This window comes from Rhodococcus sp. NPDC057529 (assembly GCF_042802055.1).
Classification (GTDB): Bacteria; Actinomycetota; Actinomycetes; order Mycobacteriales; family Mycobacteriaceae; genus Rhodococcus_F.
Genome location: NZ_JBHVEY010000015.1, coordinates 55435 through 111708 on the forward strand (window position 1 = coordinate 55435; position 56274 = coordinate 111708).

Below are 56274 nucleotides of genomic sequence, written 5' to 3' on the forward strand. Positions count from 1 at the left end.
GTGCCGACCAGCGGCTCGCGCTGATCGCGGCGGACGGGGGCTGCACCCGGCCGGGGTGTTCGGCGCCGGCGAGTCTGTGTGCGGTGCACCATGTCACGGACTGGCACAAGGGCGGGCGCACCGACATCGAAGGTCTGGCCCTGGTCTGCGACGCATGCCATGCCCAGGTCAACGACGGACCGGCCGGCTGGGCGACGAGGTCCGCGCCCGCGCATTCCACACACGCGGGCCGGACCGAATGGATCCCACCGCCGCACATCGACCCCACCCGAAGACCGCGCATCAACCACAGGCATCATCCTGGTGAGTTGATCGAGCATGCGCGGGGGAGCCGGTCAGCCCCTGTCACCCACAGTCCACCAGCAGGTGCCGGGGACCCCGCAGTACCGGGTTGGGCCGGTACGGCGGCGGGTCCTCCACGAGACGCGGATTGGGGAGGCGGCGAATGAGTTCGGTGAGCGCCATCTGCGCTTCGAGGCGGGCGAGGGGGGCGCCGAAGCAACTGTGGATGCCGCTGCCCAGACCGACGTGCTGGTTGTCCTCGCGGTCGGGGACGAACCGGTCGGCGTCGACGAAGCGTTCGGGATCGCGATTGGCCGACGCCAAGGCCAGGACGAGCGGCGACCCCTTCGGAACGGTGACGCCGTCGATCTCGATGTCGACGATCGGCGTGCGCTGGCCCAGCAGATGCACCGGCGGTTCGAAGCGGAGCAATTCCTCCACGGCCTGCGGCATCAACGCTGGTTCCGTGCGAAGCCGCTCGAGAACATCGGGATTGCGCAGCAAAGTCAGCATGCCGTTGGTGATGAGATTGACGGTCGTCTCGTGCCCGGCGATGAACAACAGGATGGAGTTGGTGACCAACTCGACGGTGTTCAACTGGCCGTCGGGCCCCGAATCGTTGGCCAGCCCCGACAGCATGTCGTCGCCGGGATTGCGGCGACGGTCCTCGATCAGACCGGCCATGAACATGGCCATTTCCATCTGGGCCTGCTGCGCCGCCTTCACCTGCTCGTTGTCGGCGCTGCTGCGCCGCGGGTCGATGGCCGCCACCAACGCGTCGGCCCAGGCGTGGAACCGGGGTTCCTCCTCGTGAGGCACGCCGAGCAGACGGCAGATGACGGTGACGGGGAAGGGGTACGCGAAGTCGTCGACGATGTCGATGCGGCCCTTCCCGTCGAGCCCGTCGACGAGGCTCGTCACGAGTTCTGCGAGTTCGCCACGCATGGAGTCGATCCGGTCGGGGCTGTGCGGCGGACCGAACTGTCGCGTCGTCAATCGGCGCAACCGATCGTGCTCGGGCGGATCGAGTTTGAGGAAGGACTCCGGCCCGTCGCCGGCACGATCCGCCCCGGGAAGCCCCGGCCCCCTGTTGTGCAGGTCGGAACTGATCCTCGGATCGTGCAGAAGTGCCATCACGTCGTAGTACCGGCCCACGAGGAAGGAACCGTTGTCCTGCGGCGCCACCCGCGTCTCACGAAGTTCCTCGTACAGCGGATACGGATTCGGCCGGTTCGCCTGGTCGGTGATCCGCTCGAACAACTGCGCACGCGACATGGACACTCTCCCTGTTACTTCGGTAGCGAGACGAACTCGACACGACGTTCGGTGGGCAGATGACCGGTCACCGCGACGGTCGGACCGTGACTGAGAACCGCGGGGTCCGGCAACTCCGACGCCCGCACCTCGAACGGCTCCGCGCGGTCCATGACGTCGAAGTCCGGCGGGAACGCCGCCGCCGACTCGATCAGCCCCCGATAGAAGTCGAGCCACTTCCCCTGATTGAACGCCACCGCCGCGGTGACGCGACCACGGAAGCCGTACGCCGCCACGAATCGCCGGTCGGCGACCGAACCCTGGGTGATCACCACCTGATCGGAGTAGGTGGGTATGCCCACCGACTTGATGTTGACGCCGAACTGGCTGGACCAGAACGCCGGAATCTCCAGGTGCGGTCGCCGGCGCAGGCCGTCGTGGATCATGTTGTGCGCCGCGACCTCGGCCTGGCCGATCGCGTTGCCCCAGTGCTCCAGCGCCAGCAACTGGTAGTCGTACAGCGGATGCGGTTGCCGCGCAACGTCACCGGCGACGAACACGTTGTCGGTGACGATACCGTTGATGTCGAACGCCCGGCAGCCGGCGTCGCACGTGACCCCGCGGGGCCCGGCGGCGAGACCGGATCCGAACAGCCAGTCGGTGTTGCGGATGCTGCCCTGCGCGACGATCGCGACGTCGGCGTCGAGTGCGGTCCCGTCCGAGAGGTGCGCGCGGCACAGCCGTCCGTCGCTGTCGCCGTCGAGTCCGGTCACCGTGACCCCGGTGCGCAGGTCGACGCCGTGGTCGCGTTGCATGTCGGCGGCGACCGCCGCCACCACCCCGCCGAGCGCACCGACCAGCGGCGCCGGGCCGCGCTCGGTGACCGTCACGGACAGCCCACGCTCCCGGCACACCGACGCGATCTCCGAACCGGTGAACCCGGCGCCGATCACCAGGACGTGGCGAGGTCCGGCAGACAGCCGTTCGCTCAGGCGGCGGGAGTCGTCGCAGGTGCGGACGGTGAAGACGCCGTCGAGTGCCGCCTCGGACGAGTTCGACCACGGCCGGGCGCGGACGCCGGTCGCGATCAGCACCTTGTCGAACTCGACGGTGTCGCCGTCGCTGAGCACCACCCGGTTGTTCTCCAGATCGAGGGTGGTGGCCCGCACGCCGAGCAGCCATTTCGCGTCGAGGTCGGGACGGTAGGGGAGCGCCGCGTGTTCGGGCGGCATGATCCCGAGGAGCACGGCCTTCGACAGCGGCGGCCGGTCGTACGGTTCGTAGGGTTCGTCGCCGATCAGGGTCAGCGAACCGTCGAAGCCCTGCCCCCGTAGCGCCTCCGCCGCGCGCACCCCGGCGAGCGACGCGCCGACGATGACGATCCGCACGTCACTCCCCATCGTGCTGGGCGGGGAGATCCGTGGTGATGGCGTGCACCGGACAGGCCGCGGCGGCCTGCGACACGTGCTCGCGTTCGTCGTCGGCGGGGCCCGCGTCGTAGAGGAGGGCCTCTTCGCCGTGCAGAGTGAAGACGTCGGGTGCGAGGAACACGCACTGCGCGTAACCCTGGCACCGATTGAGGTCGACGACGAGTTTCACGTCAATCATCCCGATTCTGAACAGTTCTGGTCACACGGGTCCACAGGGACTGCGCGGCGCACGGCCGTCCGATCGCGTCGGGCGGAGACCTCCACCCGAAAACCAGTATTCCGGAATGGCCGGTCTGCTCGGTTTCGATCCGCTGTTCTGGAGCCATTCAGAAATGCGATTCCGCGGACGACCTACTCCCGGGTAGAACTTCGCGGTAGTAACGAGAGTTACAAGTATCTTTCCGGAGTTCGTATCCTGCTGTCGAGAAACAACTTTCGGACACGGTCTCGATTCGGCAACGTAGGCCACCGGTTCGTGATGTGATGTGGTCACACCAGACCGGCAACGCCCAGTGGCGACACCTCCGAGGCGGAATATTGACGATCGAAGCTCACCGCGACACCCGCGCGACACGGCACCTGTCCGCATTGGACGCTGCAATCCAATTCCTGACCACCGCGCGCGGAAGCTCGTACAGCGCGGACCAGGCCTTCGACGAACTACTCGACTCCTCCATGAGGCATCAGGTCGATGTCGGCGATCTGGCCGAAGCCCTCGCCGACCTCGCCGAAGGCATCCGTCCCGATGCCGACGACCATCGCCGGGCCCGCGACGTGGCTGCGCGCGAGTGGGGAGCCTTCCTACCCTAACCGGCGCAGTCGATACACGTCTGGGCGGCGGGGAGCGCGTCGAGCCGAACCTCGGCGATCGGCCGGCCGCACCGGATGCAGAGGCCGTACGTCCCGCTGTCGAGCCGCTGCTGTGCCGCCGCCAGATCCTCGACCTCGCGCCGGGCGTCGGCCAGCAGCGCCGACACCTGGGCCCGTTCGAACGCGATGGTCGAGCCCTCCGGATCGTGCTCGTCATCGTCTGTGGTGAATTCCGACCCCTCCACGATCGCGGTGAAACGGCCGGTCAGCGACGCGATGCGGCGTTCGGCGTCGGCGCGTTCCTCGGCGATTCGGGTGCGATGCTCCAAGGCCGTCATGTCCCGTTCAACATCGCACGCTGCCCGGTGCTTCCCCGATAATCCGCTCGATCGATTGGATGGTGCCCGGCTTCACCGTCGCGCAATACCGGGACCGACTGCGGGAACTCCACGACCGGATCGAGGCGGACGGGCCGTTCGTGGCCCACTCGACCCGGTTCCTCGTCGATGCCCGCAAACGCGGCTGAGTCAGCTCGTCGCCCTCGACTCGTCGAGAGATTCCCGGATGATGTCGGCGTGCCCGGCGTGCTGGGCCGTTTCACCGATGATGTGGAGCAGGACCCGGCGCGCGGACCAGCGCGATCCCGGTTCGAACCACGGCGCCTTCGGCAGCGGATGCGAGATGTCGAGGTCGGGCAGCGCGGCCACGATCTCGTCGGTCCGGTGCGCCACCTTCGCGTAGCGGTCGAGGACGCCGGACAGGGTCTCGTCGTCGCGGAGTGTGAATTCCTTCTCGCGATTGCCGGTGCCCGTCCCGTCCACGGGACCACCGCGGACGGCGTCGGTGCCGCGGACGATGAAATCGGCCCACACCTGTTCGGTGTCCGACACGTGTTTGACGAGTCCGCCCAGGCAGAGCACGCTCGCCGTCGGGCGCCGGGCCGCCTGCTCGTCGGTGAGGTCGCGGACGGTGTGGCGGAGCAGGTACCGGTGCTTCGCCAGCGACTCCAGCAAGTCGGCACGCTCGCCGGCAGTCGACGTTTTCGCGGTCGAGGTCACGGGGATCACCTGCTCCAGCCGGTCCGATGATGGCGCATTCGACCGTAGCGGTCAGCCGCCGTGCGCGGTGACATAACCGGTCGCGCGGCCGTGGGTGTCGAGTTCCCACCCCATCCGCTTCCGGGACCGGAGCGTCACCGAGGAGTCGATGATCTCGAGGCTGGGGGCGCGGGTCTCCAGCCACTCCTGCAGCCGCAGCAGGTCGGGCAGCGAGGACACCCACATGCTGACGAGAAAGTTCGCGGGTCCGGTCATCGACATGCACAAGCGCAGTTCGGGGCGGGTGTTGACGACCTCCACGACGTCGCGGTGCGCGCGCACAGGCAGGCGGCACCACCACGTGACGGTGATGGGCCACCGCGTCGCGTTCTGGGCGACGTCGCAGCGCAGCACCACGGCGCGGGAGCGCAGCAACCCGGCGAGTTGCCTGCGGACCGAGGACGCGGGCCGGTCGATCACGGCGGCGATCTCGCGCGCGGACGCCCGGCCGTTCCGGGTGAGTTCGCGAACGAGCGCGCGGGCGACCTCGTCGGTCAGGCTCTCCGGCCGGCTCGATCCGGACTGCGGAGGGGTGTTCTCCAGTGCGGCGATCGCGGCGGACTGCGCCGTGTCCAGGGAGTCGAGGCGCCACCGGCTGCCCTCCGCGTGGAGTGCGGTGCACGTGTGCGTCCGGGTCGAATTCACGCTCGGGTGGCGGGGCAACTCCTCGAGCACCAGGTCCGACAACTCGTGCAGCGATCCCGTCTGCACGGTCAGGATGAGGTCCCGGCCACGCGCCGCATGCTCGATCGACGACACCCGCGGGTCCCGGGTGAGCGCCTCGACCAGTGCTTTCGTGCCTGCGAGGTCGCACGTCACCTCGATCATCGCGGTGAACGCGCCCGCACCCGTCATCGGCGCGGGGTAGGCGGTGATCCAGGCCAGCCCGCGTTCGGTGACCGATTCCCACCGCCGTGCGAGGGTCGCGGACGTCGCGCGCAGGATCGGGGCCAGCTCGGCCCACGTCGCCCGGGGGCGGATCTGCAGGGCGTGAATGAGCGAAAGCTCGGATTCGGTCAGCATCTCGCTCATAAAGCTCTTCCTGATTCGGTGAGAATGATCGTTTTCGACGTTCTCAGCGGTCCGTCATTCCGTGGCTCACAGCATATGACCACCGACGCATTCGGTCCCGAAGGTGACCACCGACATAAGGGAGAGCAATGGATCTCTTGGACGACGCCCGCGCTCTGCAGGGCGACCTCGTGCAGTTGCGGCGTGTACTACACCGCGAACCCGAGGTCGGTCTGGACCTGCCGCGCACGCAGGAAACGGTCCTCGCGGCGTTGGACGGACTGCCGCTCGAGATCTCGACGGGAACCCGCACGACGTCCGTGACCGCGGTACTCCGGGGTGGCCGACGCGCGGAAACCGCCGCGCAGACGGTGCTGCTGCGCGCCGACATGGACGGACTGCCGGTCACCGAGCAGACCGGACTCGACTTCGCGGCACAGAACGGTGCCATGCACGGATGCGGGCACGACCTGCACACCGCGGCGCTCGTCGGGGCCGCGCAACTGCTCAGCCGGCACCGCGACCGGTTGGCGGGCGACGTCGTCCTGATGTTCCAGCCCGGCGAGGAGGGGTGGGACGGCGCCAAGGTGATGGTCGACGAGGGCGTCCTCGATGCGTCCGGTCGGCGCGCGGACACCGCCTACGGCATGCACGTCTTCTCCTGCCAGAAGCCGCAGGGCCGGTTCTTCTCCAAGGCGGGCACCCTGCTCGCGGCGTCGTACAAACTGACCGTCACGGTGCGCGGAGCGGGCGGCCACGGATCGTCCCCGTCGACCGCCCGGGATCCGATCACCGCGATGGCCGAGATGATCACGTCGCTGCAGACCATGATCACCCGGACGTTCGACGTGTTCGACCCCGTCGTCGTGACCGTCGCGAACGTGCGGGCCGGGTCGCGCCACAACATCATTCCCGACGACGCGCGGTTCGAGGCGACCGTCCGGTGTTATTCGCCCGCCACGTACGAGAAGGTGCCGGGGGCGCTGCGCAGGGTGCTCGAGGGGGTGGCGTCCGCGCAACGCGTCGACGTCGAGGTCGACGTGGCCCCGGAGTTCCCGATGACGATCAACGACGTGGACGAGGTCGCGTTCGGCGCCGAAGTCGTCAGCGACCTCATGGGCGAGGACCGCTACGAGACGGTTACGCATCCGATGGCCGGGTCCGAGGACTTCTCCTACGTCCTGCAGGAGGTGCCCGGCGCGTTCATCGGGTTGGGCGCGTGCATGCCCGGCGCCGATCCCGTTGCGGCTCCCATGAACCATTCGCCGCGGGCGCAATTCGACGATGCGGTGCTCGCCGACGCCGCCACCATCTACGCCGGGCTGGCCGTTCGACGGCTGGACAAGGCGCACTCCGACGACGCCCGGCTCGAGACTGCCGCGGCCGGAGGTGACGCACGATGACCGGGATCGCCACCGAGAGCGGGGCCGTGAACGCAGGCCCGCCCACCGTCCGTCAGCGGTCCGAGCGCTGGGAGAAGGCCCGCGCGATCGTCGGCGTGGGCACGGGCAACGGGATCGAGTACTTCGACTGGACCGTCTACGCCACGTTCGCCGCGTTCTTCGCCCCGCAGTTCTTCCACACCGGATCTGCCGTCTCCGACCTGCTCGCGTCGTTCGGCGTCTTCGCCGTCGGATTCGTCGCCCGCCCGTTCGGCGGTCTGCTGTTCGGCTGGCTGTCGGACCGCCGGGGACGCAAGCTGTCCATGACGCTCGCCGTCGGCCTCGCCGCGATCGGCAGCCTGGTCATCGGCCTGACCCCGACCCATCAGACGATCGGCATCGCCGCGGCGGTGGTGCTCGTCGTGGCGCGGCTCGCGCAGGGCGTCGCCCACGGCGGCGAGTTGCCGTCCGCGCAGACGTACATCGTGGAATTCGCGCCGACGGCGCGGCGCGGACTCTGGTCCAGCCTCATCTACATCTCCAACACCACCGGAGTGGTCGTGGGCACGCTGCTCGGCGCCCTGCTCACCACGACGCTGAATTCGGAGCAGATGGCCGACTGGGGCTGGCGGGTGCCGTTCCTGCTGGGCGGCGTCCTCGGCCTGTTCGTGCTGTGGATGCGGTCCCGGATGAGCGAGACCGAGGTCTACGAGGAGTCGGGTGACGACACCGCGAAGCAGTCGATGTGGCAACTGTTCGTGGCGCACCGGCGGCAGGTGTTCCAAATCCTGTTCTTCACGGTCGGCGGCACCGTCGTCTACTACGTGTGGGCGGTGTCGGCGCCGGCGTACGCGATCACGGTCCGGGGTATCGATCCGTCCGGCGCACTGTGGGCCGGCGTCGGCGCGAACCTCGTACTGATTGCGTCGCTGCCCTTCTGGGGCGCGGTGTCGGACCGGATCGGACGCAAACCGGTGCTGTACATCGGCAACCTCGGCATCGCGGCCCTGCTGTTTCCGCTCAACGCCATGATCGGGCACAGCGCGCTCACCCTGTTCTTCGCGATGGCGATCGCCCTGTTCGTGATGGGCGCGCTCCTCGCGGTCATGCCGGCGATGATGGCCGAACTCTTCCCGACCGGGCTGCGCGCCGCCGGTGTCGGGGTGCCGTACTCGATCGGGGTGGCGGCATTCGGTGGGACGGCGGCATACGTCCAGACGTTCTTCGCCGACCGTGGGTCGCCGGAACTGTTCGAGTGGTACGCCCTCGCGCTCATCGCGGTCTCGACCGTCGCGCTGGTCACGATCCCGGAAACCCGGGGCCGGGATCTGGCCGCCCAGCACTAGCCCACGTGAGCGGCAAAGTGTGCTCCGGCACGCTTTGCCGCTCACGTGTGGGATCTTGAAGCGGTGAAGACACACTCGGTACGAATGGCGCGAGCCGCGGCAACCGTCGCGATCGCCTCCCTCACGGTCGCCGGCACCTGCCTCGCCTCCCCGGCCGCGTTCGCCGACGAGACGGACCGCACGGCGGGGAGCGTCGTGGACGTCGAGCCGCTGCCCGCCGACCTGTGGATCCCCGGCACCGCCGACGCACAGCGGATCACGTACTGGTCGATCGGGTCCGACGGTAATCCCGCACTCAGCAGCGGCGCCGTGTACGTGCCGCCGGGGGAGGCGCCCGACGGGGGCTGGCCGGTGGTGGCCTGGGCGCACGGCACATCCGGACTCGCCGACGACTGCGCCCCCTCGCTCGTCGGCCCCGCACTCCCCGAGCGGGACTATCCGTACCTCGGCCGGTGGCTCGAGCAGGGATACGCCGTCGTCTCCACCGATTACGTCGGCCTCGGCACACCCGGTGTGATGCCGTACCTCGACGGAAGGGTCGAGGCGCACAGCGTCGTCGACTCGGTGAAGGCGGCCCGCGCCGTCGACGAGTCGCTGTCGAACAAGTGGGTGGTGGTCGGACAGTCGCAGGGTGGTGGGGCCGCGATCACGACCGCCCGCTACGCCACCGAGTTCGGCGGGGAGACGCTGGACTACCGCGGGGCCGTGGGAACGGGCGTTCCCGCGAACATCGAACTGGCGCTGCTGCCGCTCGGCCCGGGGGTGCCGCCCACGGCGCTCCCCGCCGGGCTCACGTCGTACCTGTTCTACATCCTCGCGGGACTGCGGTCGGCGCACCCCGAGATCGACCTCGACTCGTATCTGACACCCCTCGGCGCGCACTACGTGGACGCTGCGGAACAGCTGTGCGTCAACGAACTTCACGACGCCGCGGAAGGGGTGGTGGTCGGCGACCTGTTCAGCAAGCCGTTGAACCAGATCCCGAACTTTCACGGCCTGCTCGTGGACTACATGGGCGTCCCGGCGAGCGGATACGACCGTCCCCTGTTCATCGGGCAGGGGCTCACCGACATCGACGTGCCGGCGCCGTCGGCGTTCTCGCTGGTCGCCGCGCTCACCGCGAACGGTGAGCCGGTCACGTTCAAGACGTATCCCACCGACCACAGCGGCACGCTCGTCGATTCGCAGGCCGACACCATCCCGTTCGTGCGGGGCCTGTTCGGCTGACCGATCGGGGACTGTCCTGAATCCGGACAGTTGCCCGCCGCGTCCGCGGGCACTATGGCGTGGGTCACACGGTGTGGGTACGTTCGGATGTGAGTCGTGCACCGGTGCACGACCGGATCCGCGCGCGGCAAGGAGTCGAGGTTGGAGTTTGGCGGCACGACCGGGCACGCGGCGATGCGGCCGGAGATCGCGTTGTCCTGGAAGCGTTCGGCGCTCAGCGGGCTGGAACCGACGTCGACGCCGAGCGATGACCCCTGCCCGGACCTGGACAAGTCCAGTCGGCTGCTGCAGGCGGCCCGGCCCGTCCTCGACGAGATGCAGCAGCAGATCCAGGGCACGGGTTTCTGCGTCCTGCTCGCCGACCGCGACTGCCGCATCGTCGCCCGGCTCTTCGACGGCCGCAAACTCGAGCGGCTCATCGACGGTGCCGGGGCGGTGCTGGGGTCGAGGTTCGGCGAGGACTGCGTCGGGACCACCGCGCTGGGGACGCCGCTGGAGGTCCGGCGCGGGGTCGTGATCCACGGCGAGGAGCACTACCTCGAGCGGTTCAAGGACCTCAGCTGTTACGGACACCCGATCGTGCATCCGGTGACGCGCCGCGTCGAGGGCATCCTCGACATGACGGGCGTCGCGTCGCGGGCCAATCCGCTGTTCGCCCCGTTCCTGGCCCGCGCGGCCGCCGACATCGAGCGACGACTGCTCGAGGGGTCCCGGGTGTCGCAGCAGCGGCTCGTGGACGCGTTCCAGCGGGTGTCGCCGCAGAATCAGATGGCGGTCACCGCGATCGGCGAGGACATCCTCCTCAGCAACCGGGTTGCCCTCGATCTGCTCCAGGTGTCCGATCACGCGACGCTGCGGGGGCTTGCCGCGGATCTGCGCCCGGAGCAGTCGAAGACGGTGCGGATCCAATTGTCCTCGGGTGAACCGGCGTTGGTCCGTGCCGACCACGTAGCGGGCACCGACGGCGGCGCGGTGTTCGTCGTCCGCCCGGACCGCCGCACGAGCACGCCCATCCGGCGCGGCAAGTCGCCGTCGAGTTCCGTCGTCGAACGCAGCAGGTCGGAGTTGTCGCGGCTGCGCGAGACCCGGGATCCGGTGGTGATCAGCGGCGAACCGGGAACCGGCAGGACCACGGCGGTCCGCGATCTGGCCGGCGACCGGTCGCTCGTATGTATGGACGCTGCCGCGATCGCTCTCGACGGCGCCGCGGCCTGGATCGATCGACTGCTCGCCCTGGCGGCGGGACCCTCCGCGGTCCTGGCGATCGAAGAGGTGCAACTGCTGCCCGAATCGATGCTGCCGCTGGTCGTGAAGATGCTGGCGGCCGACGCGGGTCCCCGGATCGTGATGACCAGTTCGCCGCTCGGCGACCTGCCGCCGGGAGTGGCCGGTCTGGCAGGCCGGTGCCCCGGACAGGTGGTGCTGCCGCCGCTGCGGCAACGCACCCGCGAGTTCGCGGACATCGCGCAGGCGGTCCTCGACTCCGTCGAACCGGGCCTCCGGCTGTCCGCGAGCGCGCTGGACGCTCTGATCGCCCGCGACTGGCCGGGCAACATCGCGGAACTGTCCGTCGTGCTGCAGGCGGCCGCGCGCGGGCGCACCAGCGCGCACCTCGCTGTCGCGGATCTGCCCGACCAGTATCGGACGCCGCCGCGGGTGTCGCGGCTGGCAGGCCGTGAACGCGCCGAACGCCAGGCCATCGTCGACGCACTGCAGGAAAGTGGCGGCAACAAGGTGCACGCCGCGGCCGCGCTGGGCATCAGCCGCAGCACGCTCTACGTTCGGATGCGGGCCCTCGATATCACCGTCTAGCTGCAGTTTCATCCACCGATCCGCGACCGTCCGGAGGTGTCCGAAGTCAGGACAGTTAGTGATATGGCAATCAGTGCACTATGAGCCACGTCACATTCACAACTTCGGAGGTTTTGATGACAGCGACGATCGAACCCAGCCAAGCGGAACTCTTGCCGTCGGTACGGAACTTTCTGTCCGGCACCAAGCGATTCCTCGTCGGCGGGCAGTGGGTGGAATCGGCCAGCGGCGAGACGTTCGAGACCGTCGACCCCGCCACCGGGCAGGTGCTGACCACCGTCGCACGCGGGGGCGCCGAGGACGTCGACCGTGCAGTCCGGGCCGCACGCACGGCGTTCGACGAGGGCCCGTGGTCCACCATGAAGCCCAACGAGCGCGAACGCCTGATCTGGCGAGTCGGTGACATCCTCTCCGAGCGCGCCGAGGAATTCGGTCAGCTCGAGGCACTGGACAACGGCAAGTCGGCGGGCATCGCCGCGGCCGTCGACGTCGCCTGGTCGGCCGACATCTTCCGCTACTTCGCGGGCTGGGCCACCAAGATCGAGGGCAGCACCGTCAACGTGAGCATGCCGTTCGTCCCCGGCGGCCAGTTCCACGCGTACACGCTGCGTGAGCCCGTCGGTGTCTGCGGACTGATCGTTCCCTGGAACTTCCCGCTGCTGATGGCCGCGTTCAAGCTGGCCCCCGCACTCGCGGCGGGCAACACGGTGATCCTCAAGCCCGCGGAACAGACCCCGCTCACCGCGATCCTGCTCGGCGAGGTGTTCGAGGAGGCCGGCTTCCCGCCCGGCGTCGTCAACATCGTCACCGGCTACGGCGACGCCGGGGCCGCGCTGTCGGCTCACGACGACGTCGACAAGATCGCGTTCACCGGATCCACCGAGGTCGGGAAGAAGATCGTCGACGCCGCCCGCGGCAACCTGAAGAAGGTGTCGCTCGAACTCGGCGGCAAGAGCGCCAACGTCGTGTTCGCGGACGCGGACTTCGACGCCGCCGTCACCGGATCGCTCAACGCCTGGCTGTTCAACCACGGCCAGTGCTGCGTCGCAGGCACCCGGATGTTCGTCGAGGACAGCATCTTCGACGACTTCACCGCCGCGGTCGCCGAGGCCGCGAGCCAGGTCAAGATCGGCCCCGGACTCGATCCCACCACCCAGCTCGGACCGCTCGTGTCGCAGGAACAGTTCGACAAGGTCACCGGTTACCTGGCCGCCGGACTCGCGGACGGCGCCCGCGCCCTCACCGGCGGAAAGCGCTGGGGCGACACCGGCTTCTACGTCGAGCCGACGGTGTTCGTCGACGTGAAGCCCGAATTCAGCATCGTCGAGGAAGAGATCTTCGGCCCGGTCGTCGCCGCGCTGCCCTTCAACGCGGAGGAGGGCGTCGCGAAGGCCGCGAACAGCAGCATCTACGGCCTCGCCGCCGGAATCTGGACCAAGGACCTGTCCAAGGCGCACCTCACGGCCCGCCAGCTCAAGGCCGGTTCGGTGTGGATCAACCAGTACAACGGGTTCGACACCGCCATGCCGTTCGGTGGATACAAGCAGTCCGGGTGGGGGCGTGAACTCGGGGCCACCGCCATCGACCTCTACACCCAGACCAAAGCCGTCAACATCGCACTCTGACCGTCACTCAACGAGGAGAAGACATGAAGACCAAAGCAGCGGTTCTGCTCGAAGCCGGCAAGCCGTTCGAGATCATGGAACTCGAACTGGATGGTCCGGGACCCGGCGAAGTGCTCATCAAGTACGTCGCGGCAGGCCTGTGCCACTCGGACCTGCACCTCACCGACGGCGATCTGCCGCCGCGTTATCCCATCGTCGGCGGGCACGAGGGGTCCGGCATCATCGAGGAGGTCGGCCCCGGTGTCACCAAGGTGAAGCCCGGCGACCACGTGGTCTGCAGCTTCATCCCGAACTGCGGCACGTGTCGCTACTGCGCCACCGGCCGTCAGAACCTGTGCGACATGGGCGCCACCATTCTCGAGGGTTCGATGCCCGACGGCTCGTTCCGGTTCCACTCGGGTAAGGACGATTTCGGCGCCATGTGCATGCTCGGCACGTTCTCGGAGCGGGCCACCATCTCGCAGCACTCGGTGGTGAAGGTGGACGACTGGCTCCCGCTGGAGACCGCCGTCCTCGTCGGCTGCGGTGTGCCGTCCGGGTGGGGCACCGCGGTGTACGCCGGCGGCGTGCGCGCCGGTGACACCGTCGTCATCTACGGCATCGGCGGACTCGGCATCAACGCCGTGCAGGGCGCCGTCAGTGCCGGCGCCAAGTACGTCGTGGTGGTGGACCCGGTGGCGATGAAGCGGGAGGCCGCCCTGAAGTTCGGCGCCACCCATGCCTTCGCCGACGCCGCGGAGGCCGCCGCGAAGGTCAACGAATTGACCTGGGGGCAGGGCGCCGACCAGGCGCTGATCCTGGTCGGGACCGTCGACGAGGAGGTCGTGCAGAACGCGACTGCCGTCATCGGCAAGGGCGGCACCGTCGTCATCACCGGTCTCGCCGACCCGGCCAAGCTCACCGTGCACGTGTCGGGCACCGACCTCACCCTGAACCAGAAGACGATCAAGGGCACGCTGTTCGGATCGGCCAACCCGCAGTACGACATCGTCCGCCTGCTGCGGCTGTACGACGCGGGTCAGCTCAAGCTCGACGAGCTGATCACCACCAAGTACACGCTCGAGCAGGTGAACGAGGGCTACCAGGATCTGCGGGACGGGAAGAACCTGCGTGGCGTGATCGTCCACGCGTAGGCGGCTTCGCCGCCCGTGCGCGGTTGACGAGTCCAGAGACTCGCTAACCGCGCACGGGTGCGGAGCGCCACACGTCGGCGAGCAGGTCGTACGTCTTCAGCCAGGACTCGGTGTTCTCGGCGTGGGAGGCGACGATCAGCTCGTCGGCCTGCGCGTGCTCCGCGAACTCGTCGAGGTACGTCTTGACCTCGGTGGGTGTGCCGACCGCCGAGTACCGCACCATCTGCGCGACCTGCTGACCCGCGGGGGACGTCATGATGAGGTCGACCTCCTCGGGGGTGAACTTCTGACCGCGTCCGACCATCTGCACCACCCGTCGCCGCAGCGAGGCCTCGAACTGCCGGTGCGCGTCCTCCGTCGTGTCGGCGGCGATGGCGTTGACGCCGGCGATCACGTACGGCTCGGACAGCTCCTCGGACGGTTCGAATCGCTCCCGGTACAAAGTGACGGCGTCGACGAGCGAGTCGGGGGAGAAGTGGGACGCGTTGGCGTAGGGCAGGCCGAATTTCGCGGCGAGCTGCGCGCCGAACAGCGAGGATCCGAGGATGTACAGGGGAACGTTGGTGCCCTTGCCGGGGATCGCATCGACGCCGGGCACCCGTGACACGCCTTTGAGGTACGCCTGCAGTTCCAGGACGTCCTGCGGGAACCGGTCCGCGGACGCCGCGTCGCGGCGCAGTGCGTACATCGTCTTCTGGTCGCTGCCGGGGGCGCGGCCGAGCCCGAGGTCGATGCGGCCGGGGTGCAGGGTCGCGAGGGTGCCGAACTGCTCGGCGATCGTCAGCGGCGCATGGTTGGGCAGCATGATGCCGCCCGCGCCGAGCCGGATGTTCTGGGTGTGGGCGGCGACGTGCGCGATGAGGACACTCGTCGCCGAGGAGCCGATCGACGGCATGTTGTGGTGCTCGGCGTACCAGATGCGGCGGTACCCGCGGGTTTCCGCGAGTTGCGCCAGTTTCACGCTCGCGTCGAAACTGTCCCGCGCCGTGTCGCCCTCGCGGATGTAGGCCAGATCCAGAATCGACAGAACAGCACTCACGGGCTTCTTCACCTTTCGTCACCGAGGTGCGAGAGGTTAGCCTCGCGCACTACCTCCGGATACAACCGCGGAGGTAGTGCGCGTATTCCTGGCCGGTGTCAGGCCTCGACGAGTGGTCGCAACGTGCGGCCGGTCAGTTCGACGATGCCGGGTTCGTGCCCGTTGGCGACGAGATTGAGGACGACGCCGTCGATTCCCGGATCGAGGACCCGGGTCTTGAGCTGCTCGGCGACCTCGTCGGGGGCGCCGCAGAACTGCCGGTCGGTGGCGGCGGCGCGTTCCTCGTCCGACGCCTTCGACAAGTCGACGCCCCGCGCGAGCAGGAAGTCGTGCTGGAGTTGCCGGGCGCGGTCGCCGTCCTCGTCGATGATGACGAAGGCCAGATAGCTGGTTTCCAGCGTGGACCGGTCGCGGCCGATCTCCGAACACCGTGCGTCGAGGGCCTCGAGCTTGCGCGGCAACTCGCTCGCGTTGCAGATGATGTTCAGGTGATCGGCGAACCGGGCGGCGAGACCGAACGTCTTCTTCTCCCCGCCACCACCGAGCATGATCGGCAGGTCGTCGCGGATCCGCGGCTCGTTGATCGCGTTCTCGACGTGATACCACTTGCCGTCGAACGTCGGGCGCTGCCCGTGCAGCATCGGCGCGATGATCTGCAGCGCCTCGTCGAGCCGTTCGAACCGGTCGGTGAACGTGCCGAACTCGTAGCCGTACTGCTGGTGCTCGAGTTCGAACCAGCCGGCCCCGATCCCGAGGACGGCGCGTCCGCCGCTGGCGACGTCCAGGGTGGTCACCGCCTTCGCGAGCATGGGCGGGTTGCGGTACGTGTTGCCGGTGACGAGGGCGGACAGCTGAATGTTCTCGGTGGCCGTGGCGAGGGCGCCGAGCGCGGTGTACGCCTCGAGCATCGGTTCGTCGGGCTCGCCGAGGCCCGGCAGCTGATAGAAGTGATCCATGACGAATGCGGTGTCGAAGCCCGCGGATTCGGCCTCACGGGCCTGTGCGATCACGGTCGGGAACAGGTCCGCGACCGGGGTGGAGTAACTGAAATTCGGCATCTGATATCCAAGGCGAATAGTCACCCGATCGACGCTACTCGGATGGCGGCTGGGGCACCTCTTTTATTTCGAGGGTAGGAAGTGATCACCCTGGGGTCCCTGTTGCACCACCTGTGGGTGGTGCACGCTGACGGTAGTGCCGTATCCGTCGCCGATCCGCCATCAGCGACAACTCTGCGCGGTGGGGCGATGGAGTGCAGAGTGGGGCGATGGAGTGCAGAGCGCAGACCGAGGGGGGGACGATGAACTTCGATTTCGATTCGCAGCCATCCGGCGGCGCGACATGCGCCTGCCCGGAGAGGCCCACGCCCGTCCGGCCCCACGTGCCCGTCCTGGAACGTCCGCTCACGCAGCCGACGCGCTCGACCGTCGGCGCCTTTCCGCTGACCGCAGCGCAGCGATCCATCTGGTTCGCGCAACAGCTCACGCCGGAGGTCCCGTACGTCATCGCCCACTACGTCGAGCTGAACGGGCCGGTCGAACTGGGTGCCCTCCGCGACGCCACCCGTCGCGCGAACCGCGAATTCGGCTGGGGATCGGTGCGCCTGGTGGACGTCGACGGACAGCCGCATCAGGTCGTGGATCCGACCGTCGACGATTCTGTGCCCGCCACCGACCTGCGCGGCGAGGTGGATCCCGTCGACGCCGCGCACCGCTGGATGCGGAACGACCGGACCGCACGCACCGACATGTACGACGGCCCGCTCCTGGTCTCGCACATTCTGCGGCTGGGCGACGATCACTACTACTGGTATTCCCGCGCTCACCACATCGTGTCGGACGGGTACGCCGCGATGATGCTGATGAGCCGCACGGCCGAACTGTACGTCGCCGCGGTCGAGGGCAGAGAGCCCCCGGACCGCCGGATCGAGGGACCGGAACGTCTCGTGCAGGAGGACGCGACCTACCGCGCCTCCACCCGGTTCGCCCGCGACCGCGACTTTTGGCGCGAACAGGGTAGTGGGCCGGCTTCGGTCCTCAGCCTGAGCGGCCGCGCAGCGCGACCGGAACTCGACGCCCGCACAGCGACCGGGCACACGCCTGCGAGCGGCGGTGTGCGGAATCCGACGGCCGTGACCGTGGCCGCCTTCGCGTCCTATCTCGCCAGGATGACCGGCGCCGACGACGTGGTCCTGTCCCTGCCCGTGTCGGCGCGGACGACGGCCTGCCTCAGGCATGCCGGCGGCTCGGTCTCCAATGTGATCCCGTTGCGGCTGAACGGAATCGGCTCTGCCACCGTGAGTCGTGCGGTCGACACCGCCGAGGCGTGTTTGGCGGCGGCACTGCGCCGTCAACGCTACCGCCGCGAGGACATCGGCCGGGACCTCGCCTCGGGAGGGGTCGAACTCCTGCATTTCGGGCCGGTGGTCAACGTCATGATGTTCACCAAGGAGATCACGCTGGGCGCCGTGCAGGCGACGGTCCGGGTACTCACCACCGGTCCCGTCGCGGACCTCGCCGTCAACATCTATCCCGGGTCCGACGGAGGCGCCGCCCGCATCGATTTCGAGGGAAATCCGGCACTGTACGACGACGCCGAACTGGGCGGGCACCACACGCGTTTCCTCGCGTTTCTCGACCGCTTCACCGCATCGGCCGAGTCGGACGCGCGGGTTGCCGATCTCGACGTCTTCTTCGCGGGGGAACGCGCGGAATTCGTTCCCGCGCGGGGTCTTCCGGATACGGACCCCGTCACGCTCGACCGTCTCCTGACGGGAACCGTCGCGAACGATCGGGCGGCGATCGCGATCACCGACCGGGGACGCACACTGTCCTACGGCGACCTGGACCGGCGCGCCATCCGGCTGGCGCGCCTCCTGGCGGTTCGGGGCATCGGACCCGAGGACGCCGTCGCGGTCGCCATCCCACGGTCGATCGAGTCGGTGCTGGCGCTGTGGGCGGTCGCGAAGACCGGTGCGGCCTACGTCCCGATCGATCCCTCGCATCCGCGCGCTCGTATCGCGTACACGCTCGGCGATTGCGGTGCGACGGTCGGGCTGACGGTCCGCTCGGAGCGTGCCCGGCTGCCCGGCGCCATCGCGTGGCTGGACGCCGACGTCGACGAGCTCGAAAAACTCTGTCAAAGCGACCCTTCCGACGTTCCGACCGTCGTGGAACGCACGCGCCCTCTGCTCGTGGACCATCCCGCGTATCTGATCTACACGTCCGGCTCGACCGGAACCCCGAAGGGGGTCGTCGTCACCCACCGGGGTCTCGCCAACCTGGCGCAGGAAATCCGGGACAAGTATGCGGTGTCCGCGCGCTCGCGGATCCTGCACTTCGCCTCGCCGAGTTTCGACACGGCGCTGGTCGAGGTACTCGCGGCCGGTATCGGCGGCGCGACGCTCGTCGTGACCCCGCCCGGTGTGTTCGGCGGTGACGAGCTGTCGCGACTGTTGCGCGACGAACACGTCACGCACCTCCTGACGACGCCGTCCGCACTGGCCGCGATCGACCCCGGCGCGACGAACGAACTGGAGTTGGTGCTGGTCGGAGGGGAAGCGTGCCCGCAGGAGTTGGTGCGGCAGTGGGCCCGCAGGCAGGACATGCGCAACGCGTACGGTCCGACGGAGACGACGTGCAGTGTCACCCTCACCGATCCGGTCTCGGCGGACGAGCGCATGACGATCGGCTCCCTGATGCGCGGCGTGGACGCGGTGGTTCTGGATCACCGCCTGCGTCCGCTTCCGCCGGGCGCCGTCGGCGAGCTCTACCTCGCCACGCCGGCACTCGCGCGTGGCTATCACCGGCGCCACGGTCTGACCGCGGCACGGTTCGTCGCCGACCCGTTCGGCCGCCGAGGGTCCCGGATGTTCCGCACCGGGGACGTGGTCCGGTGGACGGCGACCGGGACGCTCGAGTTCCTGGACAGGGCGGACGACCAGATCAAGATCCGCGGATTCCGGGTCGAGCTCGGCGAGATCGACGCCACACTGACCGCGCAACCGGGCGTCACGTTCGCGGCGACGGTGCTGCACCGGAACTCGGCAGGCAACCCGAACCTGGTGTCCTACATCATGGCCGAGCCGGACCTCTCGATCGATCGCGACGTGCTGACAGCGCAGCTGGCACGATTTCTGCCCGACTACATGGTTCCGAAATCGATCATGCTCCTGAAGTCGATCCCGTTGACACCGACGGGGAAACTCGACCGGGCAGCGCTGCCGCTGCCGGAGTACGGCTCGGACTCGGTGCCTCATCGTGACCCCTCGACTCCGACGGAGCGTCGAGTCGCGCGAGTGTTCGCCGAGGTTCTCGGTGTGGACGCGGTCGGCGCCGACGATTCCTTCTTCGACCTCAGCGGCGACTCGCTGTCGGCGATCCGGGTGGTCGCGCGAATCAACGCCGAACTCGGCACCGGCATGGGCGTGCGCGACCTCTTCGACGCGCCGACGGTCGCTGCACTGGCACTGAGGATCGCCGAGGCCTGTGCACAGTCGCCGGCCATCCGCCCGCAGCGCGGGCCGACGCTGGGTGCCACACCGCTGCCCGCCGTCGTGCCGCTGTCCCCGTCGCAATTCTTCATCGACCGCACCGTCGTGGAACCCGCTCTCCACAACATCCCCTTCACCGTGCGCGTGCGCGGCGAATTCGACGTCGATGCCCTGCACTCGGCGATGGCGGACGTCCTCGGCAGGCACCGTGCACTGAGGACAGTGTTCCCCGACTCGCCGTCGGGGCCGTTCCAGCACGTGCTCGACGTGGCCGGCGCGATGCCCGACCTCAGGCCGGTGGTGACCGGCGCGGCGGAAGCGGAGGCCCGCACGTCGAGCCTGCTGTCCGCCGGATTCGACGTGCGGCGGGATCCGCCGCTGCGCGCGCGGCTGTTCCGGCTCGGCGACCGCGACCACCTGCTGTCGTGCGTCGTCCACCACATCGCCGCGGACGGCTGGTCGCTCGCGCCGCTGGCACGGGATCTCGCGGGCGCCTACGGTGCCCGGTCCGCGGGCGGGGCGCCCGACTGGGAGCCGCCGACCGCGACGTACGCGGACTACACCGTGTGGCGGCGGGCGCTGCTGGGCCGCGAGGACGACCCGGCGAGTGTCGCGTCGAGGCAGATCGCCCACTGGGCGAAGGAACTGTCGGGGTTGCGCGGGAAGCTTGCGCTGCCCACCGACCGCCCCCGGCCGGAGCGGTGGACCTACCGGGCGGGGCGGCTTCCGTTCTCGCTCGACGAGCATGCGCATCGAGGCCTGCTGGCCACCGCGCACGAGCACCACGCCAGCCTGTTCACGGCGCTCAGGGCGGCGGTGGCGATGCTGCTCGCCCGCCTCAGCGGAGATCCCGACATCGCGATCGGCACTCCGATCGCAGGTCGGGGAGACCCGGCGCTCGACGACGTGGTGGGCATGTTCGTCAACACACTGGTTCTGCGTACCCGGGTCGACCCGAGCATGACGCTGTGCGACATCGTCGAGGGATCCCGCGGCGTGGAGCTTCGCGCTCTCGCGAACGCCGATGTGCAGTTCGAACGACTCGTGCAGGTACTCGACGCGCCCCGGTCGCCGTCCCTGCATCCGCTGTTCCAGGTTGCGCTGTCGCTGAACAACTTCGCTCCCGCCTCCCTGAACGTGTCCGGGCTCGACTTCGAGGTCACTCCGCGTCCGCTCGACATCGCCAAGTGCGATCTGCACTTCCACTTCACCGAACGTCACGACGTCGACGGGACGCCCGTCGGAATCGACGCCGAACTGGTGTATTCCGCCGACCTCTACGACGCATCCACCGCACAGCGTTTCGTCGACCTGCTGCACACCGTCGTCGACCCGATCGGTAGGTGAGCGGGCATCGGACGTGGTAGAGATGCCTGATGAGAGGCTTCCGGAGATCGATTCTGGTGTCACTGCTCGGCGGCGCCGTGCTCCTCGCGCCCGCCGCCTGCTCCGACCGGTCCGGAACGGCGGTGAGCGAGCCGTCGACCGCGTCCGACGCGGGACCGTCCACCACCGACCCGGCGACCGGACCGGCGACGCCCGCGGTGGTGCCCTACACGGAGTCCGAACTGCAGGTCACCGGTTCCACCGGCCGTGTCGGCTACGACGTGCTCATCCCGCAGGTCGAGGGCGGCGACCCGGCGGTCGCGGCCGAGTTCAACGAATCGATGCGCGCCGCGCTCCAGGACCAGATCGACGGCTGGGGCACCGACGCGTTCACTCTGAGCAGCCAGGAACACAGTGTGGCGCACATCGGTGAGCACGTGATCAGCGGGCTGCTGGTGACGTCCTGGAACGCCGATCCGCCCGGGGCGCATCCCACCCCGATCGTCGCGACGGTGGTGGTGAATGCCGATACGGCCGCGCCGATCACGCTCGGCGACCTCTTCCCCGACCTGCCCGCCGGCCTGCAGGCGCTGTCGGACAGTTCCGCGCGCTTGCTCCCCGAGACGGTCGCCGGACCGGACTTCGATCGATCGGGCATCGAGCCGACCGAGGCGAACTTCGCCAACTGGCTGGCCACCCCGGCGGGCATGGAAATCCACTTCAACGACTACCAGGTGGGGCCGCACGCCATCGGGCTCGTCACCGTCACCGTGCCGTGGGACGACCTCGCGGACGTGATCGACCCCGATGTGGCTCCCGTCGTATCGAGTTAGCCGCTGCCCGACCGCTCACCGGGAACGAACCTGTAGCTGCCCGGGTGCTCCGACCTACCGTCCCAGACAGGCCTTTGCTGCCGAAATGTGTCTGTCGAATGGGAGAGGAGCGCGCCCGTGAGTGCACGCACCGAAGTTGATGCTCGGGCGAATCGGATCGGCGACGTGGACGCTGTCGTCGTCGGTGCGGGATTCGCGGGTCTGTACGCCGTCCACAAACTGCGGAGTATGGGTCTGACGGTCCAGGGTGTCGAGGCCGCGGACGGCGTCGGCGGAACCTGGTTCTGGAACCGCTATCCCGGCGCCCGGTGCGACGTGGAAAGCGTCGACTACTCGTACTCGTTCTCGCGGGAACTCGAGCAGGAGTGGGACTGGAGCGAGAAGTACGCCACCCAGCCCGAGATCCTGGCGTACATCGATCACGTCGCGGACCGGTTCGACCTCCGCGACCGTTTCCTGTTCGGCACCCGTGTGACGTCCGCGGAACTGGACGAGGACACGCTCCGGTGGGAGGTGCGCACCGACCGCGGCGACGTCCTGTCCGCCCGGTACTGCATCTTCGCGACCGGGGCGCTGTCCACCGCGAACATGCCGAACATCCCGGGCCGCGAATCCTTCACGGGCGACACGCATCACACCGGTCACTGGCCGCACGAGGGCGTCGACTTCACCGGCCGCCGGGTCGGGATCATCGGCACCGGATCCTCGGGCATCCAGTCGATTCCCGTCATCGCCGAGCAGGCGGACCACCTGTACGTGTTCCAGCGCAGCGCCAATTACAGCGTCCCCGCGGGCAACGAGATGTGGGACGACGAGATGCGGCGCGCGATCAAGGCGGGATACGACGAGCGCAGGCGGCTGTCCCGGGAGAGCGGCGGCGGGTCGCCGTACAACGCGCACCCGAAGTCGGCGCTGGAGGTGTCCGAGGAGGAGCGCCGCGACGCCTACGAGACGCGATGGAAACTCGGCGGGGTGCTGTTCGCGAAAACGTTTCCGGACCAGACGAAGACCGAGGCCGCGAACGCGACCGCGCGGGAGTTCGCGGAGGAGAAGATCCGCCGCCTCGTCGACGATCCCGCGGTCGCGGACAAGCTGATCCCGAACGATCACCCCATCGGGACCAAGCGGATCGTCACCGACACCCACTATTTCGAAACGTACAATCGGCCGAACGTCACCCTGGTGGACCTGAAGGCGGCGCCGATCGAGTCGATCACGCCGTCGGGGATCACCACCGCCGACGCCGACTACGGCCTCGACACGCTGGTGTTCGCCACCGGATTCGACGCCATGACCGGTGCCCTCGACCGCATGCGGATCGTCGGCCGGGGCGGCGTGTCCCTGGCCGAGTACTGGAGTGAGGGTCCGAAAACCTATCTGGGTCTGGGTGTTCCGGGGTTTCCGAACCTGTTCGTCGTGACCGGGCCGGGCAGCCCGTCGGTGCTGGCGAACATGGTGCTCGGCGCCGAGCAGCACGTCGACTGGATCGCGGACTGCATCGAGCACCTGTGGGAGAAGGACTACGACGCCGTCGAGGCGTCGGTCCCGGCCACCGAGCAGTGGGTGGAACACTGCCGCGAGCTTGCCGCGCAGACCCTGTTCCCGCTGGCGAACTCCTGGTACATGGGCGCCAACATTCCGGGCAAACCCCGCGTGTTCATGCCATACCTCGGGGGCTTCGGCGCGTACGGGCGGATCTGCGCGGACATCGCGGAGGAGGGGTTCCGCGGGTTCGAATTCAGCCGGTCCCGCACGCGGCTGGCCGACCCGGTGGGATAGATTCCCGGATATTGGTCAGCCGCGCAGGCAATTGCCTGTGCGGCTGACCAATTCGTGGGAGAACGGAGCGGTTCAGTCGGGCAGCGCGTACGTGGCCCAGGCCCGGGCGAGCACGTCGCCGTCGAGCGTGCAGGTGACGGCGACGTCGGTCATGCGCACGCCGTCCTGGACGTACGTCTGCTGCAGCGAGGACGTGAATTCCGCGCCGGACGGCACGGACCGCCGGATTCGGGTGCGGAACCTGCGGAGATCGCCGGGGAACTGCTCGGCGCAGTGGCGCTCGAGCAGGTCTGCCGACCGGTCGTCCTGTGTCGCGGCGCCGGTGAAACTGTTCGTCCAGAACTCGAAGACCAGCTGCTCGTCCCGGTTGCGGAAGCGCACGAGCAGGTCGTGATCGCCCACCCTGCGGACCTGTGCCGTCAACGCGTCGTCCGGCGTCCGGCGCGGTCGCAGCAGGAGAAAGTCGTGCTCGACGGCGGCCCCCGGCTCGGGTGCGACGACCATCCCGTCCGGGACGGCGTCGGCGCACAGCCGGCGGATCTCCGCTGTGCACGGCTGCGAAGAGATGAGTGCGGCCATCGTTCCTCCCAAAATCACGGGGTCTGTGTTCCGCACGGTAGTCGCCGCGGCCCGCAAACGGGGGCCGTGGTCCCTGTGATCGGGACGCCCAAAACGCGCCGCGACGGCCGGATACGAAAGCCTCTCGCTCAGTGGGAGAGTTGGGTACCGCTGCGCGCCGTGTGCGCCGACTATGAGCTACACCACACCCCGAGGGTGTTCTTGACGTACAGCGAGGCGGAGGTAGACATGGCGCGCAACAGTGCCGTTGACGGCGACGAAGTCCGGATGATCGAAGTGGGATCGGCACCAACGCGTTTCGCGCGAGGGTGGCACTGCCTGGGTCTGGCGAAGACCTTCCGGGACGGCGCCCCGCACCAGATCGACGCGTTCGGCACGTCGCTGGTGGTGTTCGAGACGTCCGACGGCACCCTCAGTGTGCTCGACGCCTACTGCCGCCACATGGGCGGCAACCTGGCGCACGGCACCGTGAAGGGCGACTCGATCGCCTGCCCGTTCCACGACTGGCGCTGGGGCGGCAACGGCAAGTGCACCGGAATCCCGTATGCGCGGCGCGTCCCGCCGCTGGCACGGACCCGGGCCTGGACGACCATCGAGCGCAACGGGCAGCTGTACGTCTGGAACGACCCGCAGGGCAACCCGCCGCCCGCCGACGTGACGATTCCCGAGATCGAGGGATTCGGCTCTCCGGAATGGACCGACTGGACCTGGAATTCGCTGCTCGTCGAGGGTTCGCACTGCCGCGAGATCGTCGACAACGTGGTCGACATGGCGCACTTCTACTACGTCCACTTCTCGTTCCCGCGCTACTTCAAGAACGTCTTCGAAGGGCACGTAGCCACGCAGTACATGCAGTCGACGCCTCGCCACGACATCTCGGTGGGCACCAGCTACGACGACCCCAATTCCACGCTGCGCTCGGACGCGTCGTACTTCGGCCCGTCCTACATGATCGACAAGCTGTGGAGCGAAGCGAACGGCATGATGATCGAGACGGTGCTGATCAACTGCCACTACCCGGTCACCGCCAACTCGTTCGTCCTGCAGTGGGGCGCCATGGTGAAGAAGCCCGAGGGACTGTCGGACGAGGTGGCGAACGGCATGGCTGCCCAGTTCGCGGAGGGCGTGGAGCTCGGGTTCAAGCAGGACGTCGACATCTGGCTGAACAAGTCGCGCATCGACAACCCGTTGCTGTCGGAGGAGGACGGGCCGGTGTACCAGCTGCGCCGCTGGTACCAGCAGTTCTACGTCGACGTCGAGGACATCACCGAGGACATGACGAAGCGCTTCGAATTCGAGATCGACACGACCAGGGCGGTGCAGAGCTGGGAGGCGGAGGTTGCCGACAACCTCGCCAACGGCGTCGTGCCGCTCGACACCAACGCCTGAGCCCGCTCGCACAAGAAGGACACGACAGATGACCCACGAGGTTCTCGACAACATCATGGCGATCGCGGATCAGCTCCGCGATCAGGCGCCCGAGGCCGAGCGGATCGGCCGGCTGCCCGACGACACGGCGAAGAAGCTCCGCGAGGCCGGGCCGATCAAGCTGCTCCAGCCCGGCAAGTACGGCGGCCACGAGGCTCACCCGCGCGAGTTCGCGGAGACGGTGATGGCTGCGGCCTCCCTCGACCCGGCCACGGGCTGGGTGTGCGGCATCGTCGGCGTACACCCCTGGCAGTTGGCGTTCGCCGACCCGAAGGTGCAGGACGAGGTGTGGGCGGCCGACAACGACACCTGGATGGCCTCGCCGTACGCGCCGACCGGGATCGCGACGCCCGTCGACGGCGGCTACCTCTTCAGCGGACGCTGGCAGTTCTCGTCGGGCACCGATCACTGCGACTGGATCTTCCTCGGCGCGATGCTCGGCGACAAGGACGGCGCCATGGCGCTGCCGCCGAAGATGCTGCACATGATCCTGCCGCGCAGCGACTACGAGATCGTCGAGGACTCGTGGAACGTCGTCGGGCTCAAGGGCACCGGGTCCAAGGACATCATCGTCCGGAACGCGTTCGTCCCCGACTACCGGGTGATGGACGCCGACGAGGTCATGAACGGCACCGCGGTGCAGAAGTTCGGGCGCACCGAGACGCTGTACAACATGCCGTGGTCGACGATGTTCCCGCTCGGGATCTCCTCCGCCGTGGTGGGAATCGCCGAGGGCGCCCTGGCCGCCCACCTCGACTACCAGCGCGACCGCGTCGGCGCGCAGGGCACCGCGATCAAGGATGACCCCTATGTCCTGTTCGCCGTCGGCGAGGCCGCGGCCGACATCAACGCCGCCCGCCAGGAACTGCTCGCCAACGTCGACAGGATCTGGGATCTCGTCGAATCGGGCAAGGAGGTCACGTTCGAGGACCGCGCCGCCGGACGCCGCACCCAGGTGCGGGCGGCGTGGCGGGCGGTCACCGCCGTCGACCAGATCTTCGCCCGCTCCGGCGGCAACGCGCTGCGCATGGACAAGCCCCTGCAGCGGTACTGGCGGGACGCGCACGCGGGCCTGGCGCACGCGATCCACGTGCCGAGCACCGTGTACCACGCGTCGGCGCTCAGCTCGCTCGGCCTCGACCCGGCCGACAACCTCAAGTCGATGATCTGACCGTCGCCGGAACACGAAAACACCAGAAGGACAACACATGACAGACATCAAGGGCCTGGGCTACGTCAAGATCCAGACCAACGACCTGGAGCGGTGGCGCACGTTCGCGTTCGACGTCCTCGGATTCGCCGAGGGGTCGGGACCGGACGAGGATGCCCTGTACCTGCGCATGGACGAGCGCGCTGCCCGCATCGTGATCGTGCCGGGCGAGACGGACGAGGTGGTCACCATCGGGTGGGAGGTCCGCGATCATGCGGGTCTGGTCCGCGTCCAGGAGGCCGTCGAGGGCGCGGGCATCGCCGTCAAGCCGCTGTCGGTGGAAGAGGCCGACGCGCGCCGCGTCGAGGAGGTCGTCACGTTCCAGGATCCGACGGGCGCGACGATCGAAATCTTCCACGGCGCCGTCCTCGACCACAGCCCGGTGGTCACCCCGTTCGGCGCGAAGTTCGTCACCGGGGCGCAGGGCCTCGGCCACGTGGTGCTGCCCGTGATGGACTTCGGCGGGGCGTTCGACTTCTACACCGAGGTGCTCGGGTTCCTGCCCCGCGGCGCGTTCCGCATCCCGGCGCCGCCGGAGTTCGGTCCGATGCGGGTGCGCTTCATGGGCGTCAACGAGCGGCACCACAGCCTTGCGCTGTGCCCCGCACCGCACGGCGGCGCGCCGGGACTGGTGCACATCATGGTGGAGGTCGACACGCTCGACGCCGTCGGGCAGGCTCTCGACCGCGTCGTCAAGGACGGGTTCTCCGTCTCCTCGACGCTCGGCCGCCACACCAACGACAAGATGGTGTCGTTCTACGTGCGTGCCCCCGGCGGCTGGGACATCGAGTTCGGCACCGACGGCATGAAGGTGGACGAGACGTACTACTCCGCGGAGGAGATCACCGCCGACAGCTACTGGGGCCACGACTGGTCGGGGAGTGAGCCGCTGGCGGCGATGTAAGGGGTGTCCGGGCCCGGTGTGCGTATCCACTCGATGCGCGCACCGGGCCTTTCGGCTGTTCGGGGGGCTGCGTCCCCGACCACTATTGCAAATAGGTATATGCCTATTTATAGTAAGTGTCGCCAGTCACACAGCGCGGCGCCGCACCGAGCAGCGCCGTTACGGAGGTCCCCATGACGACGACACTCAGCCCCACCCCCACCGCCGGCCTCGATCGCGCCGCCCTTCTCCTCGACGCCTTCGACGGCCCGGGCAGGCTCACGCTCGCGCAGATCGTGCGCCGCACGGGGCTCCCGCGCTCCTCCGCGCACCGGATGCTCGAACGTCTCGTCCAGCTGCGGTGGCTCCGCCGGGAGGGCCGGGACTACGAACTCGGCATGCGGCTGTTCGAACTCGGGTCCCTCGCCGTGCACCAGGACCGCCTGCACCGGGCCGCGCTGCCCTTCCTGCACGAACTGCACCGCCTCACCGGGCACGCCGTGCACCTCGCGGTGCTGGAGGGGATCGACGTCGTCTACCTGGAGAAGATCGCCGGACGGTTCGGCGTCGGGCTGCCGTCCCGCGTCGGCGGCCGCCAGCCCGCACACTGCACGAGCGTCGGCAAGGTGCTGCTGGCCCACTCACCCGAGTCCGTGGTCGACCGGGTCGTCGAGGCCGGTCTGCCCCGCAGCACACGATTCAGCATCGACTCACCCGCCGCGTTCCGTGCCGAGTTGCAGAAGACCCGCGAACGCGGAGCCGCCTACGACCGCGAAGAGGATCTGGTGGGCGTTAGCTGCGTCGCGGTGCCCGTGGGCACCGAGGGCAACGTGGTGGCCGCCATCTCCGTGTGCGGTCCGAGCAGCCAGATCAAGCTCGATCACCGTCTGACCGCGCCGATTCGGATGTCCGCCAAGGGCACCTGGCGCAATTACATGTCGACCGCGACACCGGCAGGCGGCCGCGCCGACCGCTACTCCGCCTGAGGCGGGACGAAGGAGCACGAATGCCGCTCGACGAGCAGGCCGAGACCATCCTCCGGGGACTCAACGAGAACTTTCCCCGGGTCGAAACCATGACCGGCGCCCAGGCTCGGGCGGCGACGAAGGCCGGACGCAAGGCCGTCGCCGACCCTGAACCGGTCGGTGAGGTGCGCGACCGGGAGATTCCCGGCGGTGCCGGATCGATTGCGGTACGTATCTATTCGCCCGCGGGGAACTCCGCGGGACCCCTTCCGGTCGTCGTCTTCTTCCACGGCGGCGGGTTCGTGATCTGCGACCTCGACAGCCACGACGGCTTCTGCCGCGCCATGTGCAACGGGATCGGCGCCGTCGTCGTCTCCGTCGACTACCGCCTGGCCCCGGAATCGCAATGGCCCGCCGCGGCGGACGACGCCTACGCCGCGACGTGCTGGGTCGCGCGGCACGCCGGCGAGTTCGGCGCCGATCCGGACCGTCTGCTCGTCGCCGGCGACAGCAGCGGCGGCAACCTCGCGGCCGTCGCCGCGCTGATGGCCCGCGACCGGCAGGGCCCCGCCGTCGCCGGACAGCTCCTGATGTACCCCGTCATCGAACCGGCCTTCGACACCGAGTCCTACGAGGAGTTCGCGGAGGATCACTTCCTCACCCGCGCTGCGATGCAATGGTATTGGGATCAGTACCTGCCGACGCACCGCGAGGCCGCACCGGCCTACGCGGCCCCGGTCCGGGCGGACGACCTCGCCGGGCTCCCGCCCGCGATCGTGATCACCGCCGAACGCGATCCGCTGCGGTGCGAGGGGGAGAAGTACGCCGCGGCGCTCGCCGACGCCGGTGTGCCCGTGCAGCTCGAGCGGGTTGCGGGAATGTTCCACGGATTCCTGACGATCGACGCGATGACCGCGGCGCAGACCGAACGCCGGGCGCTGTGGCCGCGGCTCCGGACGCTGGTGGCCGAACGCGTGCGCACCCCGTCCGACTAGTTCTCCGTCTCGGCCGCGTCGCCGGAGTCCCGCGCCGCCTTCATGGCGGCCTGGTACTCCTGCTGCGCCTCGCGGGAGCGCCGGATCGACGGGGATGCGGTCGGTTTCGGCACACCGGGGTGTTCCGGCGTCCCCTCACCGTGGATGCGTTCGACGGCCTCGTCGATGTCGGCGAGCATCTGCTTCGCGAGTTCGCTCTCGGCGGCGTAGTAGCGCTCGGACCACTTGTTGACCATGTGCGCGAACGCCCACGTGGGTTCGACGTCCGAATCGCGGGCGTCGAGCGCGGCCTGCCTGCTCATCCCCTCCACATACGAGATGTGCTCCTTCAGGGCATCTTTGAGCTGCTCCGGCTCGGTGAGATGGCCGAGCCACATGCGCAGCATCACGCCGTGTTTGAGGACGGGCGGATCGATCGGCGCCTCCCGCGCCCAGCTGCGCATGACGGCCATGCCCGCGTCCGTGATCTTGTACAGTCGCTTGGGTTTCACCCGGGCCTCGTCGTCCACGACGGTCCGCGACGTCACGTATCCCGCGTCTTCCAGCTTCTTCAGCTCCGAGTACACCTGGCTGAACGACGGGCTCCAGTAGAAGAAGCGAACGCTGTACGACGCCCACTTCTTGAGGTCGTAGCCGGACAGTTCCTCGCCGAACGACAGGATGCCGAGCACCGGCCAGCTCGTGGATCGGAGGCCGGCGAACCCGGAGCTCTGGGTGGGGTCGGACGAAGGCATTTCCCGAGCCTATCAACCGTGCGCCGCCCGCCGGTCGGCGCGAAACCCTGCCGCTGGGCGGGACGGGGCATTTCCCGCCCGCAGGAGCCGCGGCCACGCTGAACGCAACCCGTCGATCCGAGGAGACACGATGACCCGAACCGAAGAACCCGCGGCGCCCGTGGTGCACCGCATCGACCCTGCCGACCTCAAGTCGGTGCTCGGGCACTTCTGCACCGGCGTCACGGTGATCACCGCACACGACGGCGAGAATCCGCACGGCTTCACATGCCAGTCGTTCGTGTCGCTGTCGCTGGACCCGCCGTACGTGTCGTTCAGCCCCGCACGGACGTCGACCAGCTGGCCGCGGCTGCGGGCGAGCGAACACGTCTGCGTCAACGTCCTCGCCCACGACCAGCGGGACGTGTGCGGGACGTTCGCGACCAGCGGCGCCGACAAGTTCGCCGGCGTCGGGTGGTCGCACGCCGGCAACGGCGCCCCCGCGCTGGACGGTGTGCTGGCGCAGGTGCAGGCCACCGTCGAGTTCGAGCACGACGCCGGCGACCACACCATCGTCGTCGCGCGAGTCACCGGGCTGGACGTGCTCAGGGATGTGCCGCCGCTGCTGGTGTACCGCGGTGGGCTCGGCATCTTCACCGCCGCCACGTAGCGGGGAATTCTCCCGCTCCGCGGCGGTGCCGCTTCTCCCGCTCCGCGGGAAGGGCTGTGGGAAAAAGCAATTGATACCGGCAGGGTGTGATCGAGACCACTTCGGAAGGTGTGCACGATGAGCGTAGACGAGCAGAACTGGGACCGGGAGGTCGATCTCCTGGTGATCGGCAGCGGTGCGGGTGGCATGACCGCCGCACTGGCCGGCGCCGAGCGAGGACTCGACACCCTCGTCGTCGAAAAGTCCGGCGTGTACGGCGGTTCGACGGCACTGTCCGGTGGCGCCCTGTGGATTCCCAATTCGCCGATCCTCGTCCGTGAAGGCCGCGCCGACGACCCCGGCGACGTCCGGAAATACCTGGATTCGATCGTCGGCGACAGCGTGCCGTCCGAACGCCTCGACGCGTACATCGAGCAGGGGCCGGCGATGATGCGGTTCTTCGAACAGCACTGCCCGCATCTCCGGTTCTCCTGGTGCGAGGACTATTCCGACTACCACCCCGAGAACGTGGGCGGACGGCCGAAGGGGCGGACGGTCGAACCGCTGCCGTTCGACATGAACCAGCTCGGCGCCGACCGCGAGCTGCAGCGCCCGAACTCCCTCGCCATGCCGGGCGGGCTCTACATGACGTCCACCGAGTTCCGGCACCTCAACATGTTCTTCCGCACCTGGGCCGGCCGCAGGACCGCACTCGGCGTCGGCTGGCGTTCGGTGGTGGCGATGGTGCGGCGCAGGCGGATGGAAACCCTGGGGCAGGCCCTCGTCGGCCGGCTGCGGCTCAGCCTCCAGGAGGCCGGCGTTCCGCTGTGGCTGAACTCCCCACTGAAGGGGCTGATCACGGACGAGTCCGGGGCCGTCACCGGCGCGGTAGTCGAGACCGGGACGCGGGAGCTGCGCATCCGCGCCCGCCGCGGCGTCATGATGGCCACCGGCGGATTCGAGCAGAGCGAGGAGCTGCGGAAGCGGTACCTCCGGGAGGGTGGCAAGGACAACTACAGCGCCGGCTCACCCGACAACACCGGCGACGGCATCGTGGCCGGCGAGCAGGTCGGCGCCGCCGTCGACCTGATGGACGACGCCTGGTGGATGCCGTCGTTCCGGCGGCCGGACGGCATCATGCACGTCCTGGTGTCGGAGCGGTCGATCCCGCCGTCGCTGATCGTCGACCAGAACGGCAAGCGGTTCACCAACGAGGCGTCCCCGTACGTGTCGTTCGTCCACGACCAGATCGCCGGCGGGCACGACCCGGTGTGGTTCGTGTTCGACTCGAAGGCCAAGAGCCGCTACCAGTTCGGTGGTGTGATGCCCGGGCAGAAGTTCCCGGCGGAATGGTTCGAGACGGGCCTGATGCTGCGCGCGGAGACCTTCGGGGAACTGGCGCAGCAGATGAGCGTTCCCGCCGACGCGCTGTCCGCGGAGATCGCACGGTTCAACGGGTTCGCCCGGGCGGGCGTCGACGCTGATTTCGGTCGTGGCGACAGCGCGTACGACCGGTACTACGGCGACCCGCGACTGCCCAACCCGACCCTGGACGAGGTGGACAAGGCCCCGTACTACGCGGTGCGGATGGAGGCCGGCGACCTCGGCACCAAGGGCGGGCTCGTGTGCAACGAGCACAGTCAGGTGCTGAGTGGCAGCGGCGAACCGATCCCCGGGCTGTACGCCACCGGAAACACGTCGGCGTCGGTGATGGGCAACGACTACGCCGGTGCCGGCGCGACGATCGGACCCGCGATGGTGTTCGGCTGGGTCGGCGCACGGCACGCCGCAGCCAGTGCAGGGGCGGTGAGCTGAGTGCTTCCCGTCGAATGCCGGCGCTGCGGTAACGCGGTGCTCGTGGAGAAGTACAGCGAGGCGCACACGAGCGTGCAGTGGCTCGGCGACGCCGAGCAGACCTGCCCGGAATTCGCTCTGCGTGCGCAGGAAGGGGAGCACTCGATGTTCGTCCCCACCTGCGGTGCGCTCCGCGGATCGATCGACGACGCGGTGGAGGACGGGCGCGTGGGGCTCTCCCTGCGCAGCTACCCGACCCCCGGCCGCCTGGACTAGAGGGGACAACCGATGTCACGGATGGCAGGCAAGGTCGCCTTCATCACCGGTGCCGGAAACGGCATGGGACGCAGTCACGCGGTCCGGCTCGCGGAGGAGGGCGCCGACGTTGTCGCCGTCGACCTTCCGTCGGCCGCAGCCGATCTGGACGAAACTCGAAGGCTGGTCGTCGAACTCGGACGCCGTGCGGTCGTGGCCCACGCCGATGTGCGGGACCCGTCGGCGTTGCGGGCGGCCGTCGACGCCGGAGTCGCGGAACTGGGGCCCCTCGACGTGGTCGTCGCGAACGCCGGTGTCTGCGACAACCCGGGCCCGGCCTGGACGATCGACGACGAGATCTGGCACCGGTCGCTCGACGTCAACCTCACCGGCGTCTGGAACACGGCGACCGCCGCGGTCCCGGCGATGCGCGACGGCGGCGGTTCCGTCGTGATCGTCAGTTCGACCGCAGGCATCAAGGCGGTGGCCGGGGCCGCTCACTATTCGGCGTCCAAGACCGCGGTGGTCGGGTTGGCGCGGACCCTCGCCAACGAACTCGGACCGCAGTTCATCCGGGTCAACGTGTTGCACCCCGGTGCCGTCGGCACCCGCATGACCCTGAACCCCGAGACGATGGCGCGGCTGCGGCCGGACCTCGAGAACCCGACCCGGGAGGACGTCGTCCCCGTCCTTGCGGCCAACCATGTCCTGCCCGTTCCGTGGCTGGACTCGCGGGACGTCAGCAACGCGCTGCTGTTCCTCGCCTCGGACGAATCGCGATACATCACCGGCACACAACTCGTGGTCGACGCCGGACTGACCCAGAAGGTGTAGAGATGACAGGTCGAGTGAACGGAAGAGTCGTCCTCGTCACCGGTGCCGCGCGCGGGATCGGCCGGGCGCAGGCACTGCGATTCGCGCAGGAGGGCGCGGATGTCGTCGCCGTCGACCTGTGCGGGCCGGTCGGCACGGTGGTGACGCCGCCGGCGAGCCCGGAGGACCTCGAGGTGACCGCGAAACTGGTCCGGGACACGGGCCGCCGGATCGTGACGGCGCAGGTGGACGTGCGCGACGGAACGGCGCTCGCGGACGCGGTGACGGCCGCGGCCGGGGAACTGGGCGGGCTGGACTTCGTGTGCGCCACGGCGGGCATCACGTCGTCGGGTGCCGCGCTGGAACTCGACTCCGAGACGTGGCAGACGATGCTCGACGTCAACCTGACGGGGGTGTGGCAGACGTGCAGGGCGGCGGCACCGCACCTGATCGAGCGGGGCGGCGGGGCGATGATCCTGACGAGTTCCATCGCCGGTCTGCGCGGACTCGTCGGCGTCGCCCACTACACCGCGGCCAAGCACGGGGTGGTGGGCCTGATGCGGTCGCTGGCCAAGGAACTCGCGCCCCACCGGGTGCGGGTCAACAGCGTGCATCCCACCAACGTCGACACGGACATGATCCAGAACGACATGGTGCGACGGGCGTTCCGGCCCGACCTCGAGCACCCCACCCGCGAGGAGTTCGCGGCGGCCGCGGTGACGATGAACATGCTGCCGATTCCCTGGATCGAACCGGTCGACGTGGCCAACGCCGCGCTGTTCCTGGCGTCGGACGAGGCGCGGTACATCACGGCGGTCGCCCTGCCGGTCGACGCGGGCAGCGTCAGCAGGTGACTGTCGCGGGCAGCGTCAGCAGATAGCAAATCCCCGTGTCCGCCCCGGCACCTGCCGATCCGTGGTAGAACAGGTGTCAGTTTTGGGGGTGGACGAAGGGTGAATGCCGTGGATCTCGAGGCCGTCGCCGCGATCAGCAGGCTCAAGTACACGTATCTGCGGGCCCTGGACACGAAGTGCTGGGACGAGTTCGCCGACACACTCCTTCCCGACGCGACCGCGAACTACGGCGAGCATCTCGCGTTCGAGTCGCGGGATGCGCTGGTCGAGTTCATGAAGTCGAATCTGGGGCCGCAGACCATCACCGAGCATCACTGCGGTCACCCGGAGATCGACGTCGACGGCGACACGGCGACGGGGCGGTGGTTCCTGTCCGACACCGTGCTGATCCCGGAACACGGCACGGTGCTGCGCGGGGCGGCGTTCTACTCCGACCGCTACGTCCGCGGGCCGGACGGTCGATGGCGGATCGCCCACACCGGATACGAGCGCACGTACGAGGCGGTGATGTCGCTGTCCGACGTTCCCAGCTTCCGGCTGACGGCCAACCGGTGGGCAGCCGACGCACAATCGGACCGAGGGGACTCGTGATGGGGACGCTGGACGGCAAGGTCGCACTGATCACCGGCGCCGGGCAGGGCGTGGGCGCCGGGATGGCGTTCGCGCTGGCCAAGGAGGGTGCGCGGATCGCGGTGGTCGGGCGCACGGAGGCGAAACTTCTCGACACGTGCGCCGCCATCGCCGACTTCGGCGGCGTGGCCGAGCCGATCGTCTGCGACGTCAGCAAGCGCGATCAGCTGGCACCGATGGTCGACCGCGTCGTGGACGTGTTCGGCGGGATCGACATCCTCGTCAACAACGCCAACGCGAGCGCGCTCGGACCGCTCCTGGAGATCACGCCGAAGCTTCTCGACCGGGCGATGGCCGTCGGCCCGGTGGCCACCCTGTTCCTCATGCAGCTGTGTTACCCGCACCTGAAGGCGCGCGGCGGCGGCTCGATCATCAACCTCGTCAGCTCATCGGCCGTGCGTTGGGACACGAGCGGGTACGGGCTGTACGCGGCCACCAAGGAGGCGATGCGTTCGCTCACCCGGACCGCGGCCAGCGAATGGGGTCCGGACGGCATCCGCGTCAACGCGATTGCGCCGCACGCACTGTCCCCGGGACTGAAGTGGTGGACGGAGACCAATCCGGAGGAGGCCGCCGAGTTCGTGAAGTCGATTCCGCTCGGCCGGATCGGTGATTGCGAACGCGACATCGGGCGCGCCGTCGTCTTCCTCGTCGGTCCCGACGCCGGTTACCTGTCGGGAGCCACCATCCCGCTCGACGGCGGTCAGGCGCGCTGGAGCTGATCGCACGCGATTGCCCCGAGCTTGCTCATTTCCCTCCCATCCGGTAGGAATTGCGTCGTGCATACGACTCACCTGGTGCGACGCCTGACCGTCGACCTGTGCCGTACGTGCGCCAACATCTGTTGTTGCTGATGGCCCCGGCGCGCGCACCGCGTGCTGTCCATTCCTCGGTAGCCGCCGGCATCCGGTAATTCCTCACGCATTCTCCGCGTTCGCAGGTCCGGGCCGGTCCTCCCGTACCCAGGCACGATCCACCTTCGCGGAAAGACATCATGAGCACTGCATTCGAAACCAGGACCGCGTCGCTGACGCTCGACAAGTTCGGCCCGTCGTTCGGGGTCGAGATCATCGGACTGGACGTCGCGTCCGCCACCGACGCCGAGGTGGCCGCGATCCGGTCGGCGCTGACCGAGCACAAAGTGCTGGTCCTGCGGGGCCAGTCGCTCGACGACTCGGGCCACATCGAGTTCGGTCGCCGGCTCGGTCGGCTGACCGCGGGCCACCCCGTCCACGACAGCGGCAACGTCGCCCGGGAGGTGTACGCGCTCGACAGCCAGGACAACGGTTTCGCCGACGTGTGGCACACCGACGTCACGTTCATGAAGCGGCCGCCGCTCGGGTCGATCCTCCGGCCCGTCGTCCTCCCACCGCACGGCGGCGACACCAACTGGGCCGACAGCCAACTGGCGTACGAGTCGCTGTCGCTGCCGATCCGGCAGATGATCGACCAGTTGACCGCGGTGCACGACGGCAACCGCGAATTCGGGTACTACCTCGCGCAGAAGCGCGGCGGCAAGGGAAACATCTGGGACGGTGAGGAAGTCACGGCACTCGTGCCCGTCGAGCATCCCGTCGTGCGGGTGCACCCGGAAACGGGGCGCAAGGGCATCTTCGTGAACCCGGGCTTCACGTCCCACATCGCCGGAGTGTCGGAGGCGGAGAGCCGGGGAATCCTCGACTTCCTGTACGCCCACCTCACCAAACCGGAGCACGTCGTGCGGCACCGCTGGCGCCTCGGCGACCTCGTGCTGTGGGACAACCGCAGCACCGCGCACTACGCCAACCGCGACTACGGAACCCAGCACCGCGTCATGCACCGCATCACGCTGGAAGGCGATGTGCCGGTGGGCCCGCAGTAGGGCAACGTGCGCATTCACCGGGCGGGCGGCGTCCGCAGCGACTAGCGTCACGATCCGTGACCCCGGCATCGGACATCTCACGACGCAAGTTCCTCGCCTCCGCCGCAGCGGCCGGCGGAGCCGCATTCCTCAGTTCGTGGGCGGGCCCGGTGATCGACCGGGCGTACGCGCAGGATCCGGGTGGCAGCGGGTCGCTGAACGACATCGAGCACTTCGTCTACCTCATGCAGGAGAACCGCTCGTTCGACCACTACTACGGCACGCTGTCGGGGGTGCGTGGCTTCGACGACCCGTCATCGGCGTGGCAGCAGTACGGCTGGACGCCCGGCGTCGGGCCCACCCCGACCGGTTTTCTCAACCCGTTCCGGCTCGACACCACGCAGGGCACGCACCTCGACGGCGAATGCATCAACGACCCCACCCATTCGTGGGGACCGCAGCACGACGCGTGGAACGGCGGCGCGATGGACCGGTGGATGCCGGTGCACATCGCGCACGAGGGGCCGCTCAACGGTCCCGCCACGATGGGCTACTACACGCGGGCCGACATCCCCGTCCACTACGACCTCGCCGACGCCTTCACGATCTGCGACCACTACTTCTGCTCCGTGCTCGGGCCGACGGACCCGAACCGGCTGTACTGGATGACGGGAACCATCGACCCGGATGGGCTGGCGGGCGGTCCGCTCGTCGAGACGCCGACCGTGATCCCGAGGTTCGCCTACTCCTGGCGCACCTATCCGGAGAACCTGCAAGAGGCCGGCGTCAGCTGGAAGGTGTACGCCAACAAGGACCTCGGACCGGTGTCGAGTGTCGCGCTCGACGGGATGCTCGGCTGCTTCAAGCAGTACAGCGACCCGACTTCGGAACTCGCCCGCCGCGGCCTCGATCCGACGTACCCGAACGACTTCCGGGCCGACGTCGCGAACGGCACCCTGCCCGCGGTGTCCTGGATCGTCCCCAACATCTTCACGTGCGAGCACCCGGCGCTGCCCCCCGCCGCGGGCGCGGTCGGGATCGTCGAGGTGCTCGACATCCTCACGTCCAACCCGGCGATCTGGGAGAAGACGGCGCTGATCATCAGTTACGACGAGAACGGCGGCTTCTTCGACCACGTCACCCCGCCGACACCGCCGCCGGGCACACCGGGCGAATACCTGACGGTCCCGTTGAACACGGTGGCGGAGAGCGAGAACAATCCGGGTCCGATCGGACTCGGGTTCCGGGTGCCGTCGCTGATCATCTCGCCGTACAGTCGCGGCGGACTCGTCGCGTCCGACACGTTCGACCACACGTCGCAATTGCGCCTGCTCGAGAAGCGGTTCGGCGTGCCCGTCCCCAATCTCACCGAGTGGCGCCGCGGCGCCGTCGGCGACATGACGTCCGCATTCGACTTCTCGTCGGCACCGAACTCCGGTGTTCCCGCGATGACCGACCCCGGGCCACGCCTGCAGGCGGCGATCGCCCAGTGCGGGCCGAACGTGGCCGCGGGAACGCTCAACGCCGGTGCGCCCTACCCGGTCCCGCCGAATTCGATGCCGGTGCAGGAACCGTCGCCGCTGCGGCGTCGGCCCAGCGGGCTGATCATGTAGCTGGCTGTCCTCACAGGCGGACCGTCCGTCCCTCCTCGATCGACTGCAGGATCGCCAGCGCGGCGGTCACCGAACGCAGCCCGTCGTGTCCTGTCGCCACGGGTTCACCGACCCCGCGGGCGGCGTCGACGAGCGCCCGGATCCCCGGCGCGTACAGGTTGTCGACGGCCTCGAGCGGGACGGCCGTGTCGTGCCCGTTCGTGATCATGCGCAGCGTCCCGGTGGGATCGGGGCGCATGCAGTCTGCGGCGACGAGAGTGCCCGACGTTCCGTGGATCTCGAATCCGGTGACGCCACCGGGGACCGTGTACGCGTCGTGCAGCGAGAACAGGGTGTTCGTGCCGAGGACGCCGCTCGTCATCGCGGCATCCGCCGGACCGTCACCGAGCCCCTGGCATACCCCCACCGCCGTCACCGTGGTCGGTTCCATCCCGGTCACGAAGCGGAGCGTGTCGATGTCGTGCACCGCGAGGTCGAGGACGACTCCGCCGCCCACGCCGTCGAGGCGCCACCCACGCAGCGCCTGGCGCAGCAGGATGGTGTTGTTCACGCGTATGGACAGGATGTCGCCGATCGCGCCCTCGGACAGTAACTTTCGGGCCGCACGGTGAACGGGGTGGGCGCGGAGGTGATGGTTGGTCGCGAACACGACCCTCGCGGATGCGGCCGCGTCGACCATCTTCTGCGCCTGAGTGACGTCGAACGACAGCGGCTTCTCGCACAGCACGTGCAGGCCCGCGTCGATCGCGGCCATCGCGTGGTCGAAGTGCTTGTCGTTGGTCGACGAGACGTAGGCGGCCTGGACGTCCCCGCCCACCGCCTCGCGCAGGTCGCCGGTGGCGGACTCGATGTCGTGGGTCCGCCGGTAGTCCTCCGCGCGCGCCGCGTCACCGCTCAGCACGACTGCCGCGGTCTCCCCGCACTCGCGCAGCGCGGGGAGAACGCGGGTGGCAGCGATGTTGCTCGCGCCGAGAATCGCCCACCTCATGAGCTTCGGTCCTTCCTGGGGCCGGTGAGTCCGGCGTTCCCTCGGCGGGACTGTACGCCGAGTGCAGTGAGCGCACTACTGTTCGTTATGCGAACATGCGGGCCCGGGCTCAGGGGCGAAGGGCGTCGACCGTTTCTTCGCCGGAGGGCGTGGGATCCGGCGCCTCGCCGGTGACCTGGCGGGTCCGCTGACGGTAGATCCCGATTCCGACCACCACGACGGCGAGTCCCATCGAGACGTACATCTGGCTCCGGGTCTCCGGGAGCACGAGCATGCCGATGCAGAGCGCGATGATGGCGGCGATGGTGCACCACGTCAGATACGGGAACAGCCACATCTTCAGTGTCAGGTCCTTGCCCTCTGCCTCGAGGCGGCGCCGCATGCGCAGCTGTGACACCGAGATCGCCAGCCACACGAACAGGGCGATCGCGCCCGACGAGTTGACGAGGAACAGGAACACGGTGTCCGGGTACAGGTAGTTCAGGCCCACGGTCAGGAATCCCACGACCGTCGAGACGAGCACGGCCTGACGCGGGACGCCGGACGAGCCGATCTTCGCCAGCGAGGCCGGGGCGTCGCCGCGGCGGGAGAGCGAGAAGATCATGCGGCTCGCCGTGTACAGGCCGGAGTTCAGGCAGGACAGCACGGACGTGAGCACGACGACGTCCATGATGTTGCCTGCCGCCGGGATGCCGAACGAGTCCATGACCGCGACGTACGGGCTCAGCGCGACGGAGGCGTCGTCCCAGGGGAGAAGCGTCACGACGACGGCGATCGACCCGATGTAGAAGATGAGGATGCGCCACACGACGGACCGCACGGCGTTGCGCACCGCCGCCACGGGATTGGCGGATTCACCGGCCGCGATGGTGGCGATCTCGGCGCCGAAGAACGAGAACACGACCACGAGGACCGCCGCGAACACGGCACCGGCCCCGTTGGGGAAGAACCCGCCGTGCCCGGTGAGGTTGGTGAGCCCGGGTGCTTCGACACCGGGCAGGAACCCGCAGATCGCGAGGACTCCGAGCCCCAGGAAGATGACGATCGCCGCGACCTTGATCGACGCGAACCAGAACTCGAACTCGCCGAACGACTTCACGGACGCGATGTTCGTCAGCGTGAGCAGCACCATCAGGATCAGTGCCCAACTCCACTGCGGGACGTCGGGAACCCACCGGTTCATGATGACGGCGCCTGCGGTCGCCTCGATGCCGAGGACGATGATCCAGAACCACGCGTAGAGCCAGCCGATGCTGAATCCCGCCCAGCGGCCGATCGCCTGGTCCGCGTACGCGGAGAACGAGCCGGTCTCGGGGTTGGCGGTCGACATCTCGCCGAGCATGCGCATCACGAGGATGACGACGATGCCGGCGAGTGCGTAGGCGACCAGAACGCCGGGGCCCGTCTCGCGGATCGCGACCCCGGAGCCCACGAAGAGGCCTGCTCCGATCACCCCCGCGATGGCGATCATCGAGAGGTGCCGCTTCTTCAACGTGTGCTGAAGCTGCGGATCGGTGGTTCCTGACATGGAGAAATCCCTTCGGCGCTACTCCGGATGTGATGTGCGTCGCTGATTCGAGAAAGTGTGGACGAGTCGCGGCGGCCGCGGAACCGCCGATTCGGTGAATTTCGGGCGGCCGGGATAGACGAAACGGCAGTGCCACGCATCTGCCCTGCGGTGTGACCGCGCATCGGCACTGTCTTGACAACGCGGAAACGCTATGGCTACCGTCACATTATTCAATCAGCGGACACGCGTTCGGCATACGAACACCGGGTTCGGCATCTATGTAGACGGGACATCGGAATGAGCGATCACGCCTTCACCCCGGCGGCCGAGAAGCAGGCGCGAAGAGCAGCGCTGAGCAGCTTCGTCGGCGCGGTCATCGACTGGTACGACTTCCTGCTCTACGGGCTGGTCGCGGCACTGGTCTTCAACTCGGAGTTCTTCCCGAACGTCAGCCCGGCGATCGGAACGCTCGCCGCGTTCGCGACGTTCGGCGTCGGATTCCTGTTCCGGCCGCTCGGCGGCGTGGTATTCGGCCACTACGGCGACCGCATCGGACGCAAGCGGATGCTGATCCTCACCGTGCTGATCATGGGCACGAGCACCGCGTTGATCGGACTGCTGCCGTCCTTCGCGTCGATCGGCTGGTGGGCGCCGATCCTGCTCGTCACGCTGCGCGCCATCCAGGGCTTCGCCGTCGGCGGCGAGTGGGGTGGAGCCGCGCTGATGGCCGTCGAGAGCGCGCCGCCGAAGAAGAAGGCGTTCTACAGCAGCGGCGTGCAGGTCGGGTACTCGGTCGGCCTCATCCTCGCGACCGGATTCGTCATGCTCATGAGCAACCTGACCACCGAGGACGCGTTCAGCCAGTGGGGTTGGCGTGTTCCGTTCATCGCCAGCGTCGTCCTGGTCGGAATCGGTCTGTGGATCCGCGCCGGAGTCCAGGAGAGCCCCGAATTCGTCGAAAAGGTCGAGAAGGTCGAGGAGGAGAGCCCACAGGAAAAGAAGCGAATCCCGCTCGTCGAGGCTCTGCGCAACCACCCGAAGGCGTTCCTCCAGATCATCGGCCTGCGGTTCGCCGAACTGTTCTCCATGTACATCGTGACCACGTTCGCGCTCAGCTACTCCACGCAGGAACTGGGGATGGAGCGCAACTTCATGCTCAACGTCGGTCTGCTCGTCGGCGCCGTGGGCATCGGCACCATCCCGCTGTTCGCCTGGCTGTCCGACAAGCACGGCCGGCGCCGCGTCTACATCCTCGGCGCGCTGATCGGCGCGGTGTGCGCGTTCCCGTTCTTCATCTTCCTCGAGCACGGATCGATGATCGGCACCGTCATCCTGGCCGTGCTCCTCGTCAACATCTCCCACGACATGGTCGTCAGCGTGCAGCAGCCGCTGTTCACCGAGATGTTCGGTGCGGAGTACCGGTACAGCGGTGCGGGCGTCGGGTACCAGGTGGCCAGCGCGATCGGCGGCGGCTTCACTCCGTTCATCGCGGCGGCCCTCGTCACCGCGAGCGGTGGGTCCTGGCACCTCGTGGCCGTGTACCTGGCAGGCGGCTGCGTCGTCAGCGCCCTGATCGCGTGGCGACTGCAGCCCGATTCGAGTGCCGACGCCGCGGACGCCGACACGGCCGCGAAGCTCGAGAACGCGCACTGAGCCGGTAGACGAGGAGGTGACGGTCATGGCTGCACAGTCGGTGCTCTGCGGACTCATCGGAGACGGGATCGACGGGTCGTTCTCGCCCACGTTGCACGAGGCCGAAGGGCGCGCGCAGGGCATGAACTACGTGTACCGCCTCCTCGACCTCGAGCGTCTGCACGGGGCGGCCGCCAGCGTCGACGGCATCATCGACCTCGCACGGCAGTGGGGGTTCGACGGGCTCAACGTCACCCACCCGTACAAGCAGCAGGTGATGGCCCACCTCGACGAATTGTCGCCGGACGCCGCGCGACTCGAGGCCGTCAACACCGTGGTGTTCACCGCGGGCAGGGCCGTCGGGCACAACACGGACTGGACCGGGTTCGGCAGCAGCCTGGGCCGCGAACTGCCGGGTGCGAGCCTCGACCGGGTGGTGCAGATCGGGGCGGGCGGCGCCGGAGTCGCCGTCGCCTACTCGGCGCTCACCCGGGGCGCTGGGCACCTCACCGTGACGGACGTCGACCTCGACCGTGCCGAACACTGCCGGGACACGATGCGAAAGTTGTTTCCCGGCAGCGTCGTCGACGCGGTTCCGGCGTCGGAGATTGCCTGGCCGCTCGCGGACGCGTCCGGTCTGATCAACGCCACACCCATCGGCATGGTCGGATTCCCCGGCACCCCGGTGCCCGTGGACCTGCTGCGCCCCGACCTGTGGGTCGCCGACGTGATCTACCGGCCGATCGAGACACCCCTGATCCGGGCGGCCCGCGCGCTCGGTGCGCCCACCCTCGGTGGTGCAGGCATGAACGTCTTCCAGGCCGCCGACGCGTTCCAGCTGTTCACCGGTGTCACACCGGATTTCGAGCGCATGTACGCGCACGTGCTGGCGCTCGTCGAGCAGCAGTCCCGGCGCGCCGCGTAGGCGGTCAGCCCAGCGACAGGTCGGACCCGATCCGCTCCGCCGTCGCGACGAGTTTCGGCACCACCGTCGCCTCGACGTCGTCGCGTGTGTACTGGGTGCCCTGCAGCGAGGAGTTGAGGGCGGCGACCACGGCGCCCGTCCGATCGCGGATGGGAACGGCCGCGCCGCGGATGCCGACCTCGAGTTCGTTGTCCGACATCGACCAGCCGTCCGCGGCGACCTGCCCGACCGCGGTGCGCAGTTGGTCGACGTCCGAGATCGTCTGCGGGGTGAACGACTGGAACGTGGTGGTCTTCAGATAGTCGTCGAGGGCGTCGGCCGGCAGTCCCGCCAGCAGCACCCGCCCCGTCGACGTCGCGTACGCGGGGAACCGCATGCCCACGGTGATGGAGATGCGGATGATCCGGGGTGAGCGGACCCGCGCCACGTACACCACGTCGGGGCCGTCGAGGATGGTGACGGAGATGGTCTCGCCCAGTTCCTTCGCGAGAGCCTCGATGTGCGGATCGGCGACCTGCGGCAGTCGCAGCGCGGCGAGATACGAGAAACCGAACCGCAGCACCCGGGGCGTGAGCGAGAAGTTGCGGCCGTCGAGACGCAGGAAACCCTTGTCCACCAAGGTGAGCAGAATGCGTCGCGCCGTGGAGCGGGTGATCCCGACGCTCTGCGCCACCTCGCTCAGCGTGCGCTCCCGGTGCTGCTCGTCGAAGCATTCGAGGACGCTCAGTCCGCGGTCCAGGGACTCCAGAAAGTACCGTTCACCCGATGCCGGCTGCTCGGCCACCTCAGTAGCCACCTGTTTCGCACACGCCGTCATGGTACCGGTCTACAGACCGGTCTCCGCGGGAAGCCGCCCCGCCTTCACCGCCGCCCGCAGCGCGTCGTGATCCTTCTCGGACTGGTCCGCATACAGGCGGGCCCAGGCGGTGATCGCCAGATCGAACGTGTCCCCGTTGCCGAGATACCCCGCGACGAACGCCGATCCGGGACTCTGACTGTGCGCGCGGGCCAGCATCGTGCCGCACAGCGCCGCGTACCTCACCGATTGCGCCGGTTCCAGGGTCTGCAAGTCGACGGACCCCTTCATGTCGCGGAACTGCCGAAGGTAGAAGTCGCGCCGGCGTCCGTCGTCGCCCTCGACGTCGCGCACCCACCCCAGAAACGGGTCGGACTGGGCCTGGAGGATGCGTTGCGCGCCGACGACGCGGGCGCCCTGGCCCTTCTCCGCGACGGTGCGAATGATCGAGTCCGGTGCGGTCGCGACCTTCCCGTGCGTCTCCAGCACCGACCGCGGTGCCTCCTTGGCCTGCAGGAAGAGCGGCTCCCCGGCCGGGCCCTGCAGCAGCAGCAACCAGCAGCGGGTTCCGACGCTGCCCACACCCACGATGCGCATCGCGTAGTCGACCACCTCGTACTGCGACAGCAACAGTCGAATGTCGGCGCGCAGCGTGTCGAGATACAGGAGATACAACTCGGTGATGCGGCCCAGGTCGTAGTTCGTCGAATGCCGGATGACGGGGAACTGGTCGACGATGTGCGGCCTGCCGTCCTCCTCCATCGTGGTGAGTTTCCTGAGGACCTGTTCGGATGTCCGTTTGCGCGCCTTCTCGGTGATCGCCCGGATCTGCTGCTGCTTCCCGCGCGGGTCGTGCTCGAGGACGTCCGTCTCCTCCTGGAAGTAGTACCGCTCCGTGGCGGTCAGCCGGAACAGCGTCCTCAGGGTGTTGCGGTACGAGCGGACGGCGGCGCCGGTGGAGTCGGCGCACTGCGCCTCGGTGTACGAGTTGGCGCGCCCGTGGATCCACACGCTCGCGGCGAGCCGGCGCACGTCCCACTCCCACGGCGCCGGATAGGCCTCGTCGAAGTCGTTGAGATCGAACAGCATCCGGCGTTCCGGTGAGGCGAACAGCCCGAAATTCGCGAGGTGCGCGTCGCCGGACGCGACGACTTGGCATCCGGTGACCGGTGAGTCGGCGAGGTCGTGCGCCATCATCGCGGCCGAACCGCGGTACAGCGCGAACGGTGATTCGAGCATCCGTCCGACCCGGATCGGCACCAGGGTCTGCAGCCGGGTGGTGTTCTGCGCTTCGATCACCGCCACCGGGTCGCGCTCCGGAAGGGCGAATGCACCCTGCGCCTTGCGGGAGAGTTGTTCGCGTGCGGCCTTCCCGGCCGAACGTCGGGCATCGATCACCGTGGTCCTACCGGCTCGGGAAGACGTGGCCATGACGTCGAGTCTAAGCACCCGCAGCCCCACGTGAGTGGCATTGCGTGCGCAGGGACACTTTGCCACTCACCTGGGGGAGTATGGACAGAGTGCGGTCGCGCGACGGGAGGACATCCATGGGACAGCGACTTTTCGCGGCCACCGCGGCACTGGTGGTCGTCGCGTGCGCGGCCTGCCAGTCCGAGGGGAGTTCGGCGCAGGTGTCGCCGACCAGCGTGGCCGCCGCGCCGTCCGCCGGCGAGCCTGCCGTGGTCGCGTCCGATCTCGACGTGCCGTGGGGGATAGCGTTTCTGCCCGACGGGACGGCGCTGATCGCGGAACGGGACAGCGGCGCGATCCGACACCTGCAGGCCGACGGGAGCACTCCCGTGATCGGCGAGGTGCCCGGTGTGTCGGCGCAGGGCGAATCGGGACTGCTGGGCCTGGCCGTCTCGCCGAACTACGCGACGGACCGGACGATCTACGCGTACCTGACCACCGGCGACGACAACCGGGTGGTCTCCCTGAGCTTCGACGGACGCAGCCTCGGCGAGCCGGCCCCGATCCTCACCGGCATCCCCGCCGCGTCGATCCACGACGGTGGCCGGATCGCGTTCGGCCCGGACGGCAAGCTGTACGTCGCGACCGGTGAAGCCGGCGACCGGCCGCGCGCCCAGGACCCGTCCTCTCTCGGCGGCAAGATCCTGCGCATCGACCCCGACGGATCGATCCCGGCCGACAATCCGACTCCCGGATCACCCGTGTGGTCGCTCGGGCACCGCAACGTGCAGGGCCTCGCGTGGGACGACGCGGGCAGGCTGTGGGCCACCGAGTTCGGCGCGAACACCTGGGACGAGCTGAACCTGATCGAACCCGGCGCCAATTACGGATGGCCGGAGGTAGAGGGGCGGGCGGGGGAGGCGGGCTTCGTCGACCCGGTGGTCCAATGGTCCACCGGCGAAGCGTCCCCGTCCGGTCTCGCCTTCCACGACGGCGCGCTGTGGGTCGCGGCGCTGCGCGGCGAACGACTGTGGCGGATCCCGGTGGGCGCAGACGGTGCACTCGGTGAACCGCAGTCGCTGTTCGAGGGCGAATACGGGCGGCTGCGGACCGTCGTCGCGACACCGGACGGCGCCGTCTGGTTCAGCACCAGCAACCGCGACGGCCGCGGCGATCCGGGAGCGTCCGACGACCGAATACTCGAGCTCCCGTGATCAGGCGCGACGAACGGGACGCTCGTTGCGTTGGATCGAACGAGCGTCCCGTTCGTCCGGAAGGGGAGAGGGGTGAGCGGCAGGGGAGGGACGAGGGAGGGAGCTAGCGGTTCACGTCCAGGGCTGGACCGGCGGCGTCACCCACATGATCTTCTCGTCGCGGTGCGCCGGGGTGGCGGCGGGATGGTCGGGGTGGCGCTGCGCCCAGGCCGTCTTCTGGTCGAGCAGTTCGACCACGGTCAGCCACGTCTCCATGGTGCTCGGCGGGTTGGACCCGGCCGCCCGGGCGAGTTTGCGCAGCGTGCTGTCGGTCAGGTCGAGCAGTTCCTGGCCACTGATTCCGCGATCCCACACGTACCGCGCGAGTCCCATCGCCTTCTCGCGTCGCCGCTTCGCCGCGCCTTCGGTGTGCGCGAAGTCGACTTCCTGAGGTTCCATCGTCTTCCCTTCTCGTGCGCATCTCCACGGTAGGGCACCCGCGTGGCGGGCCGGTATCGTGGGAGGACGATTCTCGCAGCAGACGCGAGTGGGCGGCGCGAGCAGTAGGGAAGACGGACGATGGGCAGGCAGCGCGGTGGTCGGGCTGCGCGGACATCCGACGGGGGTCCCGTGCCCGGTGTGTACCCCATCGACACAGGCACGTGCGAACTCGCCGTGGACAACCTCAACCCGCACGGCTGGGTGCTGAAGGTGAACGGCGTCGAGAGTTCCCACATCGACGTGTCGGACCCCGCTCGCCTGGATTTCGAGTACATGCGATGGATCGCCGAACTGGTCGCCTCGCACTGGGGCACGGATCGGCGGGTGCGGGCACTGCACCTCGGGGGCGGCGCCTGCTCGCTCGCCCGACATCTCGCCGCCCGCTATCCGGACGCCCGGCAGGTGGTGGTCGAACTCGACGGCAGGCTCGCCGAACTGGTCCGTGACTGGTTCGACCTGCCGCGGGCCCCACTGCTGCGACTGCGGGTGGGGGAGGCGCGGGCGGTCACCGAGACGTTGACGGAGTCGAGCCGCGACCTGATCGTCCGCGACGTGTTCGCCGGCAACACGACCCCGGCGTCGCTGACGACCACGGAGTTCACCGGGCACGTGCGCCGGGTGCTGGCACCCGGCGGGATCTTCGCGGTGAACTGCGGAGACACCCGCGACCTCGTCCTCGCGCGCCGGGAGGCGGCGACCATCGGCAGCGTGTTCCCGCACACCACGATCATCGCCGATCCCGCGATGCTGAAGGGACGCCGCTACGGCAACATCGTGATCGCGGGCAGCGACGTGCCGATCGGCGACGACCCCGCGCTTGTCCGCACCCTGCTGGGCGGCGGTGTGCCCGCCCACGTGTGGGACGACGCGCGCGTGCGGACGTTCGCCGGGGCGGCGCGGGTGCTGCGCGACGCGGATTCCGTCGGTTAGACGAGCACCCAGATCAACGAGGCCACCGCGAAGCCGACGACCGACAGGATGGTTTCGAGCACCGTCCACGTCTTCAGGGTGTCTTTCACCGACATGTTGAAATACCGTGACACGATCCAGAATCCGCCGTCGTTGACGTGGCTGGCGATGATGGATCCGGCAGACACGGCGATCACGATCAGGGCGATCTGCGGGGACGAGTAGTTTCCGGCTGCGATCGACGGTTCGATGACGCCCGCGGTGGTGACGATGGCGACGGTCGCCGAACCCTGGGCGATGCGGAGGGCGCAGCTGATCAGGTACGCGGACAGGATGACCGGGAGTCCGAGTGCGTCCATCGAGTCGGCGAGGGCCTGCCCGACTCCGGTGGCCCGCAGCACCGCGCCGAAGAATGCGCCCGCACCGACGACGAGCAGGATCATGCCGACCGGTTTCAGTGCGGCGGCCGACATCGCGCCGATCTCCTGCGCCGTGATTCCGCGCCGGGTCCCGAGCAGGTACAGCGCCAGCAGCACGGCGATGGTCAGTGCGATCGTGGGGGTGCCGAGGAAGATCAGCACCGACAGCAGTGTCGAGCCTTCTTCGAGGACGACGTTGCCGACCGTCGCACCGAGGATCAGCACCATCGGCACGAGGATGATGAACGAGATCAGCCAGAGTGGCGGCGGGTTCTCGTCGGCCTCCTTCTCCTCCGGGATGAACTCGTCCGGGACCTCGATGATCACCCGCTTGCCGATCCAGCTACCCCAGACGACGCCGCTGACGAACCAGGCGGGGATACCGCACGCGAGACCCATGATGATGATCCAGCCCATGTCGACGTGCAGCAGACCGGCCGCGGCGACGGGGCCCGGGTGCGGGGGCAGGAACGCGTGCGTCATGGACAGGCCGGCGAGCATCGGCATCGCATACAGCACCAGCGACTTGCCGCCGCGCTTGGCCGCCACGTACACGAGCGGGGCGAGGATGAAGATGCCGATGTCGAAGAAGACCGGGATGCCGAGCACGAGACCGGTGACACCCATCGCCAGCGGTGCACCCTTGGGCCCGAACAACTTCAGCAGTCGTTCGGTCAGGACGTCGGCGCCGCCGGAGCGTTCCATCATCGCGCCGAGGACGGTGCCCAGGCCGATGATCGGGGTGATGTGCCCCAGGATTCCGCCGAACCCCTTCTCCAGGATCGAGTCGGCCGCCGACGTCGGGGTGCCGACCAGTTCGACCACCGACACTCCCGCGATGAGTGCGACACCGACGCCGACGACGATCAGCGCGATGAACGGCTCGAGCTTGAGTTTGATGATGAGGACCAGCAACACGGCGATGGATATCGCTGCGAGAGTGAGGAGTCCGGCTGTGTCGTGCTGCAGCCAGTCGACGAACGACGTCATTGCGTCTCCAGGGAGAAGGGGAAGGGTGCTCAGGCCGAGAGCGCGGTGACGAACGCGCGGGCGCGGTCGGTGATGTCGGTCCAGTTGCCTGCGGCGACGCTGGGCGGTGGGACGACGCTGGTGCCCGCGCACACGGCGAGTGCGCCGGCGTCGAGGAACTCGCGGGCGTTGGCATCGTTGATCCCGCCCGACGGCAGGAGTTCCACGCCGGGATACGGGCCGTGCAGGTCGGAGAGGTAGCCGGGGCCGAGCCGCTTGGCGGGGAAGATCTTGACCGCGGCGGATCCGAGGTCGACGGCCATGGCCACCTCGGTGGGGGTGAACGCGCCGAGGAAGACGGGAATCGACCGTCCCGTGGCGACTTTCGCGACGTCCGGGCGGATGCCGGGGGTGACGAGGAACCGGGCGCCGGCGTCGATCGCGGCCGCGGCCTGATCGCCGGTCATCACGGTCCCGACGCCGAGGATGCTGCCCGCCGCGGCGGCGGCGTCGGCGGCGCGGCCGAGGTGATGGAGCACGTCGGGGGTGGTGAACGTCAACTCGACCGTCCGGATTCCACCCTCGGCGAGCGCGTGGCACAGGTCGGTGGCGTCGGGAATGGACTCCGCGCGCACCACCGTCAGTACCCGGTCGGCACGCAGAATGTCGATCTCGGTCATCGGACTGCTCCTCCTTCTTCGCGGCGCAACGATCTTCCGGCGGTCGCGCCGGTGAGGCGGCCGTCCTCGAGGGCGAGGCGGCCGCGGACGAATACGTGGGAGAACCCGGCCGCAGCCTGACGCGGCCGGGCGTAGGTCGCGGTGTCGCCGACGGTGTCCGGATCGAACAGCACCAGGTCGGCGGCGTAGCCGCGGCGGACGAAGCCGCGGTCGACGAGACGCAACCGCGTCGCGGCGCGGCCGCTGAGGTGACCGACGCACTCTTCCAGGGACATCAGCCCGAGGTCGCGGCTGTAGTGCCCGAGGTAGCGTGCGAACGTTCCCCACCCGCGGGGGTGCGGTTTCGCGCCGACCAGCAGTCCGTCGCTGCCGCCGGTGTGCCGGGGGTGCTGCATGATCGCGCGCACGTTCTCCTCGTGCCCGACGTGCTGCAGGATGCCACTGCCGAGTTGGTCGCGGACCAGGATGTCGATGCACACGTCGAAGGGGTCGCGGTTCTCCTCGACAGCGATGTCGGCGACGGTCTTCCCGACGTAGGCGTCGAGTTCGGGATTCTGCACGCCGCTGATCTCGAGGGTGTGCCACTCGGCGATCACGCCGTGGCAGCCGTCGGATCCGGTGACCTCGAGATGCTCCCGGATACGTTCGAGGGCAACCGGATCCCGGAGCCGGTCGAGGGTCTGTTCCATACTGCCCGCCGATGCCCAGCTGGGCAGGATCGCCGACAGCGTGGTGGCGCCGGGAAGATACGGGTAGGTGTCGAGGCTGATGTCCGCGCCGGCGGATTCGGCGGCGTCGAGCAGGGCCAGCAGTTCCGGGGCGCGGCCCTTGTTGGGTCCGAAGTTCAGCGTGGCATGGGCGAGATGCAGCGCGCACCCGGCCCGCGACGTCAGGTCCACCATCTCGGCATAGGCCTCCATGGCGCCGGCGCCGTACGACCGGTGGTGCGGCGAGAAGTAGCCGCCGTACTCGGTGACGGTCCGGCACAGTGCCAGCAACTCCTCGTTGTCCGCGTACATCCCCGGCGTGTAGGTCAGCCCCGCGGACAACCCGACGGCGCCCTCCACCATGGACTGCGCCACGATCCGCTGCATCTCCTCGATCTCCGGCGCCGTCGCCGGGCGATCGTCCCAGCCCACCACCAACGCCCGCACCACCCCGTGCGGGACGAGATACGCGACGTTGGTGGCGATCCCGCGGTCGAGCCTGTCGAGATACTCGCCCACGCTCCGCCAGGAGAAGTCGTAGCCCTCGGGATCGGTGTTCCATCCGGCGATCTTGCGCCGGACCACGGCGAGGACGTCGTCGGTGACGGGTGCGTAGGACAGTCCGTCCTGGCCGAGTACCTCGGTGGTGACCCCCTGGGTGATCCGCGACGGGTGCTCGGGGTTCAGCAGGATCTGCAGGTCCGAGTGGGCGTGCATGTCGATGAATCCGGGTGCGAGCACCAGGCCGTCGGCGTCGATCACACGATCCGCGGTGGGGCGTTCGGTCGCGGAGTGATCTGCCGCGGGCCGGATTTCGGCGATCCGGTCTCCGTCGACGAGCACGTCGGCGCGGTACCTCGGCGCCTCCGACCCGTCGACGACGGTGGCGGAACGGATCAGAGTGGTCATGATGTGAGTCCTCGGCCGGGGATCAGAAGAAGGTGCGGATCAGGTCGACGACGACGGGATCGTCGGAGTCGTCGCCGACGACGGGTATCCAGCGCCATTTGTCGAACGCGGTGCACGGGTGGGAGAGACCGAGCCGGACGACGTCGCCGACGCGCAGATCGTGTTCGGGTCGTGCGGGATCGAGCCGGAGGAACGCATGCTGGTCGTTGACGGCGGTCACTTCGGCGCCGACGAGCGGGCGCGGCGCCGCCCCGAGCGCGCCGGCGACGGCCTGCGCGGTGGGGAGTCCCTCGTCGAACGGGACGTCGCGTTTGCCTGCGTCGAGCAGGGCGAGGCCCGGCTCGGGGCGGGACACCACCCGGGCCCACGTGTGCATCGCCGACGTGAGGCGACGCCCCTGCTCGTCTCGGGCGCGGGCGAACGGGGTGATCCCGGTGTAGAAGCCGTCGTCGTGGATGATGTACGCGCCGGCGCGGACCACCACTGTGGTTCTGCCGCCCGCGAGTTCGGCGAGTACCTCGGCGACCACGTCGAAATAGGCACTGCCGCCGGCGGTCACGTAGACGTCGTGGCTCTCGGGGTAACGCCCGTCGGCCTCGAGCCGGCGATGCAGCTCGGCCATCGACCGGAGGTACGCCCGGACCCGGGCGAGGGACTCCTCGGACGCGTCGTGGGCGAGTGCCCCCTCGTAACCGGAGACGCCGGCCAACCGCAGTGCGGGGCTCTCGCCGATACGTTCGGCGACCGCCACGGCCTCGGCCACCGACCGGGCGCCGGTGCGGCCTCCCGCTCCGCCGAGTTCGACGAGCACGGGCAGCGGCCGGACCACCGTGACGCCCGCCAGCGCCGCGGTCATCGCGTCGACCGTCTGCGGGGAGTCGGCCCACATCAGGACTTCGAGTTCTGGGTTCGCGTCCATCTGCTCGGCCAGCCATCGCAGGGCGGTCGGGTCGACGAGCGAGTTCGCGATCTGCACCCGGCGCGCGCCGAATCGCACCGCCACCCGGAGCTGACCGAAGTTCGCCAGCGTGATCCCCCACGCGCCGCTGCGGATCTGCCGGTCCCACAGCACCGGAGACATCGTCGTCTTCCCGTGCGGAGCGAGGTCGACTCCGTGCTCCCGGCACCAGGCCGCCATGGTGTCGAGATTGCCGGCGATGGCCGTCTCGTCGAGGACCATCACCGGCGTGCTGAACGCGGACAGCCTCGGCCGGGTGGTCAGGAACTCGGTCTTGGTCAGGCCGTTCGCCGCGGAGGGGAGGGCTTTGTCCACGTCGGACAGGCGCAGCTCGTCGAGCTCCGCCAAGGCGCCGGAATCGAGTGCATCCGTTCCGCTGATCGTCATCGTCGATCCTGTCGTTCGGGTTTTGTGGGGCTGGCCGGCTTCGGAAGAAGTGCCGTGAAGTGCAACGTTGCGCTATATGCAACGTTGATTGCGTTTTTGCGTCTCCTATGTCTAGCATTGGCCTGGGTCATCGTCAACGGTCCGATGCGGCATGCATCGCCGCGGCGAGGGCTCCCGAAACCCAACCCCGTGCCAGTCCGAGCAGTCGCAGAGGTAACAAGTGCAGGAATCGACCCCCACCCCCGAGTCCGGTGTCGCGTGCCTCGGTGAGGCGATGGTGCTGGTGGCCCCGGACTCGACACTCCACCTCGCCGGCGCGGAGGCGAACGTCGCCGCGGGGCTCGCCGTGCTCGGTGTCCCGGCCGCGTGGGTCGGACGGCTCGGCGACGACGAGTTCGGCGCACTCATCCGCACCGAACTGCGGGCGCGCGGTGTCGACGACCGTGCGATCGAGGTCGACCCCGAGCGGCCCACCGGTCACTACTCGAAGACCACCGCCGTCGACGAGCACGGCGAGCCGCGGACCGACAGCCTGTATTCCCGGGCGGGTTCGGCGGCGTCGGCGATGGACCCCGGATTCCTCGACCGGCCGGCGGTCGCGGAACTGTTCGGCCGCGCCACCGTCGTCCACTGCAGCGGAATCACACCGGCCCTGTCCGATTCGTGCCTCGCCCTGATGCGGCGACTGCTCCGCGACAGGCCGGGAATCTCCGGTGTCGTCAGCTTCGACGTCAACTGGCGTGAGCAACTGTGGCCGGACGGCGACCCGCGGATGGTCGTGGAACTGGCGAATCTCGCGGACCTGGTGCTCGTCGGCGCCGACGAGGCCCTGCGCGTGCTGGGCACCGCGGATCCGCACGAATTGCGACTGATCCTGCCCGCGCCCGCCACCGTCGTCGTCAAGGACGGGGCGCACCGGGCCCTGGCCGTCGACCGGAGTGGCCGCAGCATCGCCGTCCCCGCGCTCCGCGTGGACGTCGTCGAACCCGTCGGCGCCGGCGATGCCTTCGCCGCCGGATATCTCAGCGGTGTGGTGCGCGGCGAGGACCAGGCGCGCTGCCTGCGCCGCGGGCACATCGGGGCGGCCGCCACCCTGACCGTCGCGGCCGACTCGGCGCCCCCGCCGCCCGCCGCACTGCTCGACGCGCTGCTGCACTGTTCCGAAGCGGACTGGGCGGCAACGAGCGTCACCGCCGACGGTTTCGCCCTCCGGAGAAGTGGAGTGAACGGATGAGTCAGAGTGTCTCCCGCGCCCTGCACCTGCTGGTGCAACTCGGCAACGGCCCCGCCAACCTCGACCAGCTGGCCGAATCGACCGGAGTCCACAAGACCACCGTGCTGCGGCTGCTGCGAACGCTGTCCGACGAGCGGTTCACGTTCCGCGACAACAGCAACCAGTACCACCTCGGTTCCCGCATCTTCGAACTCGCCGCACAGGCCACCGATCAGCGGGAGGTGCGGCGCATCGCGTCACCTCACCTCGTCGCGTTCAACCGCGAATACGGGCGCACCACGCACCTTGCGGCGATGGAGGGCGGTGACGTGGTGTACATCGACAAACTCGAATCACACGACCAGATCCGGATGTACTCGCGAATCGGGCTGCGCGCCAATCTCAATTCGACCGCCGTCGCGAAGGTGATCCTCGCCGACCTGCCGGATTCGGAACTGCGGACCGTCGTCGACTCGATGGATTTCTCCTCCCGCACCGCCAACACGATCACGACACCGGAACGCTACCTCGACGAGATCCGGATGGTCCGAGAGCAGGGCTGGGCGCACGACCAGGAGGAGAACGAGCCGTCCGTCAACTGCATCGGAGTGCCCATTCGCGGCGCGTCCGGCCGCGTCGTCGCCGCCGTCTCGGTCTCGGTGCCCGACGTCGTCCTCAGCTACGAACGCGTCCTCGACCTGCTCGAACCCCTTCAGGCCGTGGGCGCGCGGATCTCCCGAGACTGCGGATACCGCGCCCAGCCATGACCGTCCCCCGTCCCCCCGAAAAGCAACGACACACAGGAGTATCGATATGTCCGACACCACCGTCATCCGCACCGAAGGCGCCCCCGCCCCCGCGCACACGTTCAGCCAGGGCATCAGGAAGGGCAACCTGCTCCAGGTGTCGGGGCAGGGCCCGATGGACCCCGTCACGAACACGTACATCGCCGAAGGCGACGTGCGCGAGCAGACCCGCCGCACCCTCGAGAACGTCAAGGCGATCCTCGAAGCCGGCGGTGCGAGCGTGGAGGACGTGCTGATGTTCCGCGTCTACCTCACCACCCGGG

The 56274-nt window shown here is 68.8% G+C and carries 51 protein-coding genes and 1 pseudogene (2 of these 52 cut by a window edge); 33 read left to right on the forward strand and 19 right to left on the reverse strand.

Translation table 11 applies throughout. From position 1 onward, the window contains the following. Positions 1–449: the 3' end of a DUF222 domain-containing protein gene (locus ACFU5V_RS27255; RefSeq protein WP_378703049.1), read on the forward strand. It extends 1093 nt beyond the left edge of the window; the window shows 449 of its 1542 coding nt (coding positions 1094–1542); its start codon lies off the left edge, out of view; its stop codon occupies positions 447–449. Here the strand turns inward: ACFU5V_RS27255 and ACFU5V_RS27260 are convergent. The 3 genes from ACFU5V_RS27260 to ACFU5V_RS27270 are packed head-to-tail and all read right to left on the reverse strand — an operon-like array spanning position 346 to position 3144. Then, complete coding sequence (locus ACFU5V_RS27260) at positions 346–1557, reverse strand: cytochrome P450 (protein WP_378703050.1); 1212 nt, start codon at positions 1555–1557, stop codon at positions 346–348. The genes ACFU5V_RS27255 and ACFU5V_RS27260 overlap by 104 nt on opposite strands. A 14-nt stretch (positions 1558–1571) precedes the next feature. Continuing rightward, positions 1572–2936, reverse strand: a complete 1365-nt coding sequence (locus ACFU5V_RS27265) for an NAD(P)/FAD-dependent oxidoreductase (protein ID WP_378703051.1) — start codon at positions 2934–2936, stop codon at positions 1572–1574. Beyond that, a complete protein-coding gene (locus ACFU5V_RS27270) occupies positions 2926–3144 on the reverse strand; it encodes a ferredoxin (protein ID WP_378435777.1) in 219 nt (72 codons plus the stop codon). The genes ACFU5V_RS27265 and ACFU5V_RS27270 overlap by 11 nt, the downstream gene beginning before the upstream one ends. Positions 3145–3503: 359 nt before the next feature. Here ACFU5V_RS27270 and ACFU5V_RS27275 point away from each other — a divergent pair, with 359 nt between their 5' ends. After that, on the forward strand, positions 3504–3776 hold the full coding sequence (locus tag ACFU5V_RS27275) for an ANTAR domain-containing protein (protein ID WP_378435775.1): 273 nt from the start codon (positions 3504–3506) through the stop codon (positions 3774–3776). Here ACFU5V_RS27275 and ACFU5V_RS27280 read toward each other — a convergent pair. Continuing rightward, on the reverse strand, positions 3773–4114 hold the full coding sequence (locus tag ACFU5V_RS27280; protein ID WP_378435773.1) for a TraR/DksA family transcriptional regulator: 342 nt from the start codon (positions 4112–4114) through the stop codon (positions 3773–3775). The two genes, ACFU5V_RS27275 and ACFU5V_RS27280, sit on opposite strands and share 4 nt — an antisense overlap. A gap of 41 nt (positions 4115–4155) precedes the next feature. Between ACFU5V_RS27280 and ACFU5V_RS27285 the strand changes: the two are divergent. Then, a pseudogene (locus ACFU5V_RS27285) lies at positions 4156–4302 on the forward strand (SAM-dependent methyltransferase); the annotation flags it as partial. A gap of 1 nt (position 4303) precedes the next feature. Here ACFU5V_RS27285 and ACFU5V_RS27290 read toward each other — a convergent pair. Beyond that, positions 4304–4843: a DinB family protein gene (locus ACFU5V_RS27290; RefSeq protein WP_378703052.1), complete on the reverse strand. Its 540-nt coding sequence runs from the start codon at positions 4841–4843 to the stop codon at positions 4304–4306. 42 nt (positions 4844–4885) lie between these two features. Continuing rightward, positions 4886–5905 carry an Lrp/AsnC family transcriptional regulator gene (locus ACFU5V_RS27295; RefSeq protein WP_378435769.1) on the reverse strand — a complete coding sequence of 340 codons (1020 nt, stop codon included), beginning with the start codon at positions 5903–5905 and terminating at the stop codon, positions 4886–4888. 128 nt (positions 5906–6033) lie between these two features. Between ACFU5V_RS27295 and ACFU5V_RS27300 the strand changes: the two genes are divergently transcribed. The 6 genes from ACFU5V_RS27300 (at position 6034) to ACFU5V_RS27325 (ending at position 14409) form a co-directional block, all read left to right on the forward strand. After that, a complete protein-coding gene (locus ACFU5V_RS27300) occupies positions 6034–7287 on the forward strand; it encodes a M20 family metallopeptidase (protein ID WP_378703053.1) in 1254 nt (417 codons plus the stop codon). Continuing rightward, positions 7284–8612: an MFS transporter gene (locus ACFU5V_RS27305; protein ID WP_378703054.1), complete on the forward strand. Its 1329-nt coding sequence runs from the start codon at positions 7284–7286 to the stop codon at positions 8610–8612. Before ACFU5V_RS27300 ends, ACFU5V_RS27305 begins: the two co-directional genes overlap by 4 nt. An 84-nt stretch (positions 8613–8696) precedes the next feature. Then, the gene (locus tag ACFU5V_RS27310; protein WP_378703055.1) at positions 8697–9839 is read left to right on the forward strand and encodes a lipase family protein; all 1143 of its coding nucleotides are present in this window, start codon (positions 8697–8699) and stop codon (positions 9837–9839) included. Positions 9840–10013: 174 nt separating this feature from the next. Further along, the gene (locus ACFU5V_RS27315; RefSeq protein ID WP_378435792.1) at positions 10014–11651 is read left to right on the forward strand and encodes a sigma-54-dependent Fis family transcriptional regulator; all 1638 of its coding nucleotides are present in this window, start codon (positions 10014–10016) and stop codon (positions 11649–11651) included. Positions 11652–11767: 116 nt separating this feature from the next. After that, positions 11768–13276, forward strand: a complete 1509-nt coding sequence (locus tag ACFU5V_RS27320) for an aldehyde dehydrogenase family protein (protein WP_378435763.1) — start codon at positions 11768–11770, stop codon at positions 13274–13276. Between the two features lie 23 nt (positions 13277–13299). Then, a complete protein-coding gene (locus tag ACFU5V_RS27325) occupies positions 13300–14409 on the forward strand; it encodes an NDMA-dependent alcohol dehydrogenase (RefSeq protein WP_012689426.1) in 1110 nt (369 codons plus the stop codon). 43 nt (positions 14410–14452) lie between these two features. Here ACFU5V_RS27325 and ACFU5V_RS27330 read toward each other — a convergent pair whose 3' ends face one another. Both ACFU5V_RS27330 and ACFU5V_RS27335 read right to left on the reverse strand, forming a co-directional pair. After that, positions 14453–15448, reverse strand: coding sequence for an LLM class flavin-dependent oxidoreductase (locus tag ACFU5V_RS27330; RefSeq protein WP_095862723.1), 996 nt, complete (start codon positions 15446–15448; stop codon positions 14453–14455). Between the two features lie 98 nt (positions 15449–15546). Further along, the gene (locus ACFU5V_RS27335) at positions 15547–16530 is read right to left on the reverse strand and encodes an LLM class F420-dependent oxidoreductase (protein WP_378439978.1); all 984 of its coding nucleotides are present in this window, start codon (positions 16528–16530) and stop codon (positions 15547–15549) included. Positions 16531–16748: 218 nt separating this feature from the next. Here ACFU5V_RS27335 and ACFU5V_RS27340 point away from each other — a divergent pair, with 218 nt between their 5' ends. The 3 genes from ACFU5V_RS27340 to ACFU5V_RS27350 all read left to right on the forward strand — a co-directional run bounded on the left by ACFU5V_RS27340 (position 16749) and on the right by ACFU5V_RS27350 (position 23878). Beyond that, a complete protein-coding gene (locus ACFU5V_RS27340) occupies positions 16749–21287 on the forward strand; it encodes an amino acid adenylation domain-containing protein (protein ID WP_378703056.1) in 4539 nt (1512 codons plus the stop codon). Positions 21288–21316: 29 nt separating this feature from the next. Then, a complete protein-coding gene (locus tag ACFU5V_RS27345) occupies positions 21317–22099 on the forward strand; it encodes an RsiV family protein (RefSeq protein ID WP_378703057.1) in 783 nt (260 codons plus the stop codon). A gap of 156 nt (positions 22100–22255) precedes the next feature. Beyond that, the gene (locus tag ACFU5V_RS27350) at positions 22256–23878 is read left to right on the forward strand and encodes a flavin-containing monooxygenase (protein WP_378703157.1); all 1623 of its coding nucleotides are present in this window, start codon (positions 22256–22258) and stop codon (positions 23876–23878) included. A gap of 72 nt (positions 23879–23950) precedes the next feature. Here ACFU5V_RS27350 and ACFU5V_RS27355 read toward each other — a convergent pair whose 3' ends face one another. Continuing rightward, positions 23951–24457: a hypothetical protein gene (locus ACFU5V_RS27355; protein ID WP_378703058.1), complete on the reverse strand. Its 507-nt coding sequence runs from the start codon at positions 24455–24457 to the stop codon at positions 23951–23953. A 228-nt stretch (positions 24458–24685) separates the two neighbouring features. Between ACFU5V_RS27355 and ACFU5V_RS27360 the strand changes: the two genes are divergently transcribed. The 5 genes from ACFU5V_RS27360 to ACFU5V_RS27380 all read left to right on the forward strand — a co-directional run bounded on the left by ACFU5V_RS27360 (position 24686) and on the right by ACFU5V_RS27380 (position 29938). Further along, on the forward strand, positions 24686–25846 hold the full coding sequence (locus tag ACFU5V_RS27360) for a Rieske 2Fe-2S domain-containing protein (RefSeq protein WP_378441518.1): 1161 nt from the start codon (positions 24686–24688) through the stop codon (positions 25844–25846). A 28-nt stretch (positions 25847–25874) separates the two neighbouring features. After that, on the forward strand, positions 25875–27056 hold the full coding sequence (locus ACFU5V_RS27365; protein WP_072946410.1) for an acyl-CoA dehydrogenase family protein: 1182 nt from the start codon (positions 25875–25877) through the stop codon (positions 27054–27056). A gap of 37 nt (positions 27057–27093) precedes the next feature. Then, positions 27094–27999: a biphenyl-2,3-diol 1,2-dioxygenase gene (gene bphC / locus ACFU5V_RS27370; RefSeq protein WP_378703059.1), complete on the forward strand. Its 906-nt coding sequence runs from the start codon at positions 27094–27096 to the stop codon at positions 27997–27999. A 173-nt stretch (positions 28000–28172) separates the two neighbouring features. Further along, a complete protein-coding gene (locus ACFU5V_RS27375) occupies positions 28173–28964 on the forward strand; it encodes an IclR family transcriptional regulator (protein ID WP_378703060.1) in 792 nt (263 codons plus the stop codon). A 20-nt stretch (positions 28965–28984) separates the two neighbouring features. Further along, a complete protein-coding gene (locus ACFU5V_RS27380; RefSeq protein WP_378703061.1) occupies positions 28985–29938 on the forward strand; it encodes an alpha/beta hydrolase in 954 nt (317 codons plus the stop codon). On the opposite strand, the gene ACFU5V_RS27385 is transcribed toward ACFU5V_RS27380, so the two are convergent. Beyond that, positions 29935–30672, reverse strand: coding sequence for a PadR family transcriptional regulator (locus ACFU5V_RS27385; protein WP_378431204.1), 738 nt, complete (start codon positions 30670–30672; stop codon positions 29935–29937). The genes ACFU5V_RS27380 and ACFU5V_RS27385 overlap by 4 nt on opposite strands. Positions 30673–30802: 130 nt before the next feature. Here ACFU5V_RS27385 and ACFU5V_RS27390 point away from each other — a divergent pair, with 130 nt between their 5' ends. From ACFU5V_RS27390 to ACFU5V_RS27430, 9 genes are all read left to right on the forward strand, one after another. Continuing rightward, positions 30803–31321 carry a flavin reductase family protein gene (locus ACFU5V_RS27390; protein WP_378431205.1) on the forward strand — a complete coding sequence of 173 codons (519 nt, stop codon included), beginning with the start codon at positions 30803–30805 and terminating at the stop codon, positions 31319–31321. Between the two features lie 117 nt (positions 31322–31438). Continuing rightward, positions 31439–33115 (forward strand): FAD-binding protein, encoded by a 1677-nt coding sequence (locus tag ACFU5V_RS27395; RefSeq protein WP_378703062.1) that lies wholly within the window; start codon positions 31439–31441, stop codon positions 33113–33115. Further along, positions 33116–33370 carry a hypothetical protein gene (locus ACFU5V_RS27400; RefSeq protein ID WP_005251194.1) on the forward strand — a complete coding sequence of 85 codons (255 nt, stop codon included), beginning with the start codon at positions 33116–33118 and terminating at the stop codon, positions 33368–33370. Positions 33371–33382: 12 nt separating this feature from the next. After that, entirely contained in the window at positions 33383–34183 is an 801-nt protein-coding gene (locus ACFU5V_RS27405) for a mycofactocin-coupled SDR family oxidoreductase (protein WP_378431207.1), read from the forward strand. Between the two features lie 2 nt (positions 34184–34185). Beyond that, the gene (locus ACFU5V_RS27410) at positions 34186–35016 is read left to right on the forward strand and encodes a mycofactocin-coupled SDR family oxidoreductase (RefSeq protein WP_378703063.1); all 831 of its coding nucleotides are present in this window, start codon (positions 34186–34188) and stop codon (positions 35014–35016) included. 108 nt (positions 35017–35124) lie between these two features. Next, entirely contained in the window at positions 35125–35607 is a 483-nt protein-coding gene (locus tag ACFU5V_RS27415) for a nuclear transport factor 2 family protein (protein WP_378431251.1), read from the forward strand. Next, entirely contained in the window at positions 35607–36368 is a 762-nt protein-coding gene (locus ACFU5V_RS27420; RefSeq protein WP_378703064.1) for an SDR family NAD(P)-dependent oxidoreductase, read from the forward strand. The genes ACFU5V_RS27415 and ACFU5V_RS27420 overlap by 1 nt, the downstream gene beginning before the upstream one ends. A 272-nt stretch (positions 36369–36640) precedes the next feature. Further along, complete coding sequence (locus tag ACFU5V_RS27425) at positions 36641–37507, forward strand: TauD/TfdA dioxygenase family protein (protein WP_378703065.1); 867 nt, start codon at positions 36641–36643, stop codon at positions 37505–37507. Positions 37508–37563: 56 nt separating this feature from the next. After that, positions 37564–39099: a phospholipase C gene (locus ACFU5V_RS27430; RefSeq protein WP_378703066.1), complete on the forward strand. Its 1536-nt coding sequence runs from the start codon at positions 37564–37566 to the stop codon at positions 39097–39099. A gap of 10 nt (positions 39100–39109) precedes the next feature. On the opposite strand, the gene ACFU5V_RS27435 is transcribed toward ACFU5V_RS27430, so the two are convergent. Together ACFU5V_RS27435 and ACFU5V_RS27440 are read right to left on the reverse strand one after the other, a co-directional pair. Next, entirely contained in the window at positions 39110–40087 is a 978-nt protein-coding gene (locus ACFU5V_RS27435) for a Gfo/Idh/MocA family protein (RefSeq protein WP_378703067.1), read from the reverse strand. Between the two features lie 109 nt (positions 40088–40196). Then, positions 40197–41615 carry an amino acid permease gene (locus ACFU5V_RS27440; RefSeq protein WP_378703068.1) on the reverse strand — a complete coding sequence of 473 codons (1419 nt, stop codon included), beginning with the start codon at positions 41613–41615 and terminating at the stop codon, positions 40197–40199. Positions 41616–41894: 279 nt separating this feature from the next. Here ACFU5V_RS27440 and shiA point away from each other — a divergent pair, with 279 nt between their 5' ends. Continuing rightward, positions 41895–43250, forward strand: a complete 1356-nt coding sequence (gene shiA / locus ACFU5V_RS27445) for a shikimate transporter (RefSeq protein WP_378703069.1) — start codon at positions 41895–41897, stop codon at positions 43248–43250. 25 nt (positions 43251–43275) lie between these two features. After that, entirely contained in the window at positions 43276–44154 is an 879-nt protein-coding gene (locus tag ACFU5V_RS27450) for a shikimate dehydrogenase (RefSeq protein ID WP_378703070.1), read from the forward strand. 4 nt (positions 44155–44158) lie between these two features. On the opposite strand, the gene ACFU5V_RS27455 is transcribed toward ACFU5V_RS27450, so the two are convergent. Both ACFU5V_RS27455 and ACFU5V_RS27460 read right to left on the reverse strand, forming a co-directional pair. After that, positions 44159–44938, reverse strand: coding sequence for an IclR family transcriptional regulator C-terminal domain-containing protein (locus tag ACFU5V_RS27455; protein WP_378703071.1), 780 nt, complete (start codon positions 44936–44938; stop codon positions 44159–44161). Positions 44939–44980: 42 nt separating this feature from the next. Then, positions 44981–46381 (reverse strand): DUF2252 domain-containing protein, encoded by a 1401-nt coding sequence (locus tag ACFU5V_RS27460; RefSeq protein WP_378703072.1) that lies wholly within the window; start codon positions 46379–46381, stop codon positions 44981–44983. A gap of 116 nt (positions 46382–46497) precedes the next feature. On the opposite strand from ACFU5V_RS27460, the gene ACFU5V_RS27465 reads away from it, so the two are divergent. Beyond that, positions 46498–47574 carry a PQQ-dependent sugar dehydrogenase gene (locus tag ACFU5V_RS27465; protein ID WP_378703073.1) on the forward strand — a complete coding sequence of 359 codons (1077 nt, stop codon included), beginning with the start codon at positions 46498–46500 and terminating at the stop codon, positions 47572–47574. A 111-nt stretch (positions 47575–47685) separates the two neighbouring features. Here ACFU5V_RS27465 and ACFU5V_RS27470 read toward each other — a convergent pair whose 3' ends face one another. After that, positions 47686–48012 (reverse strand): hypothetical protein, encoded by a 327-nt coding sequence (locus ACFU5V_RS27470; RefSeq protein ID WP_276141241.1) that lies wholly within the window; start codon positions 48010–48012, stop codon positions 47686–47688. A gap of 120 nt (positions 48013–48132) precedes the next feature. Here ACFU5V_RS27470 and ACFU5V_RS27475 point away from each other — a divergent pair, with 120 nt between their 5' ends. Further along, positions 48133–48984, forward strand: coding sequence for a spermidine synthase (locus ACFU5V_RS27475; protein WP_378703074.1), 852 nt, complete (start codon positions 48133–48135; stop codon positions 48982–48984). Here ACFU5V_RS27475 and ACFU5V_RS27480 read toward each other — a convergent pair. Genes ACFU5V_RS27480 through ACFU5V_RS27495 form a run of 4 tightly spaced genes read right to left on the reverse strand, consistent with a single transcriptional unit; the run spans position 48981 to position 53992 of the window. Beyond that, positions 48981–50372, reverse strand: a complete 1392-nt coding sequence (locus tag ACFU5V_RS27480) for a GntP family permease (protein ID WP_378703075.1) — start codon at positions 50370–50372, stop codon at positions 48981–48983. The two genes, ACFU5V_RS27475 and ACFU5V_RS27480, sit on opposite strands and share 4 nt — an antisense overlap. Positions 50373–50401: 29 nt before the next feature. Then, the gene (locus ACFU5V_RS27485) at positions 50402–51031 is read right to left on the reverse strand and encodes a bifunctional 4-hydroxy-2-oxoglutarate aldolase/2-dehydro-3-deoxy-phosphogluconate aldolase (protein WP_378703076.1); all 630 of its coding nucleotides are present in this window, start codon (positions 51029–51031) and stop codon (positions 50402–50404) included. Further along, positions 51028–52647, reverse strand: coding sequence for an amidohydrolase family protein (locus ACFU5V_RS27490; protein ID WP_378703077.1), 1620 nt, complete (start codon positions 52645–52647; stop codon positions 51028–51030). The genes ACFU5V_RS27485 and ACFU5V_RS27490 overlap by 4 nt, the downstream gene beginning before the upstream one ends. A 22-nt stretch (positions 52648–52669) precedes the next feature. Then, positions 52670–53992 carry an amino acid deaminase gene (locus ACFU5V_RS27495; protein WP_378703078.1) on the reverse strand — a complete coding sequence of 441 codons (1323 nt, stop codon included), beginning with the start codon at positions 53990–53992 and terminating at the stop codon, positions 52670–52672. A gap of 220 nt (positions 53993–54212) precedes the next feature. Here ACFU5V_RS27495 and ACFU5V_RS27500 point away from each other — a divergent pair, with 220 nt between their 5' ends. The 3 genes in view from ACFU5V_RS27500 to ACFU5V_RS27510 are tightly spaced (at most 46 nt apart) and all read left to right on the forward strand, a layout consistent with a single transcriptional unit that may run on beyond the window. After that, on the forward strand, positions 54213–55226 hold the full coding sequence (locus ACFU5V_RS27500; RefSeq protein WP_378703079.1) for a sugar kinase: 1014 nt from the start codon (positions 54213–54215) through the stop codon (positions 55224–55226). Then, the gene (locus ACFU5V_RS27505) at positions 55223–55972 is read left to right on the forward strand and encodes an IclR family transcriptional regulator (RefSeq protein ID WP_072946380.1); all 750 of its coding nucleotides are present in this window, start codon (positions 55223–55225) and stop codon (positions 55970–55972) included. Before ACFU5V_RS27500 ends, ACFU5V_RS27505 begins: the two co-directional genes overlap by 4 nt. Before the next feature lie 46 nt (positions 55973–56018). Then, positions 56019–56274: the 5' portion of a RidA family protein gene (locus ACFU5V_RS27510; RefSeq protein ID WP_378703080.1), read on the forward strand. The gene runs 149 nt beyond the window's last position; 256 of the gene's 405 nt are visible here — the first part of the coding sequence; its start codon is at positions 56019–56021; its stop codon lies off the right edge, out of view.

Excerpts from the sequence above, each read along its gene's own strand:
- ACFU5V_RS27260 (WP_378703050.1), bottom strand. The coding sequence starts at position 1,557 with ATGTCGCGTGCGCAGTTGTTCGAGCGGATCACCGACCAGGCGAACCGG.
- ACFU5V_RS27265 (WP_378703051.1), bottom strand. The coding sequence starts at position 2,936 with ATGGGGAGTGACGTGCGGATCGTCATCGTCGGCGCGTCGCTCGCCGGG.
- ACFU5V_RS27270 (WP_378435777.1), bottom strand. The coding sequence starts at position 3,144 with ATGATTGACGTGAAACTCGTCGTCGACCTCAATCGGTGCCAGGGTTAC.
- ACFU5V_RS27280 (WP_378435773.1), bottom strand. The coding sequence starts at position 4,114 with ATGACGGCCTTGGAGCATCGCACCCGAATCGCCGAGGAACGCGCCGAC.
- ACFU5V_RS27295 (WP_378435769.1), bottom strand. The coding sequence starts at position 5,905 with ATGAGCGAGATGCTGACCGAATCCGAGCTTTCGCTCATTCACGCCCTG.
- ACFU5V_RS27300 (WP_378703053.1), top strand. The coding sequence starts at position 6,034 with ATGGATCTCTTGGACGACGCCCGCGCTCTGCAGGGCGACCTCGTGCAG.
- ACFU5V_RS27305 (WP_378703054.1), top strand. The coding sequence starts at position 7,284 with ATGACCGGGATCGCCACCGAGAGCGGGGCCGTGAACGCAGGCCCGCCC.
- ACFU5V_RS27310 (WP_378703055.1), top strand. The coding sequence starts at position 8,697 with ATGGCGCGAGCCGCGGCAACCGTCGCGATCGCCTCCCTCACGGTCGCC.
- ACFU5V_RS27315 (WP_378435792.1), top strand. The coding sequence starts at position 10,014 with ATGCGGCCGGAGATCGCGTTGTCCTGGAAGCGTTCGGCGCTCAGCGGG.
- ACFU5V_RS27320 (WP_378435763.1), top strand. The coding sequence starts at position 11,768 with ATGACAGCGACGATCGAACCCAGCCAAGCGGAACTCTTGCCGTCGGTA.
- ACFU5V_RS27325 (WP_012689426.1), top strand. The coding sequence starts at position 13,300 with ATGAAGACCAAAGCAGCGGTTCTGCTCGAAGCCGGCAAGCCGTTCGAG.
- ACFU5V_RS27340 (WP_378703056.1), top strand. The coding sequence starts at position 16,749 with ATGAACTTCGATTTCGATTCGCAGCCATCCGGCGGCGCGACATGCGCC.
- ACFU5V_RS27345 (WP_378703057.1), top strand. The coding sequence starts at position 21,317 with ATGAGAGGCTTCCGGAGATCGATTCTGGTGTCACTGCTCGGCGGCGCC.
- ACFU5V_RS27355 (WP_378703058.1), bottom strand. The coding sequence starts at position 24,457 with ATGGCCGCACTCATCTCTTCGCAGCCGTGCACAGCGGAGATCCGCCGG.
- ACFU5V_RS27360 (WP_378441518.1), top strand. The coding sequence starts at position 24,686 with ATGGCGCGCAACAGTGCCGTTGACGGCGACGAAGTCCGGATGATCGAA.
- ACFU5V_RS27365 (WP_072946410.1), top strand. The coding sequence starts at position 25,875 with ATGACCCACGAGGTTCTCGACAACATCATGGCGATCGCGGATCAGCTC.
- bphC (WP_378703059.1), top strand. The coding sequence starts at position 27,094 with ATGACAGACATCAAGGGCCTGGGCTACGTCAAGATCCAGACCAACGAC.
- ACFU5V_RS27375 (WP_378703060.1), top strand. The coding sequence starts at position 28,173 with ATGACGACGACACTCAGCCCCACCCCCACCGCCGGCCTCGATCGCGCC.
- ACFU5V_RS27380 (WP_378703061.1), top strand. The coding sequence starts at position 28,985 with ATGCCGCTCGACGAGCAGGCCGAGACCATCCTCCGGGGACTCAACGAG.
- ACFU5V_RS27385 (WP_378431204.1), bottom strand. The coding sequence starts at position 30,672 with ATGCCTTCGTCCGACCCCACCCAGAGCTCCGGGTTCGCCGGCCTCCGA.
- ACFU5V_RS27390 (WP_378431205.1), top strand. The coding sequence starts at position 30,803 with ATGACCCGAACCGAAGAACCCGCGGCGCCCGTGGTGCACCGCATCGAC.
- ACFU5V_RS27395 (WP_378703062.1), top strand. The coding sequence starts at position 31,439 with ATGAGCGTAGACGAGCAGAACTGGGACCGGGAGGTCGATCTCCTGGTG.
- ACFU5V_RS27405 (WP_378431207.1), top strand. The coding sequence starts at position 33,383 with ATGTCACGGATGGCAGGCAAGGTCGCCTTCATCACCGGTGCCGGAAAC.
- ACFU5V_RS27410 (WP_378703063.1), top strand. The coding sequence starts at position 34,186 with ATGACAGGTCGAGTGAACGGAAGAGTCGTCCTCGTCACCGGTGCCGCG.
- ACFU5V_RS27420 (WP_378703064.1), top strand. The coding sequence starts at position 35,607 with ATGGGGACGCTGGACGGCAAGGTCGCACTGATCACCGGCGCCGGGCAG.
- ACFU5V_RS27425 (WP_378703065.1), top strand. The coding sequence starts at position 36,641 with ATGAGCACTGCATTCGAAACCAGGACCGCGTCGCTGACGCTCGACAAG.
- ACFU5V_RS27435 (WP_378703067.1), bottom strand. The coding sequence starts at position 40,087 with ATGAGGTGGGCGATTCTCGGCGCGAGCAACATCGCTGCCACCCGCGTT.
- ACFU5V_RS27440 (WP_378703068.1), bottom strand. The coding sequence starts at position 41,615 with ATGTCAGGAACCACCGATCCGCAGCTTCAGCACACGTTGAAGAAGCGG.
- shiA (WP_378703069.1), top strand. The coding sequence starts at position 41,895 with ATGAGCGATCACGCCTTCACCCCGGCGGCCGAGAAGCAGGCGCGAAGA.
- ACFU5V_RS27450 (WP_378703070.1), top strand. The coding sequence starts at position 43,276 with ATGGCTGCACAGTCGGTGCTCTGCGGACTCATCGGAGACGGGATCGAC.
- ACFU5V_RS27460 (WP_378703072.1), bottom strand. The coding sequence starts at position 46,381 with ATGGCCACGTCTTCCCGAGCCGGTAGGACCACGGTGATCGATGCCCGA.
- ACFU5V_RS27465 (WP_378703073.1), top strand. The coding sequence starts at position 46,498 with ATGGGACAGCGACTTTTCGCGGCCACCGCGGCACTGGTGGTCGTCGCG.
- ACFU5V_RS27470 (WP_276141241.1), bottom strand. The coding sequence starts at position 48,012 with ATGGAACCTCAGGAAGTCGACTTCGCGCACACCGAAGGCGCGGCGAAG.
- ACFU5V_RS27475 (WP_378703074.1), top strand. The coding sequence starts at position 48,133 with ATGGGCAGGCAGCGCGGTGGTCGGGCTGCGCGGACATCCGACGGGGGT.
- ACFU5V_RS27480 (WP_378703075.1), bottom strand. The coding sequence starts at position 50,372 with ATGACGTCGTTCGTCGACTGGCTGCAGCACGACACAGCCGGACTCCTC.
- ACFU5V_RS27485 (WP_378703076.1), bottom strand. The coding sequence starts at position 51,031 with ATGACCGAGATCGACATTCTGCGTGCCGACCGGGTACTGACGGTGGTG.
- ACFU5V_RS27490 (WP_378703077.1), bottom strand. The coding sequence starts at position 52,647 with ATGACCACTCTGATCCGTTCCGCCACCGTCGTCGACGGGTCGGAGGCG.
- ACFU5V_RS27495 (WP_378703078.1), bottom strand. The coding sequence starts at position 53,992 with ATGACGATCAGCGGAACGGATGCACTCGATTCCGGCGCCTTGGCGGAG.
- ACFU5V_RS27505 (WP_072946380.1), top strand. The coding sequence starts at position 55,223 with ATGAGTCAGAGTGTCTCCCGCGCCCTGCACCTGCTGGTGCAACTCGGC.